Genomic DNA, 57,671 nt, shown 5'->3' with positions numbered 1-57,671 from the left:
TTCCATAGAAGCTTCAGGGTAATAGAAGCGAATATTTTCAGCCAATGTACCACTAAAAATATAAGGGCGCTGCGGGATATACGAGGTCTGCTTTCGCCAAGCCTCATCCGTTAATGCGCTAACCGTTGTACCGTTTACTGTGATACTTCCTGAAGTAGGGTGTAAGAAACCACCCAAGATATCGACTAGTGTAGATTTACCGGCCCCACTCTCTCCGATAATCCCAATTTTGCTTGCTCCTTTAAATTGCAGGTTCACCGCTTCCAGCGAAGAAAGACCAGCTTCCTCGTATTTCACACTGACATCATTTAATATAAGTGTGCTATTTTTATGCCAAGTGAATATCTCTTCTGATGTTTTAGATGCTGATTTCAATGCTTGGTCACCATTAAAACCTACTACTTCAGCTTTCACTTCATCCTGATCTATAATGCTCTTCATTGCCTCAGCGGCTTCCTTACCATCGAGAGTAGCATGGAAATCCGAACCTACCAATCGTACAGGCAAAAAATATTCCGGTGCCAAGATCAGAATGGTTAAACCCGTAACAAGGGTCATCTGATCGTTGACCAGACGCAGGCCGAGACTTACCGCGACGGAAGCAACGGATAACATCGTAAAGAAGTCTAGCGCGAACGAAGATAAAAAGGCCACTCGCAGTGTACGCATCGTCGCCGAGCGATATCGATCGCTAACGGTGGCAATACTCGTGCTATGACTACGACTGCGGCCCAGAAATTTCAGCGTTTCTAGCCCACGGAGGGAGTCTACGAAATGATTAGATAAGGTGCGATAAGATTTCAGCTGACGGTCCATCTGCTTGCGAGCCGTCATCCCGATCAAGATCATAAAAACAATAATAATCGGCATGGTGATCGTTAGAATTATCCCACTCGCGGTATCCATCTTGTAGATATAAATAAGTACCAAAATCGGTGTAATTGACATCCCTACCATTCTAGGGATAATCGCTTCTAAATATGTGCGGAACTTTGTTACGCCTTCCAGCACAAGTGTGACAAGATCCCCGGTTCCACGCCCGCCCACCATTCTGGGTCCAAGCTGGAAGAGCTTATCCATCATTTCCCTCCGCATGTTGCTGCCCGTTGCTTCCGCAAAGCGGTAAGAGATACGGCTCATCAGCATGGCGCAAGCATGGCGCACTAGAAATGCAAGAAGGAACAATAGCGAAGTAGCCCATTGTTCCTTCAGAGGTTCTCCTGCAAATAGCGCAGAGATGACTTCTGCCAGCCATTTGGCCAGCAGAAGTATGGACATGCTTTGCACCAGGGTAAGGAGGCCAACGATCAGAAATACCGGCTTAACTCCTTTATACCCAAGCAAATTTTTATCCATTAGTATTCAAGATGCTCCTTCTCGTGAACGCGTTTATGAAAGACAAAGTAACTCCAAATTTGATATCCCAATACGAATGGAAGGATGGTCAGTGCCACAATCGTCATTACCTTTAAAGAGTAATGTCCCGAAGCCGCATTGGTGATTGTCAAATTAAAGGCTTGATCGATTGAACTAATCATAACACGTGGGAACAATCCTACAAAGATAGAAGTTACGGACAATGCTATTACCGCTCCTGTCATACCAAAAGCATAGCCATCCTTCTTCTTCGTCATGAAATAACCCGATAATATGAACGCGATAATTCCCAGCACTACTATAATCATAAGAACTAAACCACGTTGTTCGAAAATATCAGTCATATAATAAGTCATTACCACGAAAGCAAGCAATAAGGCCCCAAGTGGCAAAAGCAATCTTTGCGCCATTTTTCGAGCGCGAGCCTGTAGATCTCCCACTGTACGCAACGTTGTGAACATGAGACCATGTACCAAACAAAGAAGGACAACAGTCACACCAGCTACTACGGTATACACATTTACGATATCTGTAAAACTTGCGTACATTTGCATATCCCCATCAATCGGCAAACCTTTGATGAAGCTGGCGAACACCACAGCAAGGAGGAACGGTGGGAGGAAGCTGCCGAAAAAGATACACACATCCCAAGTTTTTTTCCAAGCTACGGAATCCCGTTTACCTCTAAATTCAAAAGCAACACCACGTGCAATCAAAGCTAATAAAGCAAAGACAAAGGGAATGTAAAATCCACTAAATAATGTTGCATACCACTCAGGGAAAGCCGCAAACATTGCACCCGCGGCTGTAATTAGCCATACCTCATTTCCATCCCAGAAGGGTCCGATCGAGTTAATCAGAATCCGGCGCTCTGTATCATTCTTAGCGAGAATTTGTGTTTCCATCCCTACGCCGAAATCGAAACCCTCCAGGAAGAAGAACCCTATAAACAGAACTGCAATGAGCACAAACCACAATTCATTAAGAGACATCATTGGGCGCCCTCCTCGTTATATGGATCATGCGAATCCCCGTGATCGTTATCCATCGCATAAGGACCTTTTTTAATCACTTTCATAAACAAACCAATTAGAACTAATCCGAGAATGGCGTAAATCGCTGTAAAAGAAATAACAGAGAATAGAACCTGACCACTCGTAATATTAGGCGATACACTGTCTTCCGTTGTCATCAGTCCGAATACTGTCCATGGCTGACGCCCGAATTCGGTCATGACCCAACCCGCTGTATTCGCGATTGGAGGAAGCAATAGTCCCCATAACATAAACCGCATAAACCAAGTGTTTGGACGGTCCATCTTTTTGCGCCACATTAAATACATTGCGTACATACCCAGTACAATCATCAATGTTCCTGCTAGAACCATGATCCGGAAACTCCAGAATGTCGTACGTACAGGCGGGATATAGTCACCGGGGCCATAGGTTTGCTCATACTCAGCTTGCAGCTCAAGCATACCTTTAACTTCACCGGAAAATTTACTGTATGAAAGGAAGCTCAGCATATACGGAATTTGAAATTCTCCAGTACTTTCTTGCTTCTCAGGATCAATGTTTGCCCATACGGTCCAAGGTGCCGGGTCACCACTCTTACCCCACAGTCCTTCGGAAGCCGCCATCTTCATAGGTTGAGTCTCAACCAAATACTGTGCTTGCGCATGGCCTGCCACGGCTACACCAATAGAAGAAATGATACCTACGATTGCTGCAATTTGAAAAGATTTCTTAAAGAAAGATACATCTTGTTTCTTCAATATCTTATACGCACTAATACCCGTTACGAGGAAGGCGCCTGTTGCATACGCAGCAAGAACCGTGTGCGGGAATTCAACCAGCAATTGTCCGTTCGTAATGAGCGCGAAGAAATCATTCATTTCTGCCCGTCCATTATTTATCTCAAATCCCACAGGATGCTGCATAAAGGAGTTCGCTGCTAGAATCCAGAAAGCGGATAACATCGTACCGAAAGCTACTAGCCAGATGGATAACAAGTGCACTCTTTTGGACACTTTGTCCCAGCCGAATATCCAGATGCCAATAAAAGTAGACTCCAGAAAAAAAGCTGCCAATGCTTCGACTGCAAGTGGAGCCCCGAATACATCACCCACAAAACGTGAATAATCAGACCAGTTCATCCCGAACTGAAATTCCTGCAAAATACCTGTAACTACCCCTACTGCAAAGTTGATGAGAAACAGCTTTCCCCAGAACTGTGCCATTCTTTTGTACTCTTCATTGCCTTTTCTAACGTACATGGTCTCCATGATCGCAATCAAGAGCGCTAGTCCGATTGATACCGGTACAAAGAAATAGTGGAATATTGTCGTCGACGCAAATTGTATACGCGACAGCATTACTGTATCCATATTTTTCCCTTCCTTCTCCCCTTTTCGTTAATTATATTGTGTCAAAAATTTAGACGTCATTTTGTGATAAATGTCACACAAAGAGGTACTTTTAACGGTGAAATTCAAATGATTTGTGACAAAAATCACAATTTACCTTAAAAAAAGCAAAAAAAATAAGACGGTTTAACCGTCTTGAAGTTGTTCACTGCTCTATAACAAGCTTGACTCATAAAGGCATTGGTTAGGTAATGGAAATACCCTTCTTCAGCGATTTGAGATCGCCATTCGAATTAAGCAATTGTGGTAGCATCTTCGTGCTGCGAACCATTGGAGAGTCACATAGACGGCAAGAAGGCGCATGTTCAAATGCGAAATTATCCCTCATCCATCCGTTGCATCCATCATTGGTACACGCCCAAATCGCGGTATTTTCTTCCGGTATTTCTTCCAAAGGTTTCTTCCGGTAGTTCATTGCCGTTCCTCCCATCCTGTAAGTCAATAGTGACTAACTAGATATAAAAAGACCGTCCCAACTTTCACAAGCTGGGACGGTTTCTTCTATTATTACAGTTTTACAACGTTTTCGGCTTGTGGTCCACGGTTGCCTTGAACAACGTTGAATTCAACGCGTTGGCCTTCGTCCAAAGTTTTGAAGCCGTCGCCAGTGATTGCGCTGAAGTGAACGAATACGTCGCTTCCGCCTTCAACTTCGATAAATCCGAATCCTTTTTCTGCGTTGAACCATTTAACTGTACCTGTTTGCATGTGTGTTACCTCCACAAATTTAAATTAATATGTTCTTTTTATCTTCAAACAAAGAAAAAATTCACACATTGAAAAAGGTTGTATTACCGAATATAACAGCCCTTTTCAATGCGAAAATTAGGGACTAAATGTATGATTGATATCATATTACCACACCTGATTAGCAAAGGCAAGCTGGCATCCGTATATATCCGTTTCTACCCTAATAAGTATCACCTTCCAATGTAAGGGTTGCCAGTCAGCCCAAAATTGATTAAATCAGCTTATAATTGCCATATTTATCAAAACTTTAGAAGAAATAGATCCCCGATAGCGATACAGAGTATCGCTATTTCAGGAAGCTCTACCTTCTCAACCGAAGGGGTAGTCCGCTCTACTTGTCATTACTGCTATATCATTATATGCCGACTTCCAGCATATTATTCCTCTGGTTTTTCAAGAAGTTTTACTGTAGTCTGATTGACTTTCCCATTTCGATAATAGGTAATCTTCAGATCCTCACCAATCTTCGTCTGATTATATAAATACTTGCGAAGGGAAAGCGTGGATGTAATAGGTTCATCATTAAATTTCGTAATTACATCATTGAACTGTATTCCCGCTTCTTGTGCAGGTCCAACAGCATCCAGAACGACAACCCCATCCTTAACATTGTTCGGTAGGTTCAGCTCCTTGCGTTGGTCCTCTGCGAGAGGAATGTAAGGATTGTTTAAATCTACCGAATATACGCCTAAGTAGGAACGGGCAATCCGCCCTTTCTCAGCCAGTTCATTAGCGGTATCTATCACATGGTTAGCTGGAATAGCAAAACCCAGCCCTTCTACACCTGCATCGGAGATTTTCATCGTGTTAATACCGATGACTTTACCATCCAGATCCACAAGCGCCCCGCCGCTATTGCCTTCATTAATTGCCGCATCGGTCTGAATGACCTCTTGCTCCCAATCATATACGCCGTCCTGATTCAAGGATACGGGAACCTTCCGTTCAGTATAGCTGACAATACCTGAAGTCAATGTGTCACCAAGTCCCAACGGGTTTCCGATGGCAATGACCGTTTCACCTAGACGAAGCTTCGAGGAATCCCCGAGCTCTGCGATTGTATTGATACCCTTGGCATCAATAGAAAGCACCGCGATGTCACTCACTTTATCCGTTCCAACAAGTGTAGCTTTACGTGTCTCGCCATCTACTGTTACGACCTCAAGATTGCTAGAGTCTTCGATGACATGGTTATTAGTAATGATAAATGCTTTATTATCTACCTTTTTATAAATCACTCCAGAGCCTAATGCTGACTCATCCAGAATGTTCAATTCTTTATTATCTTCTTTATGGTTGATAATACTTACTACTGCAGGACGAACCGTAGCAGCGGCTTGAATGATACGGTCAAACGGATCTCTGCTTGGGGCAACCTCCCCAGTTGTTACTACCGACTTCGGGGCAGTTTCGTGACTCATTTGTCCAGTAAGCATACTGAATAAAAACACTGCCACCACAGCACTGATTAAGGAGCAGACGGCGGATATTTGCCAAGTGGATAAGCCCTTGCGCGATCTTCGCACAGAATGCTTGCGGTTAGCAAATGATCCCTTTGATGCTTCATCCCCTCTGGACCGTGATACTTTAGTTGAATAGAAATCGTCATCAAACAATCCCACCGAAAATCTCCCCCTTCTATTGCCAACCGTTCACAGTATCTAAAAACCTGAACCTCTAGCAATCACGTTCCAAGCATATACCTCTGCATCCTTTAGACTCCAACAATCACTAAAAAGTTTCACTTTATCCATTAACCACACAATAGTTTCAGTTAATCGAAAGAATTTTAGAATCTTTCAATATATCTTCTCTACTAGGAATATTTTGCAACTTAAAAGACTACACTAATAGAAAGGTTCCATAAATTTAGAGTTTGCTTATCACGTCTATAATTGTATCACAGGCAACCCTCAATTCGTGATTTTCCTGAGGTAAAAAGCCTGCGAATTTTTTACAACTCGAGTTCTGCTTTTACTACATAAGGAGGTATAATTATGAATTCTTTTTCCACAAGTATGGATCTGGTGGAGTTTATCGGTAAGCTTGGCGATTTGAAGGATGAACACTACCATATGACCCTTGCCTTCAGTGCTATGATCGAATTGATGATCGATAAAGGCCTGATCTCCCGCCAAGAATTAGAACGAAAGACTGCCGAGCTTGATCAGCTTATGACAACTGGCTCAACTTATCCCATGGCGTAGGTTGGTCATAATACGTATCGCAAAGCTTAAACTCACTATCTTTAAAGAAACAGCCCCGATCCTCCATTGCGCAACGTACCGACATTTTAGCCAAATCCATCATATTATGATCCCGGCTTAAATGCGCTAAATAGGTACGTTTAGTCCGTCCTGTGAGAATTTCACTTAGTGCTGCTCCGGCTGCTTCATTAGAAAGGTGACCCATATCGCCAAGTATACGTCGTTTCGTATTCCACGGATAACGTCCCATCCTCAGCATTTCAATATCATGATTCGCCTCCAGCACCAATACGTCCGCCTCTGAAATCGCATCTCTTACCTTGTCGCTAACATATCCCAGATCTGTAGCTACACACAGTTTTTCTTTTCCATCATAAAAATTGTAACCCACCGGCTCCGCCGCATCATGAGAAATTGCAAACGATTCTACACGCAGACTACCAAAATCCCTATGCTGTCCCGACTCCATAATGATTCGGTTATAGTCGGGTATTTTTCCAATGCCTTTTTCAATGGCTCCCCAGGTATTGGTGTTCGCATAAATCGGAAGATCGTATTTACGGGCCATTGCCCCGAGTCCTTTAATATGATCGGAATGCTCGTGTGTGACTAGAATCCCGTCTATATCATTACCCGTTAGCTCGCGCATGGCCAACAGCTCATCGATCCGCTTGGCACTTAGTCCCGCGTCAATCATAAGTGTTGTCTCCCCGTTCCGAACCACCGTTACATTTCCGGTAGAACCACTGGACAGTACTGTAAATGAAATCCCCATTTTCCTTACTCCTTCTAATCTGTTGTCTTCGGACTGATGATGTCCGCACTTATAGCATCCACATAATAGGCATTGCCGTTCTCCAGCATGAACCGCCACATTGGCGACGCTACCTGACTTTCGGAGTTGAACAACTCACCATAATAACCAAGCTCAATCTCCTTTACTACGGAGTCTGCCGGAAAATATTTTTCAATCAAACTGCTAAGCGCTTGCGATGCCGGCAGTACCTTCTGTTCCTTATCGCTACTGCTTGCCCCTATCTCAATCTTAGGTGAGCGGAAAGCTACAATCTTCTGATCACTATTAATCAACTCTAACCTAACTCGGAATAGCGACCACTGATTCTGAACTAGCGGGTGAAGCACGAACTTCCCAACTTCACTTTCTTGAGAATCAAAACGATAATTTGCGATATCCGGTATTTGACTCTCAAGCGCCTTGCTAAGGTCAGTGAAGGAAGAATAGATCAGCTTACTGTCTATAGGAACATCTAATTTAATGGGTGGTTCATTCTGCTCTTCAGCAGAATATCGATAAGTTATATTAGGAAGCTGCGGGGTAGAAGCCGGAATGGGACACAACACACGAATCCCTTTCTGCTCCATGACCGCCTGGGTTTCTTCGGACAGGGAAGTGAAATCGAGATTGGCACTAACCTGATCGCGCAAATCAATCCACAGCTGATAACATAGCAGCAGATTTAGACCTAAAAAGGCGCAAATTAGTACATTTTTGGCTCTTCCCCAATCCATACCCTTACCTCCTAAATGTTATATGAACAACTTGTACATTAATTTAATGTAAGAACGCTGCCGTCAATAAGCGTAACCTTCCAGACTGGAAGTAGTTGCAGCTTCTCTTCTTTCACTACAGGTACATACGCAGGCGTTAAATCCTTCACTGCCGAAGTTTTGCTAACCGCAGACAATTGATTCTCTAGCTCCACGCCTCCAGATAGCTCTACGATTTTCTTCTCTGCCTTACTCTCATCAATATAGATTAACGAGCGTTCATAAGAGGATACGGTGCCTTGCTGCAATTCCAGATTAATTACACCATACTGCAGCTGCGAGTTACTCATGATCGGATAGGAGCCATATGGATAGGAGCCATAATATTGTTGAAAAGAGACCTTTCTCTCCTGTCTCCCCTCCTCGGTGGCTTCAAGACGATAGGTTCCATTCCATCCACCATGTTGGTTCACAAATTCTACAGCTTCAAGCGCATCCTTGGCAGGTGTACTGTCTCCGGCTGGAAGTGCGGCAGGATCGCTATAGCTCATCCAATTCCGTTCCTTATCGACCTGAAGACTCCGTTTGCTATCCGTATAAATCTCCGAGCCATTTTTCTCGCGAATATATCTAGTGCTTCCAACATCGAAGAAAAGATTGTTCTGCATTTGTTCTATGGTATACATGCCTGAAGGCATCTCAACCTGAACCAGAGAAATCTTGCTGTCTGGCACATAATAATCACCATCTACGGACTTGTAAGGCGTCCAGTTCTTGCCGAAATCCACATGCTGCTGCACGTCTTGCACAGTTAAATCCGCTTTTGCCGCTTCATATATAATGTCGCCTCTCGTACTGAAGAAAATGGCATGCGCTTTGGAGTCATTCTTAATGTTATAGATCCAAATGCGATCAATGCTTTCTCCTTCAAATAGGGAATCTGGTGACAACTGCATAACCCGCTGCAGTAACGTTACCGGAATGCCGGATCCGAACGAAAGCTCAATCCCCGGATTCTCATTTCGAATCTTATCCCAATCATAATCCTGTACCGAGTGCCGCTGGAAGCTTTCAAATCCACGCCCTTTTAACCGATTCATAATCAAGCTATAGAACGTTGAGTCTGGATAAAAAAGCGTATGCTTGTTATCGCCCATATGGATGATCATTTTATCAGGGTACAGCAGGTTCTCGACCTTTTCCTCCGGTCCCATATTGTCTGTCTTCACATATAGATTCTCGGAGAGTACCGCTGAGTCTGCACCAGGCAAGCGATAAATCAAATAGTAACTCTCAACAAGACTTCCCAGCACGAGCAAGGCTAGAATCCATGACTTCAATCTCTCCTTCATGCCTCACTCCCCCTTTGCGCATTCAGAGGTAGCGTAAAGGTTACCTTAGAGCCTTCATTAAGCTCGGATTGCAGGGAAATAGAGCCTCCATGGGCTTTCACAATTTCCCGGGCAATGGAAAGGCCAAGTCCGGTGCCTCCCATATTCCGTGAGCGCGCCTTATCCACCCGATAAAAACGTTCAAAGATCCGCTCGATGTCTTTCTTCGGAATACCAATCCCGGAATCACGTACAGAAATGGAGAGCATTCCATCCTCACTTTTCAAGGCTTCCAATTCAATCGTACCGCCTTCTGGCGTATATTTTAATGCATTGGAGACCAAATTCCCCAAGACCTGATCGATTTGATCACGATCGAGCCATGCTGTGCTGACATCCCTACGGACCCTTGTACTAATGTCGATCCGCTTCTGCCGAATCTGAAAAGAAAAGCGGTCTGCTACATCCTCTAGCATCTCTGTAATATCCGTCTGCTGAATTCTGAGAAGTGCCTCCTTGGAATCCAGACGCGACAGATGCAGTAGATCTGTAACCAGACGAATCATACGCTCGGTTTCGTTACGAATAACCCCAACAAAACGAACCGCTAACTGCGGATCCTCAAGCGCTCCATCATCGAGTGCCTCCACATAGCTCTTAATTGTTGTAAGTGGTGTTCTTAGCTCATGCGAAACGTTCGCGACGAATTCTCGGCGTGATTCCTCCAGGTTCTCTTGCTCAGTTACATCCTGCAGTACAGCAATCGTACCGGCAATGCCGCCTTCACGGCGATGAATCGGAGTAAACGTAACTCTCACGATATTAGAATCTTCTCCACCCATATGTGTCAGATGAAGCATTGCAGACTGGGCATTTCCTTTAGCCAAGGAACCACTCTGCTCATAATCAAGACCTAGCAATTTATCCAATGGAGCACCTTCCGGCAACGGACCTTCTGTTCCCAGCATAAGTGCTGCTCGAAGGTTCATAAGAATGACTACACCATTCTCATCCGTGGCTACCACACCGTCGCTCATATTCGTCAGAATAGAGGTGAGCTTCTCTTTCTCTTCCTCATTCTGAGAGAGCGCCTCACGCAATCTGCCGGTCATATAATTGAATGCCTGACTGAGTTGTCCAATTTCATCGTTGCCGAGCACGGGCATTTTTCGATTGAACCGACCTTCAGCAACAGCTGTTGCATGCCTAGTCATTTCTTTAATCGGCTGCGTAATGGTGTGTGCAAGAATAACACATAGGACAACTGTCAATCCCAAGGCTAACAGCAAACCAGAGATGAATACACTGTTGATCCTGCCCATGGTCGCATATAAATCTTTCATGTCAGCAGCAATATAGATTGCACCTACTACCTTGTCACCGGAAAGTACCGGCTTGGCCACAACCTTTTTCCGCACATTATCATCGGCAATAATATATTCTTCATTATCGCTGATCCCCTGCAAGGCGCGATTGACTACGGTCTGAGTGTTGCGCTGTCCGACATAGTCATTCTGCGAGGGCACGGAGGTGGTGATGATTTTGCCGCTAGCATCAAGTACTTGAATTTCAGCCCCGTTAATGTAAAGATTATTAACCATACCACGCAGACTTTCTACAGCCGTTTCCTCGTCAACGGTACCAGCCTCACTACCGAATTTATCAGCAGTCAGGATGGACAGCATCTCCGCACGTGCTTTAAGATCCTTCGTGAAGTTATCCGTTAACGAGTTCTTCATCGAACTGACAAAATAGACTCCAATTAACTGCATAGCTATCAGAATCAGCAGCACATAAATAATAATAAGCTTGGCCTGAATTGTCCGGAAAAAGGACCACCACTTCATCACAGTCCTCCGCTTTTAGGGCTATGCATCAAATAGCCAAGTCCGCGCCGAGTATAAATATATTCCGGCTTGCTGGGATTCTCCTCAATTTTCTCTCTTAGACGACGGATCGTCACGTCTACGGTCCGCACATCGCCGAAATACTCGAATCCCCACACGGCCTGCAGTAAATGCTCCCGGGTCATCACCTTACCCGCATGTTTAATCATATAGTAGAGCAACTCATATTCACGATGGGTCAAATCAAGCGGCTCCCCACCCTTATATACCAGATACATATCTGTATCAATAAATAGATCAAAATGGTAAATACCCTGTCTGGTCTCCGCAGGTTCATTCGCCGTTCCCGGCGGTGACGGTTTGTGCTGTCTCCGCATTTGGGCCTTCACTCTGGCGAGTAGCTCACGTGTACTAAAAGGTTTGGTCACATAATCATCCGCACCAAGCTCTAGACCAAGCACTTTATCAATCTCTCCGTCTTTGGCAGTAAGCATAATGATAGGAATGTCCAAATGTGCAGAACGAACCTCACGACAAACATCCATCCCGTCCTTACCAGGCAGCATAAGATCAAGCAGCATAAGATCAGGCTTTTTGGACAATGCCAACTCCACTGCACTGTTACCATCAAAAGCACAAATAACCTCGTAGCCTTCTTTTTCTAGATTAAACTTCAATATATCAGCAATAGGCTGTTCATCGTCTACTACCAGAATCGTTCCCATCTGCATGTCTCAGCTTCACCTTCCTATCCCTACTTAAAGATCATTCCTTTATTTTAACATACCTGTCTTACCGTCACATCCTACGAAATAAGGAATCGGCTTCCCCAGCAAAAAGAAACAGCTATATCGTCATTCCTATATTAAAAAAAATAAAACCGCTCGAGTTTAATCGAGCAGTTGAGGTTAAAGTATGAATTATCGCAAATACTTCATTGGATTTACTGCAGTGCCATTCTTCCGAATCTCAAAATGCAGATGTGTTCCCGTCGAGCGTCCAGTATTGCCCATTACGCCAATTTTGGCGCCTTGCTCCAAACGCTGTCCCGTAGAAACGGAGATGCTGTTTAAGTGGCCATAATAGGTTTCGTATCCGTTACGGTGATCCACGATAACCACATTTCCATATCCACTCTTCACACCAGCAAAGATTACAGTTCCGGCATCAGAGGCTTTAATGCTTCGGTTGCCAGATACCATATCTAGACCCTTATGAGCACGGCTCCAGCGCTCACCGAAACTACTAGTAAGGGTTGCTCCGCTTACTGGCCAACTGAACATGCCTGTTCCTTCACCAACTACCTTCGTACCCCGATAAACCACTTCAGGGAGTGAAGATTTAATAACGGTCTGACCCAACCACTCTTCTTGTACGACCATTCCGTTTTTCTTTGTTAACCGATACTGCATTTCTTTAAGGCCCGTTTGTCCTGGACGAACGACCTTACTTTTGCCTGCTGGTAACTGGTCACTTTTACGCACGATCACTTCAGGCTCAGTAACCACCTGCTCTGACACTTGCTCTACAGTAACAACTGTAACATCTGGCTGTGGTACCTTCAGCTTCAGTGTATCTCCAATCTTCAACGTTAGCTCTTTCACATCCGGGTTGTTACTATAGATCTCTTTTTGTGTAATTTCAAACCGTTTGGCAATCCCCGAAATCGTATCGCCCTCTTGAACGGTATAAAGAAGTGGTGCTTCTTTACCCTCGGTAAGAGTTTTGACCGCTTCCTCGACATCCAACACTTTGTTAGGATCTGTCTTCACTGGAACAATAGCAACTTCTTCACTAATTTTGACTGACTCCACTTGGTTAGGAGCTTTTGCTTTCGCAGCACTTGAACTTGAGGCTGCTGTTCTTGTGAGCTTACTAGCCGTTGCTACTTTAGTTTGCGGAACATAATGATTCTTTACCCCTTCAAGCACCGCATTTGCGGTCTCTTGATCCTTAACAATGCCAACCACCTTGCCATCTACCAATAATTGTACACCTACGGCATAGGCCTTCAGCATTCCATCTAGTTTATTAAGCGTTGCTTCACTATCAACTTCCGGCTTGTACGCTTTCTCCTGTTTAATTGTAATGCCTTCTGTCTGAAGCACCATCGTTGAATCTGGATACTTGTCCTGATATTCCTGTTGCTTCTTATCATACAGCTGATTAAGCTGTGCCTGATCGTTAAGCTTCCCGATCTCCTTACCCTTCACCAACACTTGATAGAAGGTTTCAGTATTGGCTGCTACATACTTTTTCTCTGCACCAATTAACACAGTGGTTAGAAGTACTAGACCAACAGCTCCCAAAATCCAAGAGTGCCGGAATCTACGAGTTCCTTTTTCTTGATGAAAGTGTGTGGAGTCGTGATCGAAATTGTGGCTCTGCTGAACATCTGCTCCGGATTCTGCTGTGTCACTATTCCGCAGTTTCCCCATCCGGCGCATGAACTTAAATCCCTTCATGAAACTCTCCCTTTCAGTCCGCTCGGTCATCCGAGACGAGCGGCCAAGCTAGTTATACGATCTCGAGTATATAGATTACGACCATGAATATTTCCACTTATCCTAGTTCTAATTTCCTGCTTCTAATGGACCCTCAAAAAGGTTACAATTGGTTACAAAAAATTAACCCTTTGAACATCCTTGTCTAATGTACCATAGCTGAGCGGAAAATTTCAACTTTGTACACATAAAAAAACCCACGAAATACGCGGGTTTTTTGCGCAAATATGAAAATTTAGCCTTTTTCTTGTGTCTAGAAATTGACAATTACTATGGTTGCTGTAGTGTTTCTGTAGTTGGTGTAAGCATTTTCATTATACTCTCGTATTCATCGGGATCAACATATTTGGCAATGACTTGTTGCAGCTCCTTAACCTCATCCTCCGTTAGACCATCCTCCATAGCCGTGGAGATTTTCTGCATCTCATCCTGCGGTAGTTTGGACATCAAGATATTGAATATATTTACCTTCTCCGCCGAAGGGAGATTATCCTTTAAGTCACCTATTGCCTCAGGTGTCATTACCAATTTCTGGTCCTCTGAACTTCCACTCTGGCTTTCGTTAGTAGAAGACTCATTTGAGGCTTGGCCCATAACCGGTAAAGCATCCTCGGGTGCTTTTTCCTCCACCGGCTCCCCTTTTTCAGGTGTATCCTTACTGTTATCTTTATCCTTGTTTACTGCGCTGCCTGTTGTCGTCGCTTCTTTATTCGCTTTATTGGAGTCCGATTGGCTATCCATGTCAATAAAACTCTTGACCATCCCACCTAAACCTGGGCCTGGACTATCCACTTTAATATCGAAGCTCGCCAGCACCGACTGAATATAAGCATTTACAACCACGCCCGTAGTTAGAATTGAAAGTGTACTTGCGAGTACTACAATTAGACATACTCCCAGTGCACGCTTCACGATCTTCATTTCTTCTCTCCTCTCACCTATGTTCAAGTCTATCTGGTATATTTTTTCCATGTTTTTCTATACTCTCAGTATTGACTAGAACCGGCTTCGGGAAACATACGCATAAAAGTAAACATAAAAAAGAGACCTCTCGCGAGGTCCCTTATAAATGACTAAATTTATTTAGATATAAATTGGCGTTACTTGATTCGTCTGCTCACGGTTACGGCCTACTGAGAAGATGGCGATCGGAATCCCTGTAAGCTCAGATACACGTTCAACATATCTGCGTGTATTTGCTGGCAGATCGTCCAATGTTTTTGCAGAAGTAATATCTTCGCTCCAACCTGGAAGCTCCTCATATACCGCTTCGCACTCTGCCAGCATCTTAAGGCTAGCTGGGTAATGCGTGATTACTTCACCACGGTATTTGTAGCCTGTGCAGATCTTCACAGTCTCAAGTCCACTCAGCACATCCAGCGAGTTAAGAGACAAGCCTGTGATTCCACTCACACGACGAGCGTGACTTACAACAACACTGTCAAACCAGCCTACACGGCGAGCACGTCCTGTAACTGTTCCATATTCATGACCTGTTTCACGGATATAATCACCAGTTGCATCGTTCAGTTCTGTAGGGAACGGGCCATCTCCAACACGAGTAGTGTAGGCTTTAGCAACCCCGATAACCTGTTTAATCTTAGAAGGTCCAACACCAGAACCTATGCATACGCCACCTGCAGAAGGGTTAGAAGAAGTAACAAACGGATACGTACCTTGATCGATATCAAGCATTACCCCTTGTGCGCCTTCAAACAATACTTTGCGGTCTGCATCAATAGCTTCATTAAGAATGACCGACGTATCTGTCACATAATTACGTAGCACTTCCGCATACTCCAGGTACTGAGTCAGAATCTCTTCAACATCAAGAGCTTCCGCGCCATATACTTGAGTAATCACTTGGTTCTTCTCTTCCATCAAGTGACGAAGTCTCAATTCGAATTCCTCAGCGTCCATCAGGTCAGCAATACGGATACCGTTACGTGCAGCCTTATCCATGTAACATGGACCGATGCCTTTGCGTGTTGTACCAATCTTGTTCGGACCCTTGCGGTCTTCTTCCAGAGCATCCAGTACCATGTGATAAGGCATAATAACATGAGCCCGGTCGCTGATCACTAAGTTTTTAGTGTCAAAGCCGTTCTCATGAATATAATTAATTTCTTGGATCAAGGCAGCTGGATTAATAACCATCCCGTTACCAATTACACAAGTCTTTTCTTTATAAAATACACCAGAAGGGATTAAGCTGAGCTTAAACTTCTCACCGTCAATCAGAATCGTGTGACCGGCATTATTGCCCCCTTGATAACGGGCAACCACATCTGCACTTTCCGCTAGAAAGTCAGTGATTTTCCCTTTACCTTCGTCTCCCCATTGTGTTCCCACGACGACTACCGTTGACATGTTCATTCCTCCGTAGGTGCTAGCAAGCACCATTATTTTTCATAATATGGGCCCTGTACGTCATTCTTATGTACGTAGCCCTCCGGACTCCAAGCGGATTTACCCACTAAAGGACAATACTCAGTGTAACAGCCGTTTTTTTCAAAGTCAAATAAAACGAACGATTACACAAAGAAATGTGCAATCGTTCGGATATCATACATGACAGGTTACCCAGCAAATGGTTCTGCATGTGCTCGCTCGTAGTTAACGAACTTGTTGAAGTTTTTGAGGAAGACAAGCTCTACTGTCCCAACGGGACCATTACGCTGTTTAGCTATAATAATTTCAATAATATTTTTCTTCTCAGTGTCCTGATTGTAATAGTCGTCACGATACAGGAACGCAACAATATCGGCATCCTGCTCGATAGAACCGGATTCACGCAAGTCACTCATCATCGGTCGTTTATCCTGACGTTGTTCCACACCCCGGCTAAGCTGCGACAGGGCGATAACCGGCACGTCCAATTCACGAGCGATCTGCTTCAATGTACGGGATATATCCGATACTTCCTGTTGACGGTTTTCCCCGCCTTTACCGCGGCCCTGAATGAGCTGCAAGTAGTCAATGACGATCATCCCCAGGCCCTTTTCCTTCTTGAGCCTCCGGCATTTCGCACGAATATCCGTTACAGTAATCCCTGCTGTATCATCGATATAAATCTCCGCCTCCGATAGGGACTGAATGCCCATAGTCAGCTTCGACCAATCATCATCACTCTTGAAGTCACCGGTACGCATAGTATTCGCATCCAGATTAGCTTCGGCACAAATCATCCGCTGTACTAGCTGCGGCGCAGACATTTCCAGACTAAATATGGCAACCGTCTCTTTGGCACGCACTGCCACATTCTGAGCAATATTTAGCGCGAATGCTGTCTTACCTACAGAAGGACGGGCTGCAACAATAATCAAATCATTGCGCTGGAATCCATTAGTCATATGGTCTAAATCCACAAATCCCGTTGGAATACCTGACATGCCGCCCTTATCTTTATTCTGATGGAGGAGTTCAACCTTATCAAATACTTCCATCAAAACATCGCGGATTGCGATAAATCCACTGCCGCTGCGCCGGTTAGAGATTTCAAGAATTCGCCGTTCTGCATCACTAAGCATATCGGCTACATCTTCGCCGCCGGTGTAACCCTCGCTTACGATTTGCGTCGCTGTACGAATCAAACGCCGTAACATAGCCTTTTCTTCAATAATCTGTGCGTAGTATTCTACGTTAGCCGCAGTAGGCACAGCATGCGCCAGCTTAGCTAGGTAGCTAACACCACCAATATCTTCGAGCTCTCCCTTGTCCTGCAGTCTAGAAGTAAGCGTAACAAGATCAATCGGCTGGCTCTCTTCTCCGAGCTGCACCATCGCCTCAAAAATCATTTGATGCGCTTTATCGTAGAAGTCTTCGGTATTCACCCGTTCCATTGCAGTAATGAGCGCTTCATCCTGCAACAGAACAGCACCAATTACCGCTTGCTCCGCCTCAAGATTCTGCGGGGGAACCCGATCGAAAAAGAGATCTCCACCCATGTTACTCCTCCGTTACCTGAACCTTAAGGGTAGCCTTTACTTCAGTGTGTAGTTTTATACTTACTTGAAACACTCCCAAATGACGAATCGGCTCTCCTAGCTCAATCTTGCGCTTATCGATGGAAATGCTTTGAGTGGAAGCTAGCGTTTCAGCAATTTGTTTGCTCGTGATTGCGCCGAATAAACGGCCGCCTTCACCTGCTTTTGCTTTCATAGTAAGGGTAAGCTCATCTATCTTCTTGCCCAGTTGCTGAGCTTCTTCTTTTTCGTTATCTTTACGGCGTTGTTCAGCAGCTGCTTGATTCTCAAGCGTCTTCACATTGCCTTCCGTTGCCGGACGAACTAATCCACGTGGTAATAGGAAGTTCGAAGCATAACCTTCGGATACCTCTTTAACCTGACCTTTTTTACCTTGACCCTTAACATCTTTTATGAAAATGACCTTCATTCGAATAAACCCTCTTTCGATTCGATTTCAGCCAGCACTTGCAGCAGTCTGGCTTCTGCTTCTTTACATGTTCCTTCTAGCTGTACCGCGGCGTTCGATAGATGCCCACCGCCACCCATTTTTTCCATCACGACCTGTACATTCATACGCCCAAGTGATCGAGCACTAATGCTTATCAGGCCGTCTGGTCGCTCACTAATGACAAATGAAGCGACTACGTTCGTCATCCCAAGTAATGTATCCGCAGTCTGAGCGATAAGTAGCTGTGGAATCTTCATACCTGGTGCCGTAACGACCAAGGCGATTTGATCATAAATCATACGCGCATGTTTGATAATCTCGGCTTTTGAAATATACTCCTGTAAATCCTCCTTCAGCATACGCTGAATAAGAACGGTATCCGCACCATTTCGGCGCAGAAACCCTGCAGCTTCAAATGTACGTGACCCTGTATGCAGTGCAAAGTGCTTCGTATCTACAGTAATTCCCGCTAAGAGCATTGTAGCATCCAATGGACTAATCTTTACCTTCTCATGGATATATTGAAGCAACTCTGTCACCAGCTCACAGGTTGATGAAGCATAAGGCTCTAAATAGACAAGTACAGCATCGTTGATGAACTCTTCACCTCTACGGTGATGATCCACGACCACAATTCTACTCGCATATTGCACAAGCCGCGGTTCCATTGTCATAGACGCCTTATGGGTATCTACAACAATAAGCAGTGTATGCTCCGTCATCACTTGTAAAGACTGCTCCGTTGTGATGAACGACTTAAACAATTCATCATCTTTCCGAATCTGCTCCATCATGTTCGTTATGGAAGGATTAGGAGTCTCCATCACAATGCTTGCCTCTACATTATACATCTGTGCGGCTCTTAGAAGGCCAATCGCAGCACCAACAGCATCGATATCTGGTGTCCGGTGGCCGAGGATCAGCACACGGTCGCTCTCCTGCATTAAATCACGCAGCGCATGCGCAATGACTCGTGCCCGCACTCGTGTACGCTTCTCCGCAGCATTGCTCTTTCCACCGTAGAAAGACAACCTCTGACCTGCTTTTACAGCAGCCTGATCTCCACCTCGGCCGAGCGCCATATCCAAACTGGATTGTGCTAAAGCACCTAGCTCGCTTGCAGAGTCCGCTCCAAATGCCATACCAATACTCAGTGTCATGGGCACTTTAAGGTCGGCCGTCATTTCCCTAATCTCATCGAGAATAACGAATCGACTTTCTTCCAGTGCTTGCAGACTACGATGATTAAGTAGCATTAGATAACGCTCAGACGACAGACGACGCAGATAAACATCAAACTGTTTACTCCATTCGGTGATCTCACTCGCTACCTTAGCGATCAGAGAAGTACGCTGTTGATCATCCATTCCTTGAGCAGATTCATCTAGATTATCCATCATCACTATGCCAATCGCCAGCTTCTCATCCTCATAACGTTCACGTAGCACCACAAGCTCAGTGATATCATACATGTAAAGAATACGTTCACTTGGAATAATGACAGCTTGGTAAAATCGTTCATCCACAGTGAGCTCAAGGCGAGTGTCATGCAATACGCCTTCTTTGTGAACATCCCTTTTTCCCGATACATTCGTCGTAAAAAAAGACTGCATATCCGGCAGCAATTCCAGTAGCGGTTCCCCAACTAAAGACTTGCGCGCAAAAATATCACCAGCATAGCGGTTATTCCATTCTACTGTTCGATCTTCGCTAAACAGAATGATTCCGAGGGGCAGCATACTCACTGCTTCTCCCTCCACTCGCTTAATACGAAAAGTTAATCCATTAATATATTCCACCAGATTACGGCGGAACGAAATTTCCGTCTTCAGCATATAGAAGCATAATGTACCTGCCAGAAACAGGCTAACGACCCCAAGAGCCCAGTTATAAATACTAACAATTATAATAAGGGCCAACAGCAGCATGAACGCCCATACGGTATGATAGCCGTGCCAGCGTCTTTGCAGAAATTTAGGCATGAACTCTCACCCTATCGTTTCGATTTCGTCACATACTCCCGCAGTGGGAAAGCAAGATCAATAATACCGATAATGCGTAGCGGCGGCAGCAAAATGACCGGTATTGCTAGCAGAATGGCAACCATCTTGTTCCATTTGCGTTCATGCGCCAGGAAGAAGAAAAATCCAATCGCCTGAATCATAAAGCCAATTCGTAGCAACGGCAGTAGATTGGCAGAAATCATGAGGATGTAATTATTCTCTGATCCTGAGAAGAAGAGCTGAAGAACCACACCAATCAAATAATACCAAATAAACGATCTCGAAAGTCTCCATTCACGAGCAGGCTTCATCTTAGGCACCGCATAATTCATACTGTTCAGAATCGGACGAACAATAGAATGCGTAATGACAGCTATCATAAAAGAGCTTACGATTAGAGTCATTGGGATCATTTGAACCGTCATATGACTTAGCTTGTTTACATCCTCAGTCGTAAATCCAAGATCAGTAAACAGTGGATTAGCAGTACCAAGATCAGACAGAGGCGAGTTAACCATCTGCAGCACATCGTTCACATAGCTAGACAAATCAAAGTTAAATAACGCCGTACCGAGTAATAAGAGTAACAGGAATTCTCCAAGAATCGTAACCGTACCTGCAATCACGGTAGATACTGCTGAAGCATGTCTTTTATACCAACGTCCCATAACCAGAGCAGGTATTAAGAAATACGCCGCGATCAGCACATAAATAGGTGTAATCAGTCCAACAATCAGCAACACCGGCAATACGTGTAGAACGAATTGTTTGGTGTTCAGCGTAGTGAATAACACTACTGCCGGAACAATCATAAATAGGGTAGTGATGATGAGCAGTGGAGTCGTTAAACTAAGCAGCAAAAGTAAATATACTACGCTCCAAGCCACAGATGACCAGCGAAATTTCAACAGTATTCACCTCTTACGCATATGTTCTTCTAAAGCAGATATATCTTGATACCATTCTTCCAGTTGATGCCCTTCCTGCTTATGCTTTCTGAGCTTCTCGAGTAGCAAGTCATCTAATTGACGATAGGGAATCCCTAGTCTGCGGCCCAAAATATAAGAGCTCATAATCAAACTAGCCAGGCTGTCACCCACACGGGTAGTACTGCCTTCCCATAACGCTTTAAATAACCGTGAAACTTGGTCAATCACTTCTGTTTTTAACCATTCAATTACCTTGGCGCGTTTAGCGACATCCAGATCCTTCGGCACATTGGACACGTCTCTCTACCTCCGGCAAAAAGCTTTATTCTCCATTATAGCATAAAAAATTCCGTGTCACACAAGGGCGCCCCGCGCACCTTAAGTATGCTTCAACAAGGGATGAACTAGTACTTCTTACATTTTTAAAAAAGACCTGCTTTCCGTTATCGCCGGAAATACAGGCCTTGTTCCGATTGCTTCTATTACCGCGAATAAATTGGGCTATAATGACTCTTGAGATTGTTTTGATACAAATTTCTCACAATATTCTATGACTTGACTCCGGCGAACGATGCCAATAAACCGGTTCATATCATCGACTACAGGAACAAAGTTCTGTACCTTAGCCAAATTAATCAGATCTTCCATATCCGCATCAATCGAGACAGGTCTGTTATTCATCCTCAACGGCAAATCTTTAAGCAAGAATTTTGAAGCGTTCTCGAAAGTAACCTTGCCCTCGGATTCCTTCATATACCAGAGCAGATCACCCTCTGTAACCGTACCAGCGTATTCTCCATTTCGGTTCAGAATAGGGACAGCCGTATAACGGTGATACTCCATCCTCTCCAACGTTTGGCGTAGCGTTGAATCGATCGTTACGCAAGCGACTTCCTGTTTCGGAAGTAAAAAAAATGCAATATTCATCTCTTGATCCTCCTCAAAGAGTTCCGAAGGAATTACGGTTCTTTAACTTCCTTTTACTACCATGAAAAATCATTAATACGTGGCAGCTTAATAATCGTTCCAATACATTATAGCATGAAGACAGTAAGCAGCAGCCATAAGAATGTGAATGGCTGCTGCAATTAATTATATGAGTTTGAACTCCACTTTAGAATTATTGCGTAACTGCTGTTGATTTAGGCTCCAGTGCATTACTTGCTTTTCCCGGCTCAATTAGTTGATCTACAGGTGTTGCTGCACTCATCCAGTTGTCGATCATCGCCTTAGCTTCACTCAAATCCTCTTCATCAACGATATCATAATAAACACCATCCATACGTTTACCTTCACCCATAACTGTGAAGCTTGAGATATCCATGCCTTTTCCGCCCATGAATTTTTTGGCTAGACTAATGATCATCGAAGGCTCTATATCGGTTTTAAAATTATCTCCCATAATATCCAGCAACTTCGGAATGTTGCCAATTTGACTGATCGATAACATTTTATTCGCTACAACATCAATAAAAACCTGTTGACGTTTGGTTCGGTTAAAGTCACTATCCTCACGATAACGCGTATAGTTCAGTGCTTCTTGTCCGTTATAAAGCGACTTTCCAGCTTCAATTGTAAACTTTTCATGATCCTTACCCTTGTTCACAATGTCTTTCTTAATCGGCAGCGGAACGCCTCCAATAGCATCTACAGCATCCTTGAGTCCTTGGAAATTTATTGTCGCATAATATTGAATATCATGACCAAGCAGAGCTTCTAGAGAATCCTTGGCCATCTGTTGCCCCCCAAAAGCATAGGCATGTGTAATCTTATCCTTTTTATTATCCTTATGACCTATAATTTCCGTATACGTATCACGCGGAATAGAAATGAGCAGGATCTTATAGTCCTCAGGCCGAACAACAGCGTACATCATGGTATCTGAACGTGCCGTTTCATTATCACGTTGATCGGTACCTAGCAACATAATTGAGAACGGATCGCTCTTGTACACAACCGGTTCTGGCTTAACCTTATTATCATCCTTAAGCGGCTGGTAGGATTCTTCCTTTAGCTTAGTTTCAACCCTATCAGACAAAAAGAGGTCGAAGGCTAATACAGCCAGGGAATTACGAAACAGAAAGCCTCCTGCTATAATAACAACAAGAACAATGAGGGCGATATATCTTTTCTTTATTTTTTTCATCTTTGATTCCTTCATTTTTGATTCCTTCTTTATTGTAGAATAATTGCTTGCCATATATATAATGCTTCCTGAATCTTTATCAGGCAGTCATGACTTTATTTCTCACGGCGATCAACTGACCCTTATTCCATTATCTTATTGTCCCCCCTTTCAAGAAATTCAGGTCATTCAAAATTATAGAAAAAAAAGTTTTTTGCGGTTCTAAAATAATGTGCACTAAAACAATATTTCTATTGTAATCACTAAATGGATAAAAAGAAACCACAAATAACGACATGAATAGGGAAAAAGCACCAAACCAAGTAATAAATACTGGTATGGCGCTCCGACTTTAGTTCCTAATTCTGAGCGGATTCATCATATGTTTAACCCGATCTCCGGATTGTAAACCACGGAAAAATCCGTAATCAAATAATTTTGCTGCCCCTTCAAATCGGCTCTCATAAGTCTTTGCCCCCATAACGACTGCAATAAGCCTATGCCCATCCCGCTGAGCCGAGCCTGCAATACAGTATCCTGCCCGGTTATTATGTCCAGTCTTTAAACCATCTGTACCCTCATAAGCGTAAATGCCACCCATAGCTGGCAACATGAAATTGCTATTACTTACATATAGCCCCTTATTCTTCAAATGCATTTGTGTACGGCTGGAAATATTGAGAATATCCGGATGATGAAAGATTAGTGCGGCAGCCAATTTAGCGGTATCACGAGCTGTCATCATAGTCTCACCGCTGATATGCATATTCGGATCAGTGAAACCAAGATCCTTACCTGATAGTCCCGTTGCATTAGTAAATATTGTACGAGAAGATAAGCCTAGACTACGTGCCTTATCGTTCATCATGAGCACAAAAGAGGCTTCTGAACCAGCCATATACTCAGCCAATGCAACAGTAGCATCGTTGGCAGAATAAATAGTGACTCCTTCGAATAATTCTCTTATAGTATAGAATTCTCCCCGCTTCAATGAGAGACTTGTGCCGCCCATTTTACTTGCATAGGCACTAATTGGGACTCTATCCTCCCATCTAATCATTCCAGAGGAGATTTGATCCAGCACAATCATTTCTGTCATTAATTTAGATACACTGGCCGGTGGCATGGGTACATCACCATTAATATCCACCCATATATCTCCGGTATCCATATCTAGAAGCACTGCTGATTCCGCGTCAATATTCGGTTTAAAACCAAGCCCAGTTGGCCTCCATACCGCAATTAAGACAACGACTAATACAGCTGCGATTGCCCCCACTACTATCCGTCTCTTCATCGTCGTCATCCTCCATACTATATATGACGAATGAAACTACAATTTGATTTCACTTTTCACAAAAAATTATTATTTTATTTTTCGTCCTCTTCCTTAATCCACCATTTATAAGGGTCTATAATCGTACTCATTGAATTCACGCGAACGCCCTGTAGGCGCTTATTTACTGGAACAATCGCTTTTCGTTCGGCAAAAAAGATCATAGGTACCTCTTCATTAACCAGCTTCTGCCACTCATAATATATTTCTTTACGATAATCCATATCGTATGCCTTCATACTTACGCCTTCACGAATCAGCTCTTCATTCCGCTCTGAAGACCAACGGGGATAGTTCCATAGATCATTTTCTCTCCATAGACCTGTTGGATCGGGATCACTCGCTAGCCCCCATACTCCGTAAAATAGTTCGATAGACGGATCATCGGCTTCCACTGCATCGTAGAAAGCATGGAATTCCTTTAATGCTCCACCGTTTAGCTGTACATCGAGTCCAACATCACGCCAATTTCTTAAAATGGCATTAGTACGTAGCTCTGCTGTTTGACTGCCTAGCATAGAATCAAAATGGATCATCAGCTTCTGGCCCTTTGGGTCTTCCCGTAATCCGTCACCATCTAGATCCAAGAACCCAGCAGCATCCAGCAGTTCCTTGGCCTTTGTAGGATTATACAGATAAGCATTAATCTCAGTATCAGGGATCTTCGCCCAGCTAGTGCTAGATATAGGAGTCTCTACAGGCTCAGCTAGACCGTGGGAATATGCTTTGATGATCCCTTCACGATCTAAAGCATAATACATAGCTTGCCGTAATCTTTTGTCTTCAAATTTAGGATTATCCATTACGATGGTCTCGGTTTCCGTATCCCAATGCCCGAATTTAAAACCTATATATTCATAGCCTAGCTCAGCAGTTTGCAGGATGTTAATATTCTCCAGTTTTTTTAGATCATCATAAGCATCACGAGGGGCTGACTCTATATCAATCTCTCCTGTTTGAAAGCGTTCAGCCACTTCCTTATCGTCAAATGCCTTATACACTATCCCATCCAATAGCGCTTTGCCCTTGTAGTATTGATCAAAACGTTTCATTTCTACCCTCTGGCCAGGCTGAATATGTTCAACCTCAAAAGGGCCAATACCTATAGGAGATTTTCGCATCTGGTCACTTTCAGGCATATCTTTAACAGCAATTCCAGTATAGTATTTTTTATTCATCGGATAGGGCCACAGACTATCGATGGTGTTTACCCGTGCAGCAGTTACAGTTATTTTCAAAGTATAAGGATCTATAACCTTCAATCCGGATATGCCCTTCGCTTCTCCCTCATGATAGGCCTCTGCACCCTGAATCATTTCAACACTATAATAATGCGAGCCCGTATAATCTGGACTAGCAATAGTTTCAATTGCGAATTTCCAATCCTCTACCGTTAATTCATCACCGTTATGCCAACGGATTCCCGGTTTAATTTTAAAGGTAAATACTTTATGATCATCAGATTCCTGCCAAGAGGCAATATTAGGAACCGTCACTAGTTCATCATTTACCTGAAACATCGGCTCAGTAATAAATTCCAGCACATGAAAATCATCTTCACCTTCATAAAAAGCAGGCTCAAACAAACCCGTAAATGGTGAGGAGAATCCGTAGGTAACTACTCCACCAGCTTGTGGCTTATCGTCTACTACATTATGGCGCGAAGATAATGGATTACTGCTAGAAGTTGTTCTACTACATGCTGACAATAGAGTTGCCATCACGAGCAGCGTTAACAACAACCTGCATATTTTCTTATTATTCATGTGTTTCTTCCCTTCTCTAGTTGAACGTATATCTACATTTAAGTTATGGAACATAAATATTTTTACTGTAACAAAGTTTTATGGTGGTTACAATAACTTCTAAGCCCTAGGCCTTTACTCCTGCTTGAAATTCACTTATTTCGTTATATCTATAAAAAAAAGACCTGTCTCGTGGACAGATCTTCATTGAATCTATTCTTCATCTCTGTGCGTAATCGTTAAACCCTCAACATGTTTACGCTGCATCAACTTGCGCTTTTTACGTGTATCCTTACTCTCAAAAATAATATCAAAGTCATATTCCTCCGGGTACAGCTCTTCTTTTGAAAGATAGGGCTTCAACCGCTTATGGTTAATTTTCATTTTTTGCTTCTGGATCATCACCCCAACCATTCCTAAATGATCTCTCTTCTCATATACGATCCCTGTCCGGCCGAGTGACGTTACCACAACTGCATCTCCAATTTCAAATTGAATCAGCTTCTCCTTGCTGCGGTCAGATGGAGCAGCCTCTTCTTCTGCGTTGCCATGCTCCTTTTCTGGAAGTGCAGCATATTCTTGCTCTCCATCTTCTTTGCAGAAAAGACTTCCCCATGCCTCTCCGCTGCCTTTCTGTAGCCTTTGTTGCTGCGCCTCTACGATTTCCCATGATCTCTTAATAACGTTATCCTGTATCCTCAGCTTTTTAGCGATCTGCAGAGCGTAACTTTCCCCTGCTTCTCCAATCGTCAATCGATACAACGGCTGTAGCGTTTCTTTATCAAATTCCATTCGCGCATTTTGAAAGCCCGTCGTTGCGGCTGCAAAGGCTTTTAGCTCATTAAAATGTGTAGTAACAATAATATTCGCCCCTTTACGGCTCAGCTCTTCCAGAATGGCGATAGAGAGCGCAATGCCCTCCCCGGGATCCGTACCAGCCGCCAGCTCGTCAATGAGCAGCAGCACCCCCTTAGATGCATCTCTCAGCATTCCCTCAATACTCTTCATTTGCGCCGAGAATGTGCTGAGTGATTGTGCCAGACTTTGTCCGTCGCCAATTACACTGATTACATCCGTGAAAATAGTGAATTCGCTGCCCTCCTCGACCGGAATCAACAGCCCTGATTGAGCCATGATCGTCAGCAGCCCTAGTGTCTTAAGGACCACAGTTTTACCACCTGTATTTGGGCCTGTAATGATGAGGGATTTATACCCCTTACCTACCTCCAGATTGATCGGAATCATCCCCTTCAGCATGGGATGCCTGCCTCCAATCATCTTTAGAAAGCCTTTCGCATTCAGCGTAACAGAAGATGCCCCCAGCGTTCGTGCATATTTAGCTTTAGCAAAAATAAAATCATACGTACCCGTAGCCTCAATATTAAGGTGCAGGGCAGCCTGTTCCTGTTCTACCAAGCTAGTCAGCATGCTGAGGATTACGGCTTCTTCTCGCGCCTCTTCACCCAAAAGCAAATCAAGCTCAATTTGGAGAGCAGCGATCTCGTCTGGTTCAATAAATACCGTCTGTCCACTTGTGGATTGATCAAGCACCGATCCTTTTATTTGTTTATGATATTCCCGTTTTACGGGGATAACGTAACGTCCACCTCGCTGACTATAAATATTCTCCTGCAAAATCGATTGATGGCGTGACATAATTCCGTCGATTTTTTTATGAAGACGTTCTTTAGCCACTACAATCCGTTTACGAACTCGCTCTAAACCCTTACTTGCTCCATCATCAATCGCACCAAAACGGATACAGCGATCAATAGTCTCCCTCACGTGATTTAACTCCATCAACGAGGATGCATATGAAGCAATCCGTGGAGCGCTCTGTTCTTTAGAGGCCATATATTTTCGCAGTTGACTACAGCTCTTAAGAAATGTAGCAACCGCAGTGAAATCTTGTTCACTGTACAAATATCCAGTCCCCATTAATGACATGATCCACTCAATGCCTTCTAATGAAGGAATGGGTACACTCGATCCTCGTTCCAACAGTTCTTTAGCTTCAGAAGTTTCCTCCATTGCTCTTTGAATCGTCGGCAAATAGGTCATTGGCATAAGCTCTTCTACAGCTTTTTTTCCTACATAAGATACTGCGTGGCGCCCAAGCTCTGTTTTAATGATTTCGTATTCCAGCATGTTTAGACTTTGTAAATTCACAGCAAATCCTCCTTCAAATCTCTATTGGTTTGGACCTAATTCTCCATAACGCAAAGAAGGGCAAAGAATGCCACTATGGCAGTCTTTGCCCTTCTTTTTATACTGATGCCCTCTATCGTCCTAAGGCCCCGAAATGAGAACAGGTGCCGAAAAACAAAAAAACCGTGCAATAAGAGCACGGTTAATTACAAAGAGAACAACAGCCGTAAAGAGGCCATTTGACGCTTCGTGTGTTCTTAACTAAATCATCCACCCGTAAGGAACAACAGACTGCTGCGTAATACGAACTCAAATAGAGCACGTAATCGCCTCATGACGAGCCTGCTAAAGCCTTCCTAATCAAGTGTTATGAAATTGCTAGTTAAGAACGGTCACCGACATCAAAATTTCCCCTTTAGTTATAGGATAGCTGTAATTTAACATAATAAAGTGCCAACGTCAAACGATTCAACGCCCAAATAATTCGATTTCATGCTTACCCTACTATTAATGCTTCCTTTTCTGCATACAAAAAAAGCAGCCGGTTTCCCGACTGCTTTTATAAAACGTCCTATTCCGTTGTGTAAGGAAGCAACGCGATTTGACGCGAGCGTTTTACAGCAATGGTAAGAGCGCGTTGGTATTTTGCACTTGTACCTGTTACACGACGTGGCAAAATCTTTCCACGTTCGCTGATGAACTTCTTAAGAAGTTCGGTATCTTTATAATCAATGTGAGTAATCTTGTTCACAGTGAAAAAGCAAACTTTTTTACGCTTGTTGCGTCCACCACGACGTGCCGGTCTTTTGTCGTTGTCAGCGCCTTCTCTTGGTTTAAAAGCCATATTCTTTTCAGTCCTTCCTAATTAAAATGGCAAATCATCATCCGATATATCAATCGGTTTACCATCGCCCGAAAAAGGATCTTGAGTATTGTTGTTACGCGAGAAATTATTGTTGTTATTTCCGCGTCCAGCGTTACCACCGCCACCATATGCTGGCTCTTCAGGCATACTACTTGCACCACTTGAAGTATTTCCACCTTCACGGCTCTGTGCAGATTCCAGGAAACGAACATTATCAGCAATAACTTCAGTTACGTATACACGTTTGCCTTCGTTATTCTCATAATTCCGCACTTGGATGCGTCCTTCCACTGCTGTCAGACGACCTTTGCGCAAGTAATTGGCACAGGTTTCTGCTAGCTGTCTCCAGGTTACAACCGGGATGAAGTCTGCCTCACGTTCACCGTTCTGGCCCGTAAAGTTACGATCTACGGCTAGCGTAAATTGCGTTACGGCAACACCAGCGGGAGTATAACGAAGTTCCGGGTCACGGGTCAACCGTCCGATCAAAATGATACGGTTCAACAATTCTGGTCCCCTCCTTTAGAGCGATTCATTACAAAGCTTGTCAAGATCTTAAGCAACGTCGTTCGTAATGAGATAACGAATAACTTCGTCAGAAATCTTCATAAGACGTTCTAATTCAGTAACTACTGCAGGTTCTGCATTGAAGTTAACCAAAACATAAACGCCATCACGGAATTTCTTGATCTCATACGCAAGACGGCGTTTACCTTGCACTTCGTGCTTTGTAATTTCCCCGCCATTGGAGATGATGCCTTGGAATTTATCGACTGCTGCTTGAACGGCTTCTTGTTCAATGTCAGGACGAATAATGTACATCACTTCATATTTGCGCATAATTTTCACCTCCTTATGGTCTGAGGCCCCTAATCACGTCAGGAGCAAGGAACGAGCACAAACATAGACTCGCACCTGATTAATATACCAAAATGAACAGCAGAGTGCAAGCAATATTAATACAGGACAACTCCTCCCCCTCTTTTTACATGAAAAAATCACTACCTGCGCACAATAATTACGAATTCATCTACACTAAAAAAGGAGGAATAATGATGGGTGAGAAAACGGAATATGAAGAAGGCGACAAGGCCCCCAATCCAGGCATGTACACAGAGGTAGGCGAAGCGCGAAGCTTCCATACTGAGATTTCGAATCCACAGCACATCAAGATGGAAAAAGGGGACACCTTCCCTGAGACCACCAACAAAAATCGAAAGTGGAAAAAGGTTGAAAAAGCGCGCGTACACTAGTTCGAGCATATTAAAAAAATAAATGTGTATAAAAAAACCGACATTACACATACTATACTCAGGCAGTACAAAAGAGAGGTGTGGTTCCGTTGGCCGTCGTAGACGAACACAATCACAGGAGATCTGATTCAGCATCTATTGTAAGCTGGGAAGAGTAGTGGGTTATTGCCTTAAAAAAGCATTAGCCTCAGCAACGCCTAAATCACTTTAGTCGCTATAAACAGAGAAATTCCAACATCATTGATGTACTGCCTCCTGAAGAAGGACCCGAAAGGGCCCTTCTTTTTGCGTTATATCTTATCCTGTTTATCGGCTATTATAGACACAAAAAAACCTCCGTTACAGGAACGAAGGATTCATTAAATGTTATATTATGCTGAAGTGGCGGAGAGGGTGGGATTCGAACCCACGCACGCTTTGACACGCCTAACTGATTTCGAGTCAGCCCCCTTGGGCCTCTTGGGTACCTCTCCGCAGCAAAAATAATTGTATCATGCAGACATGCCATTTGCAAGCTTAATTATTGTCTGTATTTTCCTCCGCAGAGCGCAGTACCTTCTTCATATTCTTCTCGAATTTAGCACGGGGAATCAGAACACTATGCTGACAGCCTGTACATTTAATTCGGATATCCATTCCCATGCGAATGATTTCCATTTCATTAGATCCACAAGGATGCTGTTTCTTCATCTGTACTATATCCCCAAGCTGAAAAACTTTACGTTCCACTATTCTTCCCCCTCTTCTCCTTCTTGTGTAGCTGCGATTTGCCGTCTTGATCCAGTGTTTGCCGACCCTGTAACTTCTAGCGCATGTTCTGTTTTTGCAAGATCTATTTCAGCCTTCGCCTCTGCCTCTGCTTTCTTACGTGCTTCCTCTTCAGCTTGAGCCAGTTCCAGCATACTCTGTTTCTCTAATGCCTGCTTTATATCGTTCTGAATTTGTCTTTCCGCTGCATCTCTTGCATTAGGAGCACAGCTGGCAGCTATACGAATCACATATTCCGAGGTACTCATGGACTGTATACCGAGCACATTAGGGTAAGCAAGCACATTGGAGTTGCGCTCTTCTATTCCTTTTAGCGCCTCGCCAATTAATCCTAACGTAGCTTCCAAGCTTCGCTCCATTTTAACAGGAACATCAACTACAGCCAATGCATTGGAAAGAGAATAGTTCGTTACATTCGTAATTAGTCCATTAGGGATAATAAATACTTCTCCGGTTGTACTTAACAGTCTTGTTGTTCGCAATCCGATTAATTCTACAGTCCCTTTATAAGTACCTGTCTGAATTACATCACCAACCGCAAATTGGTCCTCCAAAATTATAAAGAACCCTGTAATAACATCCTTCACCAGGCTTTGCGCTCCAAAACCTACTGCAAGACCAAGCACACCCGCTCCGGCCAACAAGGGTGCCAAATCGAAGTGGAGCTCTGAAAGAACGAGCATGATCATCACAAAATTACAGATAACCGTTACTACATTTTTCATCAATTCCCCTACCGTAGTAAACCTTCGTGTGTTAGACAGAATTCTGCCGCCGGTTTTACGTTCAAGCGAACGATCAATAATATTAGAAACAATCTTAATAATAACCCTAGTTAAGAGATAAATAATAAGAATTCGTAGTCCTGATAATAAGACATTGGCCCACATATCAGCATCGGTAAACCAATTCCATACCTTATCTTTAAAACGCAAGGCTTCTTTTACAGCATCACCGGGAGTAGTAGCCTCTAATATCCACCTATTCATATTGTATATTCCTCCCTACCTCTCAATCAGTATGTAGTTCTCGTTGTGTTTTCCGTAGATACCGCGTATTTCGATATTCTGTTCCGTTACTATCTTCTGTACCTCTTCCAGTGCACTTTGATAAAACTGAATCGATATCGCGCATCCTGCCGTGATCTCTTTCGGGGTTGGAAATATATCAATTTCAATTTCCGCATACTCAAGCAGCATTTCAGCACGAAGCGCCTGCTGGGTAGAGTCAAACGCGATCAACATCTCTTCCTGCATATACGTTACGCCTCCCATAGGTTTATCGTCCTATCTCTTGCCGCTGTAGTATAAAACCCCTCTTCTATCCATATACTAGATACCATCAAATAGAATCAGCTTCAGAAAGGAAGATGGTATGAATTTTTCATCGAAAGCTACATCAGCGCAAGAAACGTCCTGTTTAAAAATATCACATACCGATCCCGATATCTATTCTGCTATTACCCACCGACTACTGTTTCACTTTGCACGTACACGCCCGGAAACACAGATTGTCGTCATTTGTGTAGGTACGGACCGATCCACAGGAGATTCTCTTGGCCCTCTTGTTGGCACTGCATTGTCACGTTTTCATAGTCCGCTGTTTCATTTATATGGAACTCTTGAGGAGCCTGTCCATGCCGTTAACCTTGAGGAAACTCTATCCCTAATCAACGAAAGATATAGTAACCCCTTTATCATCGGTATAGATGCTTGTTTAGGTCACTCTACTAGTGTGGGATGCATCCAAGTCGTTGAAGGGCCTTTGAGACCAGGTGCTGGCGTAAATAAACAATTGCCGCCGGTAGGTGATATCCATTTGACAGGAATCGTTAATGTCGGCGGCTTTATGGAGTATTTTGTATTACAGAACACGCGATTAAGTTTAGTTATGCGATTATCTGATATTATAGCTACAAGTCTATATTCTGCCTTAAAGCAATGGAATCTTCATGCTAGGTCCGCTGCAACGCGAGAGTAACTACTTCTTTTTCTTCAGGTGATAAGACATATTGTGATTCGCCATTCTGCATAGGTTTAGAGTAAATGTAAGAATTCTCACGATTATGAAGACTGGTTAATACAATACCACTACTGTTGTCATCCAGTATAGCGACTGAGAAACTCAGATCATTGCCACGTTCACCAAAGGCATTATAACGTTTCAGCGCAATATTGGACTTCATGCCACGCATTCTAGTTTGAGTTGCTTCTAATACGGTTTTTTGTTCACGTTGTTCTTCTTCCAGCATGTCGCTTTGGTTCTTCAGATCAATTAGAAGGCCTTCCAGATCCTCCACACCGCTCCCAGCCATCATGGCCTCATATTTACGCCGCATAGCACGTAGCTTAGCCCCCTGGGCGATCACAGTGATTATCAGCACCAACATAATTACTGTAAAACCAAACACAAACCACTGCAACTGCTCACTAATTAATTGATTTAATTCAGACATGAATGGACCATCCTTTTTATTCATCTGCTGCGGGCATTGCCATATAACTCATCCATAGCAGCCAGCATTCTGCTTATATTATGCTCTGTCGTATCTACACCTACACTCGCCCGAACAGCACCACTCTCTAGCGTGTCAACCGCCTTATGTGCCAAAGGGGTACAATGCATACCCGCTCTGACCGCTATTTTATAATCACGATCTAGACGGTGAGCAATATTCGCCGATTCTTCTCCATCTACCACAAAAGATACAATGCCAGTTCTCGGAGCCCCTAGAGAGGGTCCTAATATTCTAATGCCTGGGATGTTGGACAACCCTTCCATTAGCTTTTGAGTTAATGTCCATTCACTCTCATGGATAACGTTCGTCCCTAAAGATTGTACCTTTTGAACACCTGCTAGTAAACCGGCAATCCCTACCGTATTTTGTGTTCCCGCTTCGTATCGATCTGGACGAACAGAGGGTTGATCACTGTTTTCAGATTGACTCCCCGTTCCTCCATGCATTAAGGGTTCAAGATCCAATTCAGGTGATATATAAAGCCCACCGGTTCCTTGTGGTCCAAGTAGCCCTTTATGCCCCGGAAATGCCAATAAGTCGATATTCATTTTTTTAACATCAATATCAATTGAGCCTGCACTTTGAGCTGCATCCACTAGAAACACAGCACCATGCGATTTAACGATATCACCAATATTACCGATAGGGAGTATACTTCCTAGTAAATTAGAGCTGTGATTGCAGATCACCATTTTGGTATTCGGCTGGAAAGCATTTTTGAGTTCTTTTAAATCCAATTGCCCTTCACGATCCACTTTTAGATAATCAACTTTTATCCCTAGTGTCTTACGCAAGTATTCCAGCGGCCGTCTCACAGAATTGTGTTCTGTCATCGTTGAAATCACGTGATCTCCCGCTTTAAGCGTCCCTCTGATCGCCATATTCAAACTCATCGTAGTATTATGGGTAAAAGCTATATCTTGCGCATTAGATACACCGAACAATCCCGCCAGCACACTCCGCGTCTTTACTAACACTCGACCGCTTCCTATCGCTAGCGAGTAATTACCTCTACCAGCATTTGCTCCTGACTGCAGAGCATTCATCATCGCAGCTGCAACCTCTGGTGGTTTAGGCCACGAGGTAGCTGCGTGATCCAGATATACGAAGTCTTCCATAACCTCGCTCCTCGTCTATTACCCTTTTTTAATCAACTTATTCAAAAAAACATACCCCTAATTATCCGATTAAGGATATCTCAGGATATGTTCTTGGCATAGATACCCATTTAGTTACCCAATAATTCCAACAATCTTTCTAAATCCTGAGCACTGTAGTAATTCAGTTCAATCTTCCCTTTTTCCTTACCCTGTTTTATTTTCACCGTTGTTTTAAAACGTTCACGCAATACTTCCTCTACATTATCAATATAGGGATCACGTTTAATAACTTTGACTTTAACTCCATTAGTAGGTTTTCGGTCCAAGTTCTTCACTGTTTCTTCTAGCTCTCTTACACTCCACTGTTGTTCCACGCATTGTTCGGCCAGTTGTTTAATTACTTCTGGATCCTTTAAAGCAACAATTGCCCGCGCATGCCCCATTGACATTGTTCCACGTGAAACATATTCTTTTACTTCTTCAGGTAAAGAAAGCAATCTCAGGAAGTTGGCGATATGAGATCTGGACTTTCCTACCTTAAGCGAGAGTTCTTCCTGCGTGAGTGAAAACTGATCCATTAAGCCTTGGTAAGCCACTGCAATTTCCATTGCATTTAGGTTCTCACGTTGCAAGTTCTCGATTAATGCAATCTCCATGACTTGCTGATCACTAAGATTTCTAACGACTGCTGGAATTGTAGCTTTACCACAATATTGCGAGGCACGGAATCTGCGTTCGCCGGCAATGATCTCATACCCCTTCAATACACTACGAACAATGATCGGCTGAATCACGCCATGTTGTCTGATAGATTCTGCTAGTTCTTGAATGGCCTCTTCATTAAAGTCTTTGCGCGGTTGATATGGATTAGCCCGAAGTTGAGCTAAAGGGATCTCAACTACCTTATCATCTTCATTAATTGATAAAGATGGAATTAGCGCATCCAGACCTTTTCCTAATCGTTTACTCATAAGAAATCACTTCCTTTGCCAACTCTAAATACACTTCCGCTCCTTTAGAGCGAGGATCATAAGTAATAATGGATTGTCCGTGTGACGGCGCTTCACTTAACCGGACATTCCGAGGGATAATCGTTCTATATACTTTTTCTTGGAAATACTTCTTAACCTCTTCTATCACTTGAATTCCCAGATTGGTCCGGGCATCAAGCATAGTCAATAATACTCCCTCTATCTTCAGATGCGGGTTGAGATTTTTTTGCACCAGACGAACGGTGTTTAAGAGCTGACTCAAACCCTCAAGCGCATAATATTCACACTGGATCGGGATGATTACCGAATCCGCCGCCGTAAGGGAATTGATTGTTAAAATGCCAAGTGAAGGAGGACAATCGATGATAATATAATCATAATTGTTTTTAACCGCATTCAGCGCCTTTTTTAGCTTTAGCTCTCTGGAAATCGTCGATACTAACTCGATTTCCGCACCCGCTAGTTGAATGGTCGCCGGAATGATATGCAGTCCTTCATTTTGAGTTTCCAGTATGGTTTCTAGAGGATTTACCTCATTTATAAGAATGTCATATATACAATTCGCAACGTCCGCCTTGTTGACGCCAACGCCGCTAGTAGTGTTACCTTGAGGATCGATATCAACTAGAAGCACTCTTTTTCCTAATGTAGCCATACCGGCACCTAGGTTCACGGAGGTTGTTGTTTTACCGACACCGCCTTTTTGATTTGCTATGGCAATAATCTTGGACACTTATTTCACCTCGAATAGTTAGGAAGAATCTTCTCGTAGATCGCAAGTACAAATGTTCCTGACGCTGATATAGCGTCACACTTTATGAAGAATATAGACAACTATTATATACTGGAACTTTAAATTACAGGCCTGGCCAACACATCCCGGTTCTAGCCACACCAAAGGCGGCCAATCACCTCAAGGCCGCCTTCAGCTTTTGAAACAATTTATCTTTTGGGGATTTGGATTACAATCTCGTAATGGTCACCACGGTCATTTTCTGACGTTTTGATTTCCATCCCTGAGCCTGACACCATATCAATAGATTGACGAATTGTATTAAGAGCTAGACGAACATCCTTGGTATAGGAGACCCGCTTTGATTTTTTAGTTTGTGAGACTTGTTTATAGAAAGCAATACGAGCTTCTGTTTGTTTAACATTTAAGCCTTTTGAAATGATTTCTGCCAACACTTTCAGTTGCATCTCCACACTATCGAGTGATAACAATGAACGTGCATGTCTTTCAGAAATCTGACGCTCCATTAACGCCGTCTTAACCTCTTCAGGTAAATTAAGTAAGCGAATTTTATTAGCTATGGTAGACTGACTTTTACCTAGTCGTTGTGCTAAGCTTTCTTGTGTCAATTGATGAAGATCAATTAACTTTTGATAAGCAACAGCTTCTTCAATAGAGGTCAAGCCCTCACGCTGTAAGTTTTCTATAAGCGCAATAGATGCGGCCTGTGAATCATTGAATTCACGAACAATGGCTGGAATCGTCTCTAAACCAAGCTTTTTGACCGCACGCCAGCGTCGTTCACCTGCGATGATCTCGTACACGGAATCTCGCATGCGTACAACTATGGGTTGAATGACCCCATGAGTTTTAATCGTCTGGCACAACTCATCGATCTTGTCGTCATCAAATATCGTCCGTGGTTGGTAAGGACTGCTAATGACCTCATGAACTGGTATTTGTTTAATTTCTTCTCCGCTGCTCCGCTCGGTAAATCCAAATAGCTTGGTAAATTGTTCTTTCATTCCGTTCATAACCACCTAATTTCGTTATAGTACGATCTTCTTGACCTTCTTCTCGGAAAGCGTATCGTACAGCAATAAAAAACATTCTGATATTATGAAATAGCCTGCAGCTATCAGGCATCATAATCTCTCCTTCTTTCGAACAAGAGTACAGAGAAGGAGTTATATACAAAATTAAAAGTCTACTATGCTATTCTATCACTTTTCTCTACATAATCATATTCTCCGTAAAGACCTATTTTTCCTGCATTTTCATAATGATAGCCGCTTAATAAACATATCAATTTAGTTTATCTTTTAATTAACGTTCATTTAAGATCGTTATCGCAATTCCACTCAAAAAAGGTCATCCTCTAAAAAGAAGATGACCTTAAATATATTTGTCAATCTATAATGTTTCACGTGAAACATTATTTGATAAGTGGTGTTTTGGCAGGAATTCCCGCTTTTCGTGGGTACTTAGCAGGAGTGGCACCTGTCTTACGAATAATGACAATATGTCGCGCCGACTCTTCCACAGGCAAGCTGAACGACTCTACTTTACCAAGTTGAGCACGAAGCTCTTTTAAGCTGTACTTCGCCTCACTTAATTCTTCTGATGGATCGCTTCCCTTCATAGCAGCGAAAACTCCATCCTTACGTGTGAAAGGAAGACAAAACTCATTCAACAAGGATAATCTTGCCACCGCACGCGCAGTCACCAAATCATAGGCGTCACGATGCTTGAATTGCCGGGAAATATCCTCCGCACGACCATGAATCAATTGCACATCAGTTAATTTCAACGTAGTACAGACATGCTGCAGAAAAGAGATTCTTTTACTTAATGAATCAATGATCGTAAGTTTCAAATGTGGAAAACAAATCTTAAGCGGAATGCCTGGAAACCCTGCTCCCGAACCGATATCTGCCAAATTGTTTATCTCATTGATATTAAGGAAAAAGGCTAGAGAGATCGAATCATAAAAATGTTTGGTGTAAACCTGCTCACGCTCTGTTATTCCAGTGAGATTCATTTTTTCATTCCAGGATACGAGTTCCTTATAGTAAAGATCGAATTGCTCCAATTGTTCTGCTGTAAGTGTAATGCCTCTTTCTTGTAAAAGCTGTGTGAATTGAACTTCCGTATTATCCATAGATTATCCTTTCGCCGCGGTTACCCGGTTGTAATGCTCGAGATATACGAGGAGAATCGAAATGTCGGCAGGTGTGACTCCCGCAATCCGAGAGGCCTGCCCGATAGAGATTGGACGGATCTTAGTCAGCTTCTGCCGCGCTTCCATCGCTAATCCATGGATTTCATTATAATTAATGTCATCTGGAATTTTCTTCTTCTCCATCTTTTGCAAGCGCTCCACATGTTGGAGCTGTTTTTCAATATATCCGGCATATTTGATTTGGATTTCTACTTGCTCCTTCATTTCTGCATCCAGCATTTCCGGTGATGGCGAGACTTGATCTACGAAACTATATACAAGCTCTGGACGCCGCATCAAAACAAGCAAATTACTGCCGTCTACAATAGGTGCCGATTCATATTGCGCTAGTACATGGTTTACCTCAACAGGTTTAACCTTTGTCTCTTGCAGACGAACAATTTCACGCTCCACCCGTTCTTTTTTATCCGTGAAGTTATCGAAACGCTCCTGTGTAATCAAACCAATGTCGTAACCGATAGGTGTAAGTCTTAGATCTGCATTATCATGGCGAAGCAACAAACGATATTCTGCACGTGAAGTAAGCAGACGGTAAGGTTCATTAGTGCCCTTAGTCACCAGATCATCAATGAGTACACCAATGTATCCCTGTGAACGATCTAAGATTACGGGTTCTTTGTCTTGCACTTTGCGTGCTGCATTAATTCCAGCCATTACACCTTGGCCAGCTGCTTCTTCATAACCGGAAGTACCATTGATTTGTCCAGCAGTGAAAAGACCTGGTAAACGTTTAGTTTCAAGAGATGGCCATAGCTGTGTAGGAACCATTGCATCATATTCAATAGCATAGCCGTTACGCATCATCTCTACCTTTTCCATACCAGGGATGGAACGCAGAATCGCCAGCTGTACATCCTCAGGAAGACTAGTCGACAGACCTTGTACATAGTATTCCGATGTATTTTTTCCTTCTGGCTCTAAAAAGATCTGATGCTTAGATTTATCACTAAATCTTACTACTTTATCTTCAATAGATGGGCAATAACGTGGACCTGTTCCTTCAATAATACCCGTAAACATCGGCGCACGATGAAGGTTGTCATTAATAATCTGATGAGTAACCTCAGAGGTATAAGTTAACCAACAAGGAAGCTGTTCATTGTTGGATGATTTCGTTTCAAACGAAAAGAATTTAGGCTCATCGTCGCCGGGTTGAATTTCTGTCTTCGAGAAATCGATCGTATCGCGATGTACACGTGGTGGTGTACCTGTCTTAAAACGCACCAATTCAAAACCAAGCTCCCGCAAATTCTCAGATAGCTTCACTGATGGCTGTTGATTGTTAGGTCCACTCTCATATGTCAGTTCACCCATGATCACTTTACCACGCAGGTAAGTACCTGTAGTCAGGATAACAGTCTTACTATGGTATTCCGTTCCTGTCTTCGTAACTACACCCGCACAACGTCCATCCTCAACGATTAAACGCTCAACCATCCCTTGACGAAGCGTCAAATTAGGCGTTTTCTCCATCGTTTCCTTCATTGTATGTTGGTACAAGAACTTATCAGCTTGTGCACGCAATGCATGCACCGCAGGTCCCTTCCCTGTGTTAAGCATACGAAGCTGAATAAAAGTCTTATCTATATTACGGCCCATTTCTCCGCCTAGCGCATCAATCTCACGCACCACATGTCCTTTGGCAGGTCCGCCTATGGACGGATTGCAGGGCATGAATGCAACCATATCCAGGTTAATTGTGATCATCAACGTGCTGCAGCCCATTCGTGCTGACGCTAGAGCTGCTTCGCAACCGGCATGACCGGCGCCAATGACGATTACGTCATAGTTGCCTCCATCATAACTCATGTCCTGTTTCCCCCTAATGTTATATTAAAATGTAAAACCTATTTTCCTAAACAAAATTGTGAGAATATTTGATCTAACAACGAGTCCGCTGCCGTATCGCCTATAATTTCACCGAGTTGTTCCCATGCTAGCCGTACATCGATTTGAATCATATCAATTGGAATATACTGTTCCGCCGCATCGTATGCATCCTGTAGTGATTTATAGGCTTTTTTAAGCAGTGCAATATGTCTCACATTACTTACATATGTCAAGTCACCCGATTCCAGCTTTCCACCAAAAAAGAGTGTCGAAATGGCATCTTCAAGTTTGTCTAGACCTTCCTCTTCCAGAACGGACATCGGTACGATATTGGACTCCTCAAAGAACGAGAGCAACTTATCCTTATCCAGTTTGGGCGGTAAGTCCATTTTATTCATGATCACTAGGCATTGTCTACCGTGGATTTGTTCCATCAATGCCAATTCGTCCTCATGCAGCTCTTCGTTAGCATTTAGCACAAGTAGAATCAGATCCGCATCACTAACTGCCGCCTTGGAACGTTCTACGCCAATTTTCTCCACTACATCCATCGTTTCACGAATTCCCGCCGTATCAAGCAGCTTAAGCGGAATGTTGTTTATCGTTATATATTCTTCGATGACATCACGTGTTGTTCCGGGAATATCTGTTACAATCGCTTTGTTATCACGTGCTAACGCGTTTAATAGAGAAGATTTACCAACATTGGGACGACCAACTATAGCTGTCGTTATCCCCTCACGAAGAATTTTTCCTTCATTAGAAGTCTTAAGAAGCTTTGTGATTCCTTCCATCACTTCACTGCTTTTATCTTTAATAAATTCAGCTGTCATGGATTCTACATCATGCTCTGGATAATCTATATTCACTTCGATATGAGCCAGCATCTCAATAAGTGTATGGCGCAAAGCATGAATTCGATCCGACAAGGATCCACTAACCTGCTTTAAAGCCACAGAAAACGCACGATCCGACTTCGAGCGAATGAGATCAATAACTGCCTCAGCCTGTGATAAATCAATACGTCCACCCAAGAAAGCACGCTTGGTGAACTCACCCGGCTCGGCTAACCTTATCTCCTGCTGAAGAAGTAAATCCATCACCCTTCTTACAGAAATTACACCACCATGAGCACTGATCTCTACTACATCCTCGGTCGTAAAAGAACGTGGGCCTTTCATTACGGTTACAAGTACTTCTTCCATCTTCTCTCCGTTATCCGGACTAACGATATGCCCATAATGAACGGTATGCGATTCCGCTTCAGTTAACGGAACTCGGCTACGAAACAAAGGCGCCACTTGGGAAATAGCCTGAGGGCCACTTACCCGAATAATAGCAATTCCTCCCTCGCCTAATGCCGTCGATACGGCAGCAATGGTGTCACTAAGCATGCTGTTTTTCACCCCAAAACCTATATTTTTTTGATCATAAACGGTCTTATATTGTTAAAAAAGCAATGACCCCTTACATTGGTCAAGGAGTCATTGCATCATATAGTCTTTACTTCAAAGTTATAACGACGCGGCGATTTGGCTCTTCGCCCTTACTAAGAGTATTCACTTGCCGATGATCCTGTAATCTGGAGTGAATAATTTTCCGCTCCTGAGGTGACATCGGTTCCAGTACTACCTCTTTACGAGTCCGAATGACACGACTGGCTAAACGATCAGCCAGCTCTTCGAGAGTTTTTTTACGCCGCTCACGGAAGTTCTCCGCATCTAGCACAAGCCGTATAAAACTGTCGGAGTAACGATTAGCTACGATATTAGCCAAATACTGCAGAGCATCGAGAGTTTGTCCTCTTCTACCAATCAACAGTCCCAAATCTGGACCTGATATCTGCAGAATCGTGGATTCCTTAGTGTGGACGATTTCGACTTCCACTTCGAGCCCCATGCTCTTAGCGACATCCACAATGAAATGAACGGCTTCTTGGTAAGCTTCCTCCACCGGTTGTCCGGAATCTTGGCGTGGCACACCGCCGTTAGCCTCCTGTTTGCTCTCTCTTGTTGACTGCTGAGGCAGTGACGGAGCACTCGCCGCTGATGCCGGTGCGGCTTCGGCTATCAAGGTTAACTCAACCTTGGCACCTTTCGCACCGATCAATCTCAGGAATCCTCTTGATGGCTGCTCAAGTACGTTGACCGTTACCCGGTCCTTTTGAACTCCAAGCTGGGTTAGTCCCCGTTCTACAGCTTCTTCAATGGTTTTCCCTGTTGCGACGACTTTGCTCATTTTGACTTTTTGGCTCCCTTCGATGCTTTACTGCCGCCTTTACTCTTCACAGCAGTTGAGTCATCTGTACTTTTCACAGCACTTGCGATTGCCAATTTATGTTTATCGTTGTTGCGATATAAGAAATAGTTCTGAACAATAGTGTAAATGTTACTGTAAACCCAGTATAGCGGCAATGCTGCTGGGAAGTTGTAGGACATAACGAAAATCAGAACTGGATAGATCATCATCATGAACTGCATTGGCCCTTGTTGTTGCATCGGGTTCATTTTAGTCATCATTCTTGTTTGTATAAATGTTGTTAATGCTGCAAGCACTGGTAAGATAAACAGATGATCCGGCTTACCTAGCTCCAGCCATAAGAAGGAGTGCTCCCGTAGATGTGGATTATAGTAGATTGAGTTGTAGAGAGCGATAAAGATAGGCATTTGTACGATCAGCGGTAAACAACCCGCCATTGGATTAACCTTATTCTCTTGGAATAAACGCATCGTTTCTTGCTGCACCTTTTCAGGTGTGTCTTTATATTTTTTCTGGATCTTTTGGAGTTCCGGTTGAATGGCTTGCATTGCCCGCGAGCTCTTCACCTGTTTAATCGTAAGCGGAAGAATCAACGTGCGGACAATAATAACCATCACAAGTACGGCTAAACCATATTCTCCGTTAAACCAATCAGCAAACTTGTCCAAGGCAATGGCGAAATAATACACTACATTACTTTGCCAGAAGCCTCCATTCTTTAAATCCTCCGTAGTGTGCGTAACAGCAGCTGACGGAGCGCATCCCGACAGAACAGCTAACGACAACACCATCACTGTGATGAGGAGAAACCATTTTCCCCGTCTAGTCTTCATTAGAGACACTTCAAAACCCCTCTCTTGAACATTCCATTCCACCGTAAATCATACCATAATTATGAATACAAATAAACAAGCCTCTTATGCGTCCTTTATTTGCGGGAAGCCTTGAGTAGCTTGGCTTTGCGCAGTACATGCAGCACGCTTTTTTCGAGCTCTGCGTATTCCATGGAAAGCGCTCCTTTTCTTACGATAAACACCATATCGAGTCCACCTGCAATTTCAGGTTCATGATGACGAACGATTTCCTTCACCAATCTTCTCATTCGGTTACGGACAACCGCGTTTCCAACCTTTTTACTGACCGATACCCCAACTCTAAATCGCTCTACCTCTTTTTTGCTAAACCAATACACTACAAATTGATGATTCGCAAATGACTTCCCATGGCGATATACACGACTGAAGTCGGCACGGTTTCGTAATCGTAACTTTTTGTGCACGGGAATCTCCTTCATAAATCCGGTTAAAAGTATCCTTCCGAATTTTTTTCTTCTAATAGTATAGTCATTTGGATGTCGCCATAAACGACCGCGACTACAACGCTGAAATTTCCCTTCTATATTATAGAAAGAAAAATATTCTCAACTTCTCACAAAATAATTCTGTATATACGTTAAATAGCCCCGCAAAGTGTAGCTAGCGCATTAAGCGAGATCCTAGTCGTTTGCAGAGCAAATAATAATAAAAAGCAGTAAAAAAAGACCACCGGAGTGGTCCCTTAGTGGCCTAACTTACGCACTCAAAACTTTTCTGCCTTTCAAGCGGCGAGCTGCCAGCACTTTACGGCCGTTTTTCGTGCTCATTCTTTTACGGAAACCGTGAACCTTCTTGCGTTTGCTCACATTTGGTCTAAATGTCGGTCTCATAATTGCACCTCCCTTACAGGAACTTAATTACTGTCATATAAGCAGAAACGGTCTAAGCCGTCCTTATAGTAGGGACAGTATCTACATGAATCATCATTTAATTATCGAGACATATCCTTACAGAAAACACCTTTATATATTTAAACATATTTTATGCGCAAAAGTCAACCTACTGCTGGCTCCAGACCCTCCCTCTAATTCAAGCCGCTTATCCACAACTCCCATTAGAAAAAAAGTAATCCACAAGATATGACAGTTATCCACCTGTGATCAAAAAATAAAGTCGACTACTCACAGATGAGCACAACCTGTGTATAAAACTATCGAAGCTTTGGCGTAAAGTGTCGAACCGTAAACAAATTATCAACAATATGTAGTGGTGTTCCTAATAATTGTACACAAGTGCTTGAATTTGTGGATAAAATAGCCCTGCTCATTGAAAAATAAGGGGCGTTTTGCTATGATGGTATTACTTTTGAATGTGAATAGATTTGTTTGTTCTCTTAATTATCAACAAGCTGTGGATAAAGTTGTGAACAAATCAAATTTATCCATATTTTTTTGTCTCTTCATATTGCCTACTGGGGATAAATATCAGCACCAACCTATTTTCTTCGACATTTCCACTTCATGGCTGATGCCACATTTGGAAGATTTAAAGGAGTGACAGTCTGTGGACAGCCATACTTCCGAATTATGGCAGCAAATTTTATCGATTATTCAAACCAAATTAAGCAAGCCGAGCTTTGATACCTGGTTTAAGGCTACTAAAGCAATAACCTTCAACTCCCAGGTTCTCATTATCTCGGCACCTACAACGTTCGCAGTAGAATGGCTGGAAAGTCGCTACACCAAACTAGTAGGAGCAACGGTCTACGAAGTCACTGGGAAACAAGTGGATGTAAAATTCGTGATTGAAGAAAGCAAGCCGCCTGAGCTTGTGGTTCAACAATCCGCTCCCACTCCCGTAGTATCACGAGAAGAAGCGCAAACGCATCTACTCAATCCCAAGTACACTTTTGACACTTTTGTAATCGGCTCCGGCAACCGTTTTGCGCATGCAGCCTCACTGGCAGTAGCCGAAGCACCGGCCAAAGCATACAATCCCTTGTTTTTATATGGTGGTGTAGGTCTGGGCAAAACCCATTTAATGCATGCCATTGGGCACTATGTTTTAGAACATAACCCGAATAACAAGGTTATTTACATCTCATCAGAGAAATTCACGAATGAATTTATCAATTCAATCCGTGATAACCGCGGTGAAAGCTTCCGCAATAAGTATCGTAACGTTGACATTTTGCTTATTGACGATATTCAATTCCTCGCTGGAAAAGAGTCCACGCAGGAGGAGTTTTTTCATACGTTCAATGCGCTCCACGAAGAACGCAAGCAAATTATCATCTCCAGCGACCGACCGCCAAAGGAAATTCCCACACTGGAAGAACGGCTACGTTCCCGGTTCGAGTGGGGCTTGATTACGGATATTCAACCACCCGATCTAGAAACCCGGATTGCGATTTTGCGCAAAAAGGCGAAGGCAGAGAACCTTGATATCCCTAATGAGGCCATGATGTATATTGCTAACCAGATTGACACCAATATTCGTGAGCTGGAGGGTGCATTAATCCGGGTTGTTGCTTACTCATCGCTAACTAACCAGGATGTAACCACTCATTTGGCAGCTGAAGCACTCAAGGATATTATTCCTTCCAGCCGGCCTAAGATGATTACCATCGCTGATATTCAGCAAAAAGTCGGTGAATACTACAATTTACGCCTTGAAGACTTCAAAGCGCGAAAACGTACGAAAGCCGTAGCTTTTCCACGTCAAATCGCAATGTATCTCTCCCGTGAACTAACCGATTATTCGCTCCCTAAGATTGGTGAGGCATTCGGAGGACGTGACCATACGACCGTAATTCATGCACATGATAAAATTACACAGTCATTAAAGGTCGATCAGGAGTTGTACAAAGTGGTAAATAATCTTGCGGAGAAAATTAAAAATCCTTCCTAAGAGGAACAAAGAGCCTATACACAATCTATACACATGTGGGTAGGCTTAATTTTATGCTATTTGATAGGGTTATCCACATATTAGACGCCCCTACTACTAATACTATTAAATAACTATAATAATTCATCATGTAAAGACGCGTAATAAAGAGATTCCAATACAACGAAATTCCCAATTTTTCAGCTAGGAGTGAAATCATGAAAATAAGCATTCTTAAAAATGAACTCAACGAATCCATTCAACACGTATCCAAAGCTATCTCCAGTAGAACAACCATCCCTATTCTGACCGGTATTAAGCTGGAAGTTAGCCATCAAGGCGTAACATTAACTGCAAGCGACACCGATATTTCGATTCAATCGTTTATTCCAGCAGAGAATGACAGCCATACGATCGTGAAGATAGATCAGCCAGGAAGTGTTGTTCTTCCCGCTAAATTTTTCGTCGAGATTATTAAGAAGCTGCCCTCCAAAGAGATTCACATGGAAGTTAAAGAAGGATTCCAAACGTATATTTCTTCTGGATCCACTGAGATTCAGATCGTAGGTTTAGACCCTGAAGAATTCCCGGTGCTACCGAGTATTGAGGAGAACGATACCATCTCCCTGCCAGGTGATTTGCTGAAAAATATGATTAAACAAACCGCTTTTTCTATTTCTACCCAAGAGACAACTCCGATTTTAACAGGTATACTGTGGAATCTGGCTGATAATGAGTTTAAGTTTACAGCGACAGACCGTCACCGCTTAGCTACAAGAGCAGCAAGACTAGAAGGTACGGAGAATGTCCAATTTGCAAATATCGTAATCGCCGGTAAAACCCTTAATGAGCTAAGCAAAATTATTCCTGATCAAAATATGCTCGTTGATATTGTGGTTGCGGACAATCAAGTTCTCTTTAAAATCGACAAAGTACTGTTCTATTCACGGATCCTTGATGGAATTTATCCGGATACTTCTAGAATTATTCCAACAACCTACAAAACAGAACTAACTTTGGACACAAAAAAATTAAGCGAATCGATTGATCGCGCTTATTTGCTGTCCCGCGAAGAAAAAACCAATATTGTGCGCATGCAGACGCTCGAGCAAGGTGGTATTGAAATTTCTTCTAGCTCTTCTGAGCTTGGTAAAGTTCGTGAAGAACTTGAAGTCATTGATTTCAAAGGTGAACCGCTCAAAATATCATTCAACTCCAAATATATGCTCGATGTCCTAAAAGTTATTGAGAGTGAGCAGCTTGTAATAGCATTTACAGGAATGATGAGTCCGATCATTTTGAAGCCGCTCGATCAAACCAATAGCTTGTATATTATTTTGCCTTACCGTACAACAAATTAATGCCAACATTCATGAACATGTGGATAAGTGGCTGAAAGGATAAAAACCATGAAAAAAATACTTATCCACAGTGGATATATTAAGCTGGATCAATTTCTGAAACTTTCTGATTGTGTATCCACAGGTGGAATGGCTAAAGCTTTGCTGCAAGAAGGACATGTACTTGTTAACGGAGAAGTAGAGGAACGGCGCGGAAGGAAACTTTATCCGGGTGATCAAATTGAAGTGCAGGATAACGGCACATTTCAGGTTGAAGGCGGAGGAGTCAAAGAGGAGTAGGCTAGGGGAGGAACCATTTCGTGTTTGTTAAAAATATCGGTCTGCAGCATTATCGGAATTACGGGCTGCTGCGTCTGGAGAGCTTGGGCGATGTGAACCTGATTCTGGGTCAGAACGCCCAAGGCAAAACAAACCTCATGGAGGCATTGTTCGTCCTGGCGATGACCAAAAGCCACCGCACCTCGAAGGATCGCGAACTTATCTCATTCGATGCCCCTGGAGACGCTGCTCAGATCATTGCCGAGGTAGAACGTAAGTACGGCGATCTCAAGCTAGAGCTCACCCTATCTGCCAAAGGTAAAAAAGCTAAGATTAACGGTCTAGAACAACGACGTCTTAGTGAGTTTGTGGGATCACTCAATGTGGTCATGTTTGCACCGGAAGATTTAGAGATAGTCAAAGGCACACCTGGCATCAGACGGCGTTTTCTCGATATGGAGATTGGCCAAGTCCAGCCCAGTTATCTATTTCACCTGCAGCAGTATCAAAAGATTCTCTTACAAAGGGGCAATTTGCTGAAGCAGTTGTGGGGGAAAGAGGCAGCGGGAAAAGACCTTTTGGAAATCTGGGATGCTCAACTTGTGGAGCACGGTGTTAAAATCGTAAAAAAAAGGAAACAATTCATAAAGAAGCTGCAAATATGGGCTGAAAGCATACACCGGGGGATTACGAACGGCGGAGAAGAACTGAAATTGCTCTATGTCCCCTCTTTCGGCGATCGGGATGAGGAAGATGAAGCTGTCTTATTAGACAATTTTATGTTAAAGTTATCACAAACGAGAGAACAAGAAATCAGGCGCGGCATGACGCTGACGGGTCCCCATCGGGATGACCTGTCCTTTTTTATCAACGGAAGGGAAGCTCAGGTCTACGGTTCTCAGGGACAGCAGCGTACAACGGCTTTATCGCTCAAGCTGGCGGAAATCGAGCTGATCCATGAAGAAATCGGAGAATATCCTGTGCTGCTTCTTGATGATGTTTTATCCGAGCTTGATCCTTACCGACAGACCCAGCTTATTGAAACCTTTCAAAGCAAGGTACAGACATTCATTACCGCTACCGGGATTGAGGGTCTGAATGCCGATAAATTAAAGGGCGCCAGCCTATATCATGTTCATGATGGAAAAGTGGAGTTATAAAGAGCGGAGGAAGATCATGTATATTCATTTGGGCGGGGAGAAGATTATTCGCTCTTCGGAGTTAATTGCAATATTTGATATTTCGATTGAGAAATCTTCCAAGGTGTCTAAGCAATTCGTCATTCACTCTGAGCAGGACAAGAAGCTTGAGCGGATTGGTGAAGAGGAAGCAAAATCTATTGTCGTAACTAAAAATATCGTGTATTACTCCCCCATTTCCTCCTCCACTCTCAAAAAAAGAGCCAAAATTTTGCTCGAAATATAACTTGCGTTTAGTAACAAAGAGATAATCTGAAAGAAGTAGGTGAAGGCATGTCAATGAATCAACCGACATATGATGAGAGCCAGATTCAGGTACTGGAAGGGCTAGAAGCTGTCCGGAAACGTCCGGGCATGTATATTGGTTCCACTAGTTCTAAAGGTCTCCATCACTTGGTGTGGGAGGTCGTAGATAATAGTATCGATGAAGCCCTAGCAGGTTATTGTGACCGGATTCAAGTGATTATTCATGAGGATAACGGGATTACTGTTATCGATAATGGACGTGGCATACCTGTAGGTGAAAATGAAAAACTTAAAAAGTCGACGCTTGAAGTTGTAATGACAGTACTGCATGCAGGCGGTAAATTCGGCGGCGGCGGATATAAAGTATCAGGCGGCTTACACGGTGTGGGTATCTCCGTAGTAAATGCCTTGTCTGAGAAGGTTGTTGTTAATGTTAAGCGTGATGGGCATATTTATCAGCAGGAATACAGACGTGGTGCACCACAGTATGAGATCAAAGTTGTTGGAGATACGGACGAGACAGGTACGACTACAACTTTTCATCCGGACCCTGAAATCTTTACTGAAACCACGGTCTTTGAATATGCGACACTGCTTACTCGTATTCGAGAGCTAGCTTTTCTTAACAAAGGAATTGAGCTTTCACTGCATGATGAGCGGACCGATGTCACCAACGTGTTCAAATATGAGGGTGGTATCGTTGAATATGTGAAATATCTGAATGAGAAAAAAGAAGCGCTGCACGAGGAACCAATCTACGTGGAAGGCTCACGGGATATGATTCAGGTTGAAGTAGCTCTCCAATATAATGATTCGTATACAGAGAACATCTACTCTTTTGCGAATAATATTAATACCCATGAGGGCGGAACGCATGAATCCGGCTTCAAAAGTGCTTTAACACGTATTATCAACGATTACGCCCGTAAAGCGGGTGTGCTGAAGGATGGTAATTCAAATCTGACTGGCGACGACGTGCGTGAAGGATTGACAGCCATTATTTCTGTCAAAATTCCAGAGCCTCAGTTCGAAGGTCAAACGAAGACTAAGCTCGGAAATAGTGAAGTTCGTGGAATAGTAGAATCACTGTTCGGAGAGAAGTTGCAGGAATTCCTGGAAGAGAATCCGGCAGTATCACGCCGTGTCCTTGAGAAGTCGCTTTCAGCTTCACGTGCACGAGAAGCTGCTCGTAAAGCTCGTGAGTTAACCCGCCGTAAGAGTGCGCTTGAAGTCAGTGCACTACCTGGTAAACTTGCGGACTGTTCATCCAAGGATGCGTCTATCAGCGAACTGTATATCGTCGAAGGTGACTCTGCGGGTGGATCGGCCAAGCAGGGCCGGGATCGTCATTTCCAAGCGATTCTACCGCTGCGTGGTAAGATTCTAAACGTAGAAAAGGCACGCTTAGACCGTATTTTATCCAACGCCGAGATCCGGGCTATTATTACTGCTCTTGGTACAGGAATCAGTGATGATTTTGACCTATCGAAGGCTCGTTACCATAAAGTCGTTATTATGACGGATGCCGACGTCGATGGAGCTCATATTAGAACTCTGTTGTTAACATTCTTCTACCGTTACATGCGGAAGCTAGTAGATGCAGGTTATATCTATATCGCACAACCGCCATTGTTCAAGATAGAACGCAACAAAGTGATCCGTTATGCAGGTAGCGAGAAGGAACGTGATGAGATTATTGCCTCTTTTGGTGAGAATGTTAAGGTCAATGTTCAGCGCTACAAAGGTTTGGGTGAAATGAATGCTACCCAGCTGTGGGACACGACGATGGATCCTGAGGCTCGTATGATGCTACAAGTAACGATTGAAGATGCGATGCTCGCTGATAGTATCTTTGATACGCTGATGGGCGATAATGTTGAACCAAGACGTGACTTTATCCATGAGCATGCGAAGAGCGTCAGATACCTTGATGTGTAACAATTACATTCAAGCATAAACGCCTTCGGCGTCCTTATAAGGACGATAAGCTTTTAACGAGAAATATAAGACATATAGTATGGTGTAAAACTTATACTTTCTTATATTTTAATAAAACCTCCGGCTTCTGTTCCTAACGGAATGAGAATGCTGGAGGTTTTTTTGGTTTCAGAGCTGATTTTTTAGGCTTTAGTATATTGCCTATTGCGGGTAGTATATGGGGATTTTCTAGCTTTTACACGTCCGTATGCTACAGCATAGCGGTGTATTCTACGATAGATAGATTTATCAGGAAATAACTTGAATACAACAATGGATGGAAGCGTGTTGACCTCAAGCAGCCACATATCCATATGCTGATCCATGGCAATATCCAGACCAATTTCTTTAATTCCTGGATAGGTGGTTTCCAATTGGCCTGCAATTTGTACGCCTAAGGATTTTAATTGATTAATCGTGGAGAGTGTTTCAGAAGAGTTCATATGATTTTTTAATAATGTATTTACTGACAGAATACTGCCTCCACTATGATAATTGGTGACGATTTTCTGAGGGGCAGCTACCCTTCCGAGCATTCCTGTTGTTTCCCATGCACCTGATGGAGTCTTTTGGGCAAGAACTCGAAGGTCGAAGGGACGATCTTGATGACGCAGGAGATCAATTCCTTTTTGGACGAGGTAGGTACGGTTCTGAATTCGTTTCTGTAAGGCCTCATGCAGCTCTTCGGGGGAGAAAAAAACTTCTGCCGTCTTTGCATATCTTAAAATATATAGGACCTGTGCTTCTTGCTGTTCTCTCTCCTCGTTATTGGCGGTGACAGTCATTTCAGTCTTCTGCTGGCTAGGACTTAAAATCACCGTACGCTGCTCAGCTCTCATTACACCAATACCAAAGCTTCCGCGATCAGGTTTTATATAGACCATGGCATATAACGCAAGCATTTCTTTAAGAACATTTAAATCATATTTACGAGTATCAGGCACATATAGAGATAGAGATTGATTTTGAAGGATAACTTTTGTTTTAGCCCATTTACTTGGGACTCGTTGAATCTTCATTATCTTCCTCCTTAACAATTTTGTGCAGCATTTGCTCTTTGGAATTCCCTTGTACAAAACTTGCTGTGGAAGCATAATCTTTGGCAGCTGAAAATCAGGACAAGCTACCTAAACAATGGTATAATATAAGGATATGGGGTTATGCCTTATCGAACGATACTAGGATAATAAAACCGTGTTTCTTGTCTTTACAGTCTATGTACTAAAGACATTTGCGGAAAGGGCGAATACCCTAATCAGCGCAAAAGAAATCAATATTAGAAGATAAAAGGCTATCATGTTTAATTGTGCTACTTTTGTGAAAGTAATATAATTAAGGGTAGCGGTTTTTTAACTGAAGGAGGTCCAGCAACTCATGGCTGAACAAAATAACCCACAAGTCAAAGATCGGGACATTGGCGTGGAAATGCGTGAATCCTTTATGGATTACGCAATGAGCATCATTGTTAGCCGGGCTTTGCCAGATGTGCGGGACGGACTCAAGCCGGTTCACCGACGCATTTTGTTTGCGATGTCGGAACTTGGAATGTCTGCGGATAAGCCTCATAAGAAATCGGCAAGAATCGTCGGTGAGGTTATCGGTAAGTACCACCCTCACGGTGACTCAGCCGTCTATGAAACAATGGTACGGATGGCTCAGGATTTCTCTATGCGCTATATGCTTGTGGACGGTCACGGGAACTTTGGTTCGATTGATGGTGATATGGCTGCAGCGATGCGTTATACAGAAGCCCGTCTTTCCAAGATTGCAGGCGAAATGCTTCGAGATTTGAACAAAGAAACAGTTGATTTCGCACCCAACTATGATGGTGAAGAGAATGAGCCAGTTGTATTACCAGCTCGCTATCCGAACCTGCTCGTTAATGGGGTATCTGGTATAGCTGTAGGTATGGCTACTAATATTCCACCGCATAACCTAGGTGAAGTTATCGATGGTGTGCAGGCGATGATTAAGAATCCTGATATCACACCTATGGAATTGATGGAGTATATCCAAGGCCCAGATTTCCCAACGGCTGGATATATTTTGGGTCGTGAGGGTATTCGTCAGGCTTATCGTACGGGGCGTGGTTCAGTGACCATGCGTGCAAAGGCAACGATTGAAGAGAATAACGGTAAGGCTCGCATCATTGTACATGAGCTGCCGTATCAGGTGAACAAGGCAAGACTGGTTGAGAAAATCGCAGAATTAGTACGTGAGAAACGGATCGAGGGTATAACGGATCTTCGAGATGAGTCTGACCGTAACGGTATGCGTGTAGTTGTTGAGATGAGACGTGATGTGAATCCAAATGTTGTGTTGAACAATCTATATAAACATACTTCTATGCAATCTACATTTGGTATCAACATGCTGGCCATCGTGAACAACGAGCCGAAAATTCTTAATCTGCGTGATGTGCTCTATCATTATTTGCAGCACCAGATTGAAGTTATTCGTCGTCGTACTATATTTGATCTTAAAAAAGCTGAAGCACGCGCTCATATCTTAGAAGGTCTGCGTATTGCGCTGGATCATCTGGATGAAGTGATTGCGTTAATTCGCGCTTCTCGGACAACGGATATAGCCCGCGAGGGATTAATGAGCACCTTTAGCCTCAGTGTAGAGCAGGCTCAAGCGATCCTCGATATGCGGATGCAGCGTCTGACCGGTCTGGAAAGAGAAAAGATCGAGAATGAATATAACGAATTGCTAGCTAAAATTGCAGAGTACCGTGAAATCTTGGCGAATGAGCATCTTGTACTGGAAATCATCAGTAACGAGCTGCAGGATATTCGTGATAGATATTCTGATGAACGCCGGACAGAGATTACCGTTGGTGAAGAAAGTATCCTGGATGAAGACCTTATTCCGCGTGAAGAGGTTGTTATCACTATTACACATACGGGATACATCAAACGTCTACCTGTCAGCACCTACCGCAGTCAGAAGCGTGGAGGGCGCGGAGTCATGGGGATGGACACCAAGGATCAGGACTTTGTGGAGCATCTCTTCGTGAGTAACTCTCATAACTATCTGATGTTCTTTACCGATAAGGGTAAGGTGTACCGGATTAAAGCTTATGAGATCCCAGAGCTGGGACGTACAGCACGTGGGACACCAATCATCAACCTGATTCAAATTGAACAAGGTGAGAAGATTAGTGCCGTAATCCAAGTGGAAGAAACCGATAGTGACAAGTACTTGTTCTTTGCTACCCGCGAAGGTATCGTGAAGAAGACGCCACTTGAGGATTACAATAACATCCGCAAAGGCGGACTTATCGCTATTAACCTTCGTGAAGAGGATTCTCTAATTGAGGTTAAGCTGACAGATGGACAGCAAAATCTTATTATCGGTACAGCTCGCGGAATGTCGATTACGTTCTCAGAGAATGATGTTCGTTCTATGGGTCGTAGCGCGACAGGCGTGAAGGGCATTACGCTTGATAGTAATGACCATGTCATCGGTATGGATTGTGTCGATAAGGAGCTTGAGGTTCTGATTGTTACTAGCAAGGGTTATGGTAAACGGACACCAGCCGGTGACTATCGTTCCCAGACTCGTGGTGGTAAAGGAATCAAGACCATTAATCTCACTGAGAAGAATGGCCCTGTAGTTGGTCTAAAAGTCGTTAAGAACGATGAAGACTTAATGATCATTACTACAAGCGGTACCTTGATTCGTACCAGCATGGATGGAATCTCTACTATGGGTCGTTATGCGCAAGGGGTTAAGCTAATTAACATCCGCGAGGATGATGCAGTGGCTACTCTGTGCAGAGCAGATAAGAACGAAGAGGACGAATTGTCTGAAGATATGGAAGGCCTCGAGGAACAAGTAACAGTAGATGAATCTGGTGATATTGATCAACCGGAAACAATCGCTGAGGATCAAGAAGATAACTTAGAGTAGGTTTTATTCAATAAAGAGCAAGGGCTTCTATTACAGAGACCCTTGCTCTTTTTGCTGTGATTAATTAATAGCTAGTTATTTAATGAAATTTAATGAGAATTTTTATAAGAATAGTTTTCATTTCACTAGTCGCTTCCTTTTATCCGTACTATAATTAGCCGATAGAGTATAAATCAGTATATAAAGTACTATTTTCTCAGAAATTATCTGTCATATTAGATTTCGGTAATCCTGAGCTTATTGTTATAGAAATTAAGGGGCTGAGTATATGCCAAGTGTATTGGCTGGAGAAGTTAAAGCGGGCTCAAAAATAACCAAAGATGTAATTACACCTTTGGGGGGAATTTTGTTCACCAAGGGAAAGATACTACTCCCCCGTGATCTAGAAATTTTAGAAGCTTTTTTGGTTGGGCAAGTGGAGATCGAAGGTGTTCAGGGAGAGGCCAACTCTGATGCTGTCAAAAAAAACGCCAAGCAGACAGCACTTAAAGCTGGAGCGATTATAAATGAATCGATGCTGATCAAGAACAATTCCCCACTACATGATGAATATGAAAAAATGATCGCACTTATTAGGACCAGCTATCGTTCGGTAACGGCAGCCTCACTTCCTATTTTTGAGTTGCGGAGTCAATTAGAGTTACTAATTAGTCATTTGAAGGATTATCATGTGTTGAAGTTTTCTCCACGTACGCTAAAAGACGAGGATTACAACTATCACAATGCCGTGCTGTCCGCGTTAACATCATATAAGATTGCTCAATGGTGCGGGTATCCGCAAAAGGATTGGATGCAGATCGCTTTTGCCGGATTGCTACATGACATCGGAAACGCAAAAGTAGATAGTTCTCTTTTACATAAGCCGGAGTCACTTAATAGTGCTGAAATAGAAGAGGTTCGCAGACATACTACATATGGCTATCAATTATTGCGTAATGTTACAGCAATTAATGAAGGGGTAAGACTAACGGCATTGCAGCATCATGAGAAGGTTGACGGGTCTGGATACCCACTTAAGCTAGAAGGTAGCCAGATTCATTTTTACGCTAAAGTAGTTGCGGTAGCAGATATATTCCATGCTATGACTCTAGAAAGGGCCTATAGAAAAGCACAGTCTCCTTATTTAGTGTTAGAGCAGATAATGACAGAAAGCTTCGGTAAGCTCGACCCAGTCGTTGTACAGACCTTTATACAGAAGAGTACCGATTTGTTTAATGGAACCAGAATACGTCTAAGCGATGGACGTCATGGAGAGATCATATTTACTGACCGTGCTAATCCAACACGTCCTATGATTAAGGTAGAGGGTACGATTGTTAACCTAATGTTGGAGCGAGATTTGTATATTCAGGAGATCATTGCTTAGAGAAGGAAATATTAAGAGACTGCATAACTGAGACTGTGCTAACAGGTATATACCAATATATTAAGGGTGATTGATAGCACAGTCTCTTATTTATAGATTATATTAAAAAAAGTGTTGCAATGAATCTCTATACATGATATATTCTAAGTCCGGCCAAGAAATACACATGCCGAGCTCGAAAAAGAAGTTAAAAAAAGAGCTTGACATTAAATAGCCGAACATGATATAGTATAAGAGTTGCTGCTGAGACATTAAACGGCGCCAACGAGAACTTGATCTTTGAAAACTGAACAACGAGTGAGTGGGAAATCACGAAAGTGATATCCGAAATTAGAGAATTAATTTTCTCGTCAGATGTTTCAAAATGAGCATATCGCTCTTTTCAATACTAATTGGAGAGTTTGATCCTGGCTCAGGACGAACGCTGGCGGCG

54 protein-coding genes and 1 tRNA gene (1 of these 55 running past the window's edge) are annotated in these 57,671 nt (G+C 43.2%); 11 read left to right on the top strand and 44 right to left on the bottom strand.

The window, feature by feature from the left end; translation table 11 throughout:
- The 6 genes from cydD to PAENI_RS08275 form a co-directional block, all read right to left on the bottom strand.
- Positions 1-1,356 carry the 5' portion of a thiol reductant ABC exporter subunit CydD gene (cydD, locus tag PAENI_RS08300; RefSeq protein ID WP_149644940.1) on the bottom strand. Its footprint begins 411 nt before the window's first position, so 1,356 of the gene's 1,767 nt are visible here — the first part of the coding sequence; the start codon lies at positions 1,354-1,356; its stop codon lies beyond the left edge, outside the window.
- A complete protein-coding gene (gene cydB / locus PAENI_RS08295; protein WP_149644939.1) occupies positions 1,356-2,372 on the bottom strand; it encodes a cytochrome d ubiquinol oxidase subunit II in 1,017 nt (338 codons plus the stop codon). Before cydB ends, cydD begins: the two co-directional genes overlap by 1 nt.
- A complete protein-coding gene (locus PAENI_RS08290) occupies positions 2,369-3,763 on the bottom strand; it encodes a cytochrome ubiquinol oxidase subunit I (protein WP_149644938.1) in 1,395 nt (464 codons plus the stop codon). The genes cydB and PAENI_RS08290 overlap by 4 nt, the downstream gene beginning before the upstream one ends.
- Before the next feature lie 223 nt (positions 3,764-3,986).
- Complete coding sequence (locus tag PAENI_RS08285) at positions 3,987-4,217, bottom strand: cold-shock protein (protein WP_042131698.1); 231 nt, start codon at positions 4,215-4,217, stop codon at positions 3,987-3,989.
- Positions 4,218-4,309: 92 nt separating this feature from the next.
- The gene (locus PAENI_RS08280) at positions 4,310-4,510 is read right to left on the bottom strand and encodes a cold-shock protein (protein ID WP_019914582.1); all 201 of its coding nucleotides are present in this window, start codon (positions 4,508-4,510) and stop codon (positions 4,310-4,312) included.
- 419 nt (positions 4,511-4,929) lie between these two features.
- Positions 4,930-6,174, bottom strand: a complete 1,245-nt coding sequence (locus PAENI_RS08275) for a S1C family serine protease (protein WP_042193026.1) — start codon at positions 6,172-6,174, stop codon at positions 4,930-4,932.
- Positions 6,175-6,549: 375 nt separating this feature from the next.
- On the opposite strand from PAENI_RS08275, the gene PAENI_RS08270 reads away from it, so the two are divergent.
- Positions 6,550-6,759 carry a hypothetical protein gene (locus tag PAENI_RS08270; RefSeq protein ID WP_042193027.1) on the top strand — a complete coding sequence of 70 codons (210 nt, stop codon included), beginning with the start codon at positions 6,550-6,552 and terminating at the stop codon, positions 6,757-6,759.
- On the opposite strand, the gene PAENI_RS08265 is transcribed toward PAENI_RS08270, so the two are convergent.
- From PAENI_RS08265 to rpsF, 21 genes are all read right to left on the bottom strand, one after another.
- A complete protein-coding gene (locus PAENI_RS08265; protein ID WP_042193028.1) occupies positions 6,725-7,534 on the bottom strand; it encodes an MBL fold metallo-hydrolase in 810 nt (269 codons plus the stop codon). The two genes, PAENI_RS08270 and PAENI_RS08265, sit on opposite strands and share 35 nt — an antisense overlap.
- A gap of 14 nt (positions 7,535-7,548) precedes the next feature.
- On the bottom strand, positions 7,549-8,289 hold the full coding sequence (gene yycI / locus PAENI_RS08260) for a two-component system regulatory protein YycI (protein WP_042193029.1): 741 nt from the start codon (positions 8,287-8,289) through the stop codon (positions 7,549-7,551).
- 38 nt (positions 8,290-8,327) lie between these two features.
- Positions 8,328-9,620: a YycH family regulatory protein gene (locus PAENI_RS08255; RefSeq protein WP_042193030.1), complete on the bottom strand. Its 1,293-nt coding sequence runs from the start codon at positions 9,618-9,620 to the stop codon at positions 8,328-8,330.
- Entirely contained in the window at positions 9,617-11,446 is a 1,830-nt protein-coding gene (gene walK, locus PAENI_RS08250) for a cell wall metabolism sensor histidine kinase WalK (protein WP_042193031.1), read from the bottom strand. The genes PAENI_RS08255 and walK overlap by 4 nt, the downstream gene beginning before the upstream one ends.
- Positions 11,446-12,177 (bottom strand): response regulator YycF, encoded by a 732-nt coding sequence (gene yycF, locus PAENI_RS08245; protein WP_094869741.1) that lies wholly within the window; start codon positions 12,175-12,177, stop codon positions 11,446-11,448. Before yycF ends, walK begins: the two co-directional genes overlap by 1 nt.
- A 189-nt stretch (positions 12,178-12,366) precedes the next feature.
- The gene (locus PAENI_RS08240; protein WP_149644937.1) at positions 12,367-13,911 is read right to left on the bottom strand and encodes a M23 family metallopeptidase; all 1,545 of its coding nucleotides are present in this window, start codon (positions 13,909-13,911) and stop codon (positions 12,367-12,369) included.
- A 309-nt stretch (positions 13,912-14,220) separates the two neighbouring features.
- A complete protein-coding gene (locus PAENI_RS08235) occupies positions 14,221-14,871 on the bottom strand; it encodes a hypothetical protein (RefSeq protein ID WP_149644936.1) in 651 nt (216 codons plus the stop codon).
- 162 nt (positions 14,872-15,033) lie between these two features.
- Positions 15,034-16,320: an adenylosuccinate synthase gene (locus PAENI_RS08230; protein ID WP_060626292.1), complete on the bottom strand. Its 1,287-nt coding sequence runs from the start codon at positions 16,318-16,320 to the stop codon at positions 15,034-15,036.
- Positions 16,321-16,529: 209 nt separating this feature from the next.
- Positions 16,530-17,897, bottom strand: coding sequence for a replicative DNA helicase (gene dnaB / locus PAENI_RS08225; RefSeq protein WP_042131710.1), 1,368 nt, complete (start codon positions 17,895-17,897; stop codon positions 16,530-16,532).
- Between the two features lies 1 nt (position 17,898).
- Positions 17,899-18,345, bottom strand: a complete 447-nt coding sequence (rplI, locus tag PAENI_RS08220) for a 50S ribosomal protein L9 (protein ID WP_042193036.1) — start codon at positions 18,343-18,345, stop codon at positions 17,899-17,901.
- Entirely contained in the window at positions 18,342-20,348 is a 2,007-nt protein-coding gene (locus PAENI_RS08215; protein WP_042193037.1) for a DHH family phosphoesterase, read from the bottom strand. The genes rplI and PAENI_RS08215 overlap by 4 nt, the downstream gene beginning before the upstream one ends.
- Before the next feature lie 11 nt (positions 20,349-20,359).
- A complete protein-coding gene (locus PAENI_RS08210; RefSeq protein WP_149644935.1) occupies positions 20,360-21,277 on the bottom strand; it encodes a DUF2232 domain-containing protein in 918 nt (305 codons plus the stop codon).
- Positions 21,278-21,283: 6 nt separating this feature from the next.
- Complete coding sequence (locus tag PAENI_RS08205) at positions 21,284-21,586, bottom strand: MazG-like family protein (RefSeq protein WP_170880353.1); 303 nt, start codon at positions 21,584-21,586, stop codon at positions 21,284-21,286.
- Between the two features lie 213 nt (positions 21,587-21,799).
- Positions 21,800-22,225: a CBS domain-containing protein gene (locus tag PAENI_RS08200; RefSeq protein WP_042193039.1), complete on the bottom strand. Its 426-nt coding sequence runs from the start codon at positions 22,223-22,225 to the stop codon at positions 21,800-21,802.
- Positions 22,226-22,418: 193 nt separating this feature from the next.
- Complete coding sequence (locus PAENI_RS08195; RefSeq protein ID WP_179085792.1) at positions 22,419-23,459, bottom strand: LCP family protein; 1,041 nt, start codon at positions 23,457-23,459, stop codon at positions 22,419-22,421.
- A 316-nt stretch (positions 23,460-23,775) separates the two neighbouring features.
- Positions 23,776-24,720: a D-alanyl-D-alanine carboxypeptidase family protein gene (locus PAENI_RS08190; protein ID WP_149644934.1), complete on the bottom strand. Its 945-nt coding sequence runs from the start codon at positions 24,718-24,720 to the stop codon at positions 23,776-23,778.
- A 74-nt stretch (positions 24,721-24,794) separates the two neighbouring features.
- The gene (gene opp4A / locus PAENI_RS08185) at positions 24,795-26,525 is read right to left on the bottom strand and encodes an oligopeptide ABC transporter substrate-binding protein (protein WP_149644933.1); all 1,731 of its coding nucleotides are present in this window, start codon (positions 26,523-26,525) and stop codon (positions 24,795-24,797) included.
- A gap of 192 nt (positions 26,526-26,717) precedes the next feature.
- Positions 26,718-28,673: an endonuclease MutS2 gene (locus PAENI_RS08180; protein ID WP_149644932.1), complete on the bottom strand. Its 1,956-nt coding sequence runs from the start codon at positions 28,671-28,673 to the stop codon at positions 26,718-26,720.
- 550 nt (positions 28,674-29,223) lie between these two features.
- Positions 29,224-29,496, bottom strand: a complete 273-nt coding sequence (rpsR, locus tag PAENI_RS08175) for a 30S ribosomal protein S18 (protein ID WP_036651767.1) — start codon at positions 29,494-29,496, stop codon at positions 29,224-29,226.
- 21 nt (positions 29,497-29,517) lie between these two features.
- Complete coding sequence (gene ssb / locus PAENI_RS08170) at positions 29,518-30,024, bottom strand: single-stranded DNA-binding protein (protein WP_149644931.1); 507 nt, start codon at positions 30,022-30,024, stop codon at positions 29,518-29,520.
- Between the two features lie 48 nt (positions 30,025-30,072).
- Complete coding sequence (rpsF, locus tag PAENI_RS08165; RefSeq protein WP_036677776.1) at positions 30,073-30,357, bottom strand: 30S ribosomal protein S6; 285 nt, start codon at positions 30,355-30,357, stop codon at positions 30,073-30,075.
- A 215-nt stretch (positions 30,358-30,572) separates the two neighbouring features.
- On the opposite strand from rpsF, the gene PAENI_RS08160 reads away from it, so the two are divergent.
- The gene (locus PAENI_RS08160) at positions 30,573-30,770 is read left to right on the top strand and encodes a YjzC family protein (protein WP_042131720.1); all 198 of its coding nucleotides are present in this window, start codon (positions 30,573-30,575) and stop codon (positions 30,768-30,770) included.
- Between the two features lie 382 nt (positions 30,771-31,152).
- Here the strand turns inward: PAENI_RS08160 and PAENI_RS08155 are convergent.
- The 4 genes from PAENI_RS08155 to PAENI_RS08140 all read right to left on the bottom strand — a co-directional run bounded on the left by PAENI_RS08155 (position 31,153) and on the right by PAENI_RS08140 (position 32,794).
- Positions 31,153-31,243, bottom strand: a tRNA-Ser gene (locus PAENI_RS08155).
- A gap of 43 nt (positions 31,244-31,286) precedes the next feature.
- The gene (locus PAENI_RS08150; protein ID WP_042193044.1) at positions 31,287-31,499 is read right to left on the bottom strand and encodes a DUF951 domain-containing protein; all 213 of its coding nucleotides are present in this window, start codon (positions 31,497-31,499) and stop codon (positions 31,287-31,289) included.
- A complete protein-coding gene (locus PAENI_RS08145) occupies positions 31,499-32,527 on the bottom strand; it encodes a mechanosensitive ion channel family protein (RefSeq protein WP_149644930.1) in 1,029 nt (342 codons plus the stop codon). The genes PAENI_RS08150 and PAENI_RS08145 overlap by 1 nt, the downstream gene beginning before the upstream one ends.
- 15 nt (positions 32,528-32,542) lie before the next feature.
- Entirely contained in the window at positions 32,543-32,794 is a 252-nt protein-coding gene (locus PAENI_RS08140; RefSeq protein ID WP_149644929.1) for a putative Se/S carrier protein, read from the bottom strand.
- Positions 32,795-32,912: 118 nt separating this feature from the next.
- On the opposite strand from PAENI_RS08140, the gene yyaC reads away from it, so the two are divergent.
- Positions 32,913-33,518, top strand: a complete 606-nt coding sequence (yyaC, locus tag PAENI_RS08135; RefSeq protein ID WP_042131724.1) for a spore protease YyaC — start codon at positions 32,913-32,915, stop codon at positions 33,516-33,518.
- Here yyaC and PAENI_RS08130 read toward each other — a convergent pair.
- From PAENI_RS08130 to rpmH, 12 genes are all read right to left on the bottom strand, one after another.
- Positions 33,493-33,993 (bottom strand): DUF4446 family protein, encoded by a 501-nt coding sequence (locus tag PAENI_RS08130; protein ID WP_042193049.1) that lies wholly within the window; start codon positions 33,991-33,993, stop codon positions 33,493-33,495. The genes yyaC and PAENI_RS08130 overlap by 26 nt on opposite strands.
- A 20-nt stretch (positions 33,994-34,013) precedes the next feature.
- Positions 34,014-35,174 carry an aminotransferase class V-fold PLP-dependent enzyme gene (locus PAENI_RS08125; protein ID WP_149644928.1) on the bottom strand — a complete coding sequence of 387 codons (1,161 nt, stop codon included), beginning with the start codon at positions 35,172-35,174 and terminating at the stop codon, positions 34,014-34,016.
- Between the two features lie 110 nt (positions 35,175-35,284).
- A complete protein-coding gene (locus PAENI_RS08120) occupies positions 35,285-36,127 on the bottom strand; it encodes a ParB/RepB/Spo0J family partition protein (RefSeq protein WP_149644927.1) in 843 nt (280 codons plus the stop codon).
- Positions 36,120-36,881 (bottom strand): ParA family protein, encoded by a 762-nt coding sequence (locus tag PAENI_RS08115; RefSeq protein WP_042131728.1) that lies wholly within the window; start codon positions 36,879-36,881, stop codon positions 36,120-36,122. Before PAENI_RS08115 ends, PAENI_RS08120 begins: the two co-directional genes overlap by 8 nt.
- 209 nt (positions 36,882-37,090) lie before the next feature.
- Positions 37,091-37,906, bottom strand: a complete 816-nt coding sequence (gene noc / locus PAENI_RS08110; protein ID WP_076285062.1) for a nucleoid occlusion protein — start codon at positions 37,904-37,906, stop codon at positions 37,091-37,093.
- Between the two features lie 410 nt (positions 37,907-38,316).
- Entirely contained in the window at positions 38,317-39,042 is a 726-nt protein-coding gene (rsmG, locus tag PAENI_RS08105) for a 16S rRNA (guanine(527)-N(7))-methyltransferase RsmG (RefSeq protein WP_149644926.1), read from the bottom strand.
- A gap of 3 nt (positions 39,043-39,045) precedes the next feature.
- A complete protein-coding gene (gene mnmG / locus PAENI_RS08100; RefSeq protein ID WP_042193060.1) occupies positions 39,046-40,932 on the bottom strand; it encodes a tRNA uridine-5-carboxymethylaminomethyl(34) synthesis enzyme MnmG in 1,887 nt (628 codons plus the stop codon).
- Positions 40,933-40,970: 38 nt separating this feature from the next.
- Positions 40,971-42,347 (bottom strand): tRNA uridine-5-carboxymethylaminomethyl(34) synthesis GTPase MnmE, encoded by a 1,377-nt coding sequence (gene mnmE / locus PAENI_RS08095; RefSeq protein WP_042193063.1) that lies wholly within the window; start codon positions 42,345-42,347, stop codon positions 40,971-40,973.
- A 109-nt stretch (positions 42,348-42,456) separates the two neighbouring features.
- Positions 42,457-43,191, bottom strand: a complete 735-nt coding sequence (gene jag / locus PAENI_RS08090) for an RNA-binding cell elongation regulator Jag/EloR (protein WP_149644925.1) — start codon at positions 43,189-43,191, stop codon at positions 42,457-42,459.
- Positions 43,188-44,054 (bottom strand): YidC/Oxa1 family membrane protein insertase, encoded by an 867-nt coding sequence (locus PAENI_RS08085; RefSeq protein WP_042193068.1) that lies wholly within the window; start codon positions 44,052-44,054, stop codon positions 43,188-43,190. Before PAENI_RS08085 ends, jag begins: the two co-directional genes overlap by 4 nt.
- Positions 44,055-44,140: 86 nt before the next feature.
- Positions 44,141-44,491: a ribonuclease P protein component gene (gene rnpA, locus PAENI_RS08080; RefSeq protein ID WP_042193070.1), complete on the bottom strand. Its 351-nt coding sequence runs from the start codon at positions 44,489-44,491 to the stop codon at positions 44,141-44,143.
- A 291-nt stretch (positions 44,492-44,782) separates the two neighbouring features.
- Positions 44,783-44,917 (bottom strand): 50S ribosomal protein L34, encoded by a 135-nt coding sequence (rpmH, locus tag PAENI_RS08075; RefSeq protein ID WP_039295761.1) that lies wholly within the window; start codon positions 44,915-44,917, stop codon positions 44,783-44,785.
- Between the two features lie 673 nt (positions 44,918-45,590).
- On the opposite strand from rpmH, the gene dnaA reads away from it, so the two are divergent.
- The 6 genes from dnaA to gyrB all read left to right on the top strand — a co-directional run bounded on the left by dnaA (position 45,591) and on the right by gyrB (position 51,918).
- On the top strand, positions 45,591-46,937 hold the full coding sequence (gene dnaA, locus PAENI_RS08070) for a chromosomal replication initiator protein DnaA (RefSeq protein ID WP_042183777.1): 1,347 nt from the start codon (positions 45,591-45,593) through the stop codon (positions 46,935-46,937).
- A gap of 197 nt (positions 46,938-47,134) precedes the next feature.
- Positions 47,135-48,277, top strand: coding sequence for a DNA polymerase III subunit beta (gene dnaN, locus PAENI_RS08065; RefSeq protein WP_042123045.1), 1,143 nt, complete (start codon positions 47,135-47,137; stop codon positions 48,275-48,277).
- A 48-nt stretch (positions 48,278-48,325) separates the two neighbouring features.
- On the top strand, positions 48,326-48,556 hold the full coding sequence (gene yaaA / locus PAENI_RS08060) for a S4 domain-containing protein YaaA (RefSeq protein WP_042123047.1): 231 nt from the start codon (positions 48,326-48,328) through the stop codon (positions 48,554-48,556).
- Positions 48,557-48,576: 20 nt separating this feature from the next.
- On the top strand, positions 48,577-49,695 hold the full coding sequence (recF, locus tag PAENI_RS08055; RefSeq protein WP_042123050.1) for a DNA replication/repair protein RecF: 1,119 nt from the start codon (positions 48,577-48,579) through the stop codon (positions 49,693-49,695).
- Positions 49,696-49,711: 16 nt separating this feature from the next.
- Positions 49,712-49,960 (top strand): extracellular matrix regulator RemB, encoded by a 249-nt coding sequence (gene remB / locus PAENI_RS08050; protein WP_036677731.1) that lies wholly within the window; start codon positions 49,712-49,714, stop codon positions 49,958-49,960.
- Positions 49,961-50,007: 47 nt separating this feature from the next.
- The gene (gyrB, locus tag PAENI_RS08045; RefSeq protein WP_149644924.1) at positions 50,008-51,918 is read left to right on the top strand and encodes a DNA topoisomerase (ATP-hydrolyzing) subunit B; all 1,911 of its coding nucleotides are present in this window, start codon (positions 50,008-50,010) and stop codon (positions 51,916-51,918) included.
- Positions 51,919-52,100: 182 nt separating this feature from the next.
- Here the strand turns inward: gyrB and PAENI_RS08040 are convergent, their stop codons facing one another.
- Positions 52,101-52,976: a YheC/YheD family protein gene (locus PAENI_RS08040; RefSeq protein WP_149644923.1), complete on the bottom strand. Its 876-nt coding sequence runs from the start codon at positions 52,974-52,976 to the stop codon at positions 52,101-52,103.
- A 355-nt stretch (positions 52,977-53,331) separates the two neighbouring features.
- Between PAENI_RS08040 and gyrA the strand changes: the two genes are divergently transcribed.
- Together gyrA and PAENI_RS08030 are read left to right on the top strand one after the other, a co-directional pair.
- On the top strand, positions 53,332-55,872 hold the full coding sequence (gyrA, locus tag PAENI_RS08035) for a DNA gyrase subunit A (protein WP_042183783.1): 2,541 nt from the start codon (positions 53,332-53,334) through the stop codon (positions 55,870-55,872).
- A gap of 268 nt (positions 55,873-56,140) precedes the next feature.
- The gene (locus PAENI_RS08030) at positions 56,141-57,238 is read left to right on the top strand and encodes an HD-GYP domain-containing protein (protein WP_076285065.1); all 1,098 of its coding nucleotides are present in this window, start codon (positions 56,141-56,143) and stop codon (positions 57,236-57,238) included.
- Positions 57,239-57,671: the final 433 nt, after the last annotated feature.

This window comes from Paenibacillus sp. B2(2019) (assembly GCF_008370385.1).
Taxonomy (GTDB): Bacteria; Bacillota; Bacilli; order Paenibacillales; family Paenibacillaceae; genus Paenibacillus_AQ.
Note: the sequence above shows the minus strand (reverse complement) of the source record. Positions and strands in the feature narration are given on the sequence as shown.

What these genes read in the sequence shown, in the direction of transcription:
- remB (WP_036677731.1), top strand. Translation starts at nt 49,712, where the DNA reads ATGTATATTCATTTGGGCGGGGAGAAGATTATTCGCTCTTCGGAGTTA.
- PAENI_RS08190 (WP_149644934.1), bottom strand. Translation starts at nt 24,720, where the DNA reads ATGAAGAGACGGATAGTAGTGGGGGCAATCGCAGCTGTATTAGTCGTT.
- walK (WP_042193031.1), bottom strand. Translation starts at nt 11,446, where the DNA reads ATGAAGTGGTGGTCCTTTTTCCGGACAATTCAGGCCAAGCTTATTATT.
- PAENI_RS08240 (WP_149644937.1), bottom strand. Translation starts at nt 13,911, where the DNA reads ATGAAGGGATTTAAGTTCATGCGCCGGATGGGGAAACTGCGGAATAGT.
- PAENI_RS08200 (WP_042193039.1), bottom strand. Translation starts at nt 22,225, where the DNA reads ATGAATATTGCATTTTTTTTACTTCCGAAACAGGAAGTCGCTTGCGTA.
- PAENI_RS08285 (WP_042131698.1), bottom strand. Translation starts at nt 4,217, where the DNA reads ATGAACTACCGGAAGAAACCTTTGGAAGAAATACCGGAAGAAAATACC.
- PAENI_RS08230 (WP_060626292.1), bottom strand. Translation starts at nt 16,320, where the DNA reads ATGTCAACGGTAGTCGTCGTGGGAACACAATGGGGAGACGAAGGTAAA.
- mnmG (WP_042193060.1), bottom strand. Translation starts at nt 40,932, where the DNA reads ATGAGTTATGATGGAGGCAACTATGACGTAATCGTCATTGGCGCCGGT.
- opp4A (WP_149644933.1), bottom strand. Translation starts at nt 26,525, where the DNA reads ATGAATAATAAGAAAATATGCAGGTTGTTGTTAACGCTGCTCGTGATG.
- rplI (WP_042193036.1), bottom strand. Translation starts at nt 18,345, where the DNA reads ATGAAGGTCATTTTCATAAAAGATGTTAAGGGTCAAGGTAAAAAAGGT.
- yycI (WP_042193029.1), bottom strand. Translation starts at nt 8,289, where the DNA reads ATGGATTGGGGAAGAGCCAAAAATGTACTAATTTGCGCCTTTTTAGGT.
- PAENI_RS08140 (WP_149644929.1), bottom strand. Translation starts at nt 32,794, where the DNA reads ATGCAGGAAGAGATGTTGATCGCGTTTGACTCTACCCAGCAGGCGCTT.
- PAENI_RS08265 (WP_042193028.1), bottom strand. Translation starts at nt 7,534, where the DNA reads ATGGGGATTTCATTTACAGTACTGTCCAGTGGTTCTACCGGAAATGTA.
- PAENI_RS08255 (WP_042193030.1), bottom strand. Translation starts at nt 9,620, where the DNA reads ATGAAGGAGAGATTGAAGTCATGGATTCTAGCCTTGCTCGTGCTGGGA.
- PAENI_RS08040 (WP_149644923.1), bottom strand. Translation starts at nt 52,976, where the DNA reads ATGAAGATTCAACGAGTCCCAAGTAAATGGGCTAAAACAAAAGTTATC.
- noc (WP_076285062.1), bottom strand. Translation starts at nt 37,906, where the DNA reads ATGAAAGAACAATTTACCAAGCTATTTGGATTTACCGAGCGGAGCAGC.
- rpmH (WP_039295761.1), bottom strand. Translation starts at nt 44,917, where the DNA reads ATGAGACCGACATTTAGACCAAATGTGAGCAAACGCAAGAAGGTTCAC.
- PAENI_RS08195 (WP_179085792.1), bottom strand. Translation starts at nt 23,459, where the DNA reads ATGAAGGAATCAAAGATGAAAAAAATAAAGAAAAGATATATCGCCCTC.
- PAENI_RS08125 (WP_149644928.1), bottom strand. Translation starts at nt 35,174, where the DNA reads ATGGAAGACTTCGTATATCTGGATCACGCAGCTACCTCGTGGCCTAAA.
- PAENI_RS08130 (WP_042193049.1), bottom strand. Translation starts at nt 33,993, where the DNA reads ATGTCTGAATTAAATCAATTAATTAGTGAGCAGTTGCAGTGGTTTGTG.
- gyrB (WP_149644924.1), top strand. Translation starts at nt 50,008, where the DNA reads ATGTCAATGAATCAACCGACATATGATGAGAGCCAGATTCAGGTACTG.
- PAENI_RS08290 (WP_149644938.1), bottom strand. Translation starts at nt 3,763, where the DNA reads ATGGATACAGTAATGCTGTCGCGTATACAATTTGCGTCGACGACAATA.
- PAENI_RS08145 (WP_149644930.1), bottom strand. Translation starts at nt 32,527, where the DNA reads ATGAATAGGTGGATATTAGAGGCTACTACTCCCGGTGATGCTGTAAAA.
- rsmG (WP_149644926.1), bottom strand. Translation starts at nt 39,042, where the DNA reads ATGGATAATACGGAAGTTCAATTCACACAGCTTTTACAAGAAAGAGGC.
- PAENI_RS08270 (WP_042193027.1), top strand. Translation starts at nt 6,550, where the DNA reads ATGAATTCTTTTTCCACAAGTATGGATCTGGTGGAGTTTATCGGTAAG.
- PAENI_RS08030 (WP_076285065.1), top strand. Translation starts at nt 56,141, where the DNA reads ATGCCAAGTGTATTGGCTGGAGAAGTTAAAGCGGGCTCAAAAATAACC.
- yaaA (WP_042123047.1), top strand. Translation starts at nt 48,326, where the DNA reads ATGAAAAAAATACTTATCCACAGTGGATATATTAAGCTGGATCAATTT.
- PAENI_RS08215 (WP_042193037.1), bottom strand. Translation starts at nt 20,348, where the DNA reads ATGCCTAAATTTCTGCAAAGACGCTGGCACGGCTATCATACCGTATGG.
- jag (WP_149644925.1), bottom strand. Translation starts at nt 43,191, where the DNA reads ATGAGCAAAGTCGTCGCAACAGGGAAAACCATTGAAGAAGCTGTAGAA.
- mnmE (WP_042193063.1), bottom strand. Translation starts at nt 42,347, where the DNA reads ATGCTTAGTGACACCATTGCTGCCGTATCGACGGCATTAGGCGAGGGA.
- rpsF (WP_036677776.1), bottom strand. Translation starts at nt 30,357, where the DNA reads ATGCGCAAATATGAAGTGATGTACATTATTCGTCCTGACATTGAACAA.
- PAENI_RS08120 (WP_149644927.1), bottom strand. Translation starts at nt 36,127, where the DNA reads ATGAGTAAACGATTAGGAAAAGGTCTGGATGCGCTAATTCCATCTTTA.
- dnaN (WP_042123045.1), top strand. Translation starts at nt 47,135, where the DNA reads ATGAAAATAAGCATTCTTAAAAATGAACTCAACGAATCCATTCAACAC.
- gyrA (WP_042183783.1), top strand. Translation starts at nt 53,332, where the DNA reads ATGGCTGAACAAAATAACCCACAAGTCAAAGATCGGGACATTGGCGTG.
- PAENI_RS08160 (WP_042131720.1), top strand. Translation starts at nt 30,573, where the DNA reads ATGGGTGAGAAAACGGAATATGAAGAAGGCGACAAGGCCCCCAATCCA.
- cydB (WP_149644939.1), bottom strand. Translation starts at nt 2,372, where the DNA reads ATGATGTCTCTTAATGAATTGTGGTTTGTGCTCATTGCAGTTCTGTTT.
- PAENI_RS08280 (WP_019914582.1), bottom strand. Translation starts at nt 4,510, where the DNA reads ATGCAAACAGGTACAGTTAAATGGTTCAACGCAGAAAAAGGATTCGGA.
- yycF (WP_094869741.1), bottom strand. Translation starts at nt 12,177, where the DNA reads ATGCAGATGGGAACGATTCTGGTAGTAGACGATGAACAGCCTATTGCT.
- dnaB (WP_042131710.1), bottom strand. Translation starts at nt 17,897, where the DNA reads ATGGGTGGAGATCTCTTTTTCGATCGGGTTCCCCCGCAGAATCTTGAG.
- yyaC (WP_042131724.1), top strand. Translation starts at nt 32,913, where the DNA reads ATGAATTTTTCATCGAAAGCTACATCAGCGCAAGAAACGTCCTGTTTA.
- rpsR (WP_036651767.1), bottom strand. Translation starts at nt 29,496, where the DNA reads ATGGCTTTTAAACCAAGAGAAGGCGCTGACAACGACAAAAGACCGGCA.
- PAENI_RS08235 (WP_149644936.1), bottom strand. Translation starts at nt 14,871, where the DNA reads ATGAAGATCGTGAAGCGTGCACTGGGAGTATGTCTAATTGTAGTACTC.